Origin of the sequence: Aeromonas sp. HMWF016, assembly GCF_963878195.1 — a bacterium.
In the GTDB taxonomy this organism is placed as follows: Bacteria; Pseudomonadota; Gammaproteobacteria; order Enterobacterales; family Aeromonadaceae; genus Aeromonas; species Aeromonas lacus.
On the sequence record NZ_CAWNWX010000122.1, the window covers coordinates 36,169 to 85,025 of the forward strand.

The 48,857-nt window shown below is 61.0% G+C and carries 46 protein-coding genes; 11 read left to right on the top strand and 35 right to left on the bottom strand.

Features of this window, described 5'->3' with window-relative positions:
* The 14 genes from AACS24_RS22040 to AACS24_RS20935 form a co-directional block, all read right to left on the bottom strand.
* The coding region (locus tag AACS24_RS22040; RefSeq protein WP_258223013.1) for an efflux RND transporter permease subunit at positions 1–1,676 on the bottom strand (1,676 nt) is incomplete at its 3' end.
* Entirely contained in the window at positions 1,673–3,196 is a 1,524-nt protein-coding gene (locus tag AACS24_RS20875; protein ID WP_181364256.1) for an efflux RND transporter periplasmic adaptor subunit, read from the bottom strand. The genes AACS24_RS20875 and AACS24_RS22040, both read right to left, overlap by 4 nt.
* 302 nt (positions 3,197–3,498) lie before the next feature.
* Positions 3,499–3,999, bottom strand: a complete 501-nt coding sequence (locus AACS24_RS20880) for a hypothetical protein (RefSeq protein ID WP_108571876.1) — start codon at positions 3,997–3,999, stop codon at positions 3,499–3,501.
* 153 nt (positions 4,000–4,152) lie between these two features.
* Positions 4,153–7,263 carry an efflux RND transporter permease subunit gene (locus AACS24_RS20885; RefSeq protein WP_108571877.1) on the bottom strand — a complete coding sequence of 1,037 codons (3,111 nt, stop codon included), beginning with the start codon at positions 7,261–7,263 and terminating at the stop codon, positions 4,153–4,155.
* Between the two features lie 9 nt (positions 7,264–7,272).
* Positions 7,273–8,535 carry an efflux RND transporter periplasmic adaptor subunit gene (locus AACS24_RS20890; RefSeq protein WP_258223014.1) on the bottom strand — a complete coding sequence of 421 codons (1,263 nt, stop codon included), beginning with the start codon at positions 8,533–8,535 and terminating at the stop codon, positions 7,273–7,275.
* A 129-nt stretch (positions 8,536–8,664) separates the two neighbouring features.
* Positions 8,665–9,405, bottom strand: a complete 741-nt coding sequence (locus AACS24_RS20895; protein WP_108571878.1) for an energy-coupling factor ABC transporter ATP-binding protein — start codon at positions 9,403–9,405, stop codon at positions 8,665–8,667.
* Entirely contained in the window at positions 9,392–10,210 is an 819-nt protein-coding gene (locus AACS24_RS20900; protein WP_108571879.1) for an energy-coupling factor ABC transporter ATP-binding protein, read from the bottom strand. Before AACS24_RS20900 ends, AACS24_RS20895 begins: the two co-directional genes overlap by 14 nt.
* Positions 10,207–10,908 (bottom strand): energy-coupling factor transporter transmembrane component T, encoded by a 702-nt coding sequence (locus AACS24_RS20905; protein ID WP_108571880.1) that lies wholly within the window; start codon positions 10,906–10,908, stop codon positions 10,207–10,209. Before AACS24_RS20905 ends, AACS24_RS20900 begins: the two co-directional genes overlap by 4 nt.
* Positions 10,908–11,486, bottom strand: a complete 579-nt coding sequence (locus AACS24_RS20910; protein WP_041208635.1) for an ECF transporter S component — start codon at positions 11,484–11,486, stop codon at positions 10,908–10,910. The genes AACS24_RS20905 and AACS24_RS20910 overlap by 1 nt, the downstream gene beginning before the upstream one ends.
* A gap of 8 nt (positions 11,487–11,494) precedes the next feature.
* A complete protein-coding gene (locus AACS24_RS20915) occupies positions 11,495–11,926 on the bottom strand; it encodes a PPC domain-containing DNA-binding protein (protein ID WP_108571881.1) in 432 nt (143 codons plus the stop codon).
* 134 nt (positions 11,927–12,060) lie between these two features.
* Positions 12,061–12,867, bottom strand: coding sequence for an exodeoxyribonuclease III (gene xthA / locus AACS24_RS20920; RefSeq protein ID WP_108571882.1), 807 nt, complete (start codon positions 12,865–12,867; stop codon positions 12,061–12,063).
* 115 nt (positions 12,868–12,982) lie between these two features.
* A complete protein-coding gene (locus tag AACS24_RS20925; protein ID WP_108571883.1) occupies positions 12,983–13,945 on the bottom strand; it encodes an ion channel in 963 nt (320 codons plus the stop codon).
* A gap of 61 nt (positions 13,946–14,006) precedes the next feature.
* Positions 14,007–15,653 (bottom strand): response regulator, encoded by a 1,647-nt coding sequence (locus tag AACS24_RS20930; RefSeq protein WP_108571884.1) that lies wholly within the window; start codon positions 15,651–15,653, stop codon positions 14,007–14,009.
* A gap of 157 nt (positions 15,654–15,810) precedes the next feature.
* Positions 15,811–16,857: an FAD:protein FMN transferase gene (locus AACS24_RS20935; protein WP_181364257.1), complete on the bottom strand. Its 1,047-nt coding sequence runs from the start codon at positions 16,855–16,857 to the stop codon at positions 15,811–15,813.
* Positions 16,858–17,129: 272 nt separating this feature from the next.
* Between AACS24_RS20935 and azu the strand changes: the two genes are divergently transcribed.
* Positions 17,130–17,570 (top strand): azurin, encoded by a 441-nt coding sequence (gene azu / locus AACS24_RS20940; protein ID WP_071911050.1) that lies wholly within the window; start codon positions 17,130–17,132, stop codon positions 17,568–17,570.
* A gap of 84 nt (positions 17,571–17,654) precedes the next feature.
* Here the strand turns inward: azu and AACS24_RS20945 are convergent, their stop codons facing one another.
* The 12 genes from AACS24_RS20945 to AACS24_RS21000 all read right to left on the bottom strand — a co-directional run bounded on the left by AACS24_RS20945 (position 17,655) and on the right by AACS24_RS21000 (position 28,436).
* The gene (locus AACS24_RS20945) at positions 17,655–18,212 is read right to left on the bottom strand and encodes a HutD family protein (protein ID WP_108571885.1); all 558 of its coding nucleotides are present in this window, start codon (positions 18,210–18,212) and stop codon (positions 17,655–17,657) included.
* Between the two features lie 87 nt (positions 18,213–18,299).
* Positions 18,300–18,959, bottom strand: coding sequence for a YceH family protein (locus tag AACS24_RS20950; protein ID WP_108571886.1), 660 nt, complete (start codon positions 18,957–18,959; stop codon positions 18,300–18,302).
* 240 nt (positions 18,960–19,199) lie between these two features.
* Positions 19,200–19,415, bottom strand: a complete 216-nt coding sequence (locus tag AACS24_RS20955) for a YdcH family protein (protein WP_108571887.1) — start codon at positions 19,413–19,415, stop codon at positions 19,200–19,202.
* Positions 19,416–19,687: 272 nt separating this feature from the next.
* Positions 19,688–20,299, bottom strand: a complete 612-nt coding sequence (locus AACS24_RS20960; RefSeq protein WP_108571888.1) for a hypothetical protein — start codon at positions 20,297–20,299, stop codon at positions 19,688–19,690.
* Positions 20,300–20,310: 11 nt separating this feature from the next.
* Positions 20,311–21,657, bottom strand: coding sequence for an MATE family efflux transporter (locus tag AACS24_RS20965; protein WP_108571941.1), 1,347 nt, complete (start codon positions 21,655–21,657; stop codon positions 20,311–20,313).
* Between the two features lie 121 nt (positions 21,658–21,778).
* Positions 21,779–23,602, bottom strand: a complete 1,824-nt coding sequence (locus tag AACS24_RS20970; RefSeq protein WP_033114283.1) for a SulP family inorganic anion transporter — start codon at positions 23,600–23,602, stop codon at positions 21,779–21,781.
* 71 nt (positions 23,603–23,673) lie between these two features.
* Positions 23,674–24,264, bottom strand: coding sequence for a nucleotidyltransferase family protein (locus AACS24_RS20975; RefSeq protein ID WP_108571889.1), 591 nt, complete (start codon positions 24,262–24,264; stop codon positions 23,674–23,676).
* The gene (locus tag AACS24_RS20980; RefSeq protein WP_033114285.1) at positions 24,251–24,511 is read right to left on the bottom strand and encodes a GNAT family N-acetyltransferase; all 261 of its coding nucleotides are present in this window, start codon (positions 24,509–24,511) and stop codon (positions 24,251–24,253) included. The genes AACS24_RS20975 and AACS24_RS20980 overlap by 14 nt, the downstream gene beginning before the upstream one ends.
* A gap of 176 nt (positions 24,512–24,687) precedes the next feature.
* Positions 24,688–25,872 carry an iron-containing alcohol dehydrogenase gene (locus tag AACS24_RS20985; RefSeq protein WP_041208619.1) on the bottom strand — a complete coding sequence of 395 codons (1,185 nt, stop codon included), beginning with the start codon at positions 25,870–25,872 and terminating at the stop codon, positions 24,688–24,690.
* Positions 25,873–25,889: 17 nt separating this feature from the next.
* Entirely contained in the window at positions 25,890–26,408 is a 519-nt protein-coding gene (locus AACS24_RS20990; protein WP_041208617.1) for a hypothetical protein, read from the bottom strand.
* Positions 26,389–26,979, bottom strand: coding sequence for a TetR/AcrR family transcriptional regulator (locus AACS24_RS20995; RefSeq protein ID WP_033114288.1), 591 nt, complete (start codon positions 26,977–26,979; stop codon positions 26,389–26,391). Before AACS24_RS20995 ends, AACS24_RS20990 begins: the two co-directional genes overlap by 20 nt.
* Positions 26,980–26,990: 11 nt before the next feature.
* Complete coding sequence (locus tag AACS24_RS21000) at positions 26,991–28,436, bottom strand: coniferyl aldehyde dehydrogenase (protein ID WP_108571890.1); 1,446 nt, start codon at positions 28,434–28,436, stop codon at positions 26,991–26,993.
* A 212-nt stretch (positions 28,437–28,648) separates the two neighbouring features.
* Between AACS24_RS21000 and AACS24_RS21005 the strand changes: the two genes are divergently transcribed.
* From AACS24_RS21005 to AACS24_RS21015, 3 genes are all read left to right on the top strand, one after another.
* Positions 28,649–28,942, top strand: coding sequence for a hypothetical protein (locus tag AACS24_RS21005; protein ID WP_019446630.1), 294 nt, complete (start codon positions 28,649–28,651; stop codon positions 28,940–28,942).
* Positions 28,943–29,153: 211 nt separating this feature from the next.
* The gene (locus AACS24_RS21010; RefSeq protein WP_108571891.1) at positions 29,154–30,137 is read left to right on the top strand and encodes a nucleoside hydrolase; all 984 of its coding nucleotides are present in this window, start codon (positions 29,154–29,156) and stop codon (positions 30,135–30,137) included.
* Positions 30,138–30,263: 126 nt separating this feature from the next.
* On the top strand, positions 30,264–30,593 hold the full coding sequence (locus AACS24_RS21015; protein WP_033114291.1) for a DUF3634 family protein: 330 nt from the start codon (positions 30,264–30,266) through the stop codon (positions 30,591–30,593).
* An 87-nt stretch (positions 30,594–30,680) separates the two neighbouring features.
* Here AACS24_RS21015 and AACS24_RS21020 read toward each other — a convergent pair whose 3' ends face one another.
* Both AACS24_RS21020 and AACS24_RS21025 read right to left on the bottom strand, forming a co-directional pair.
* Positions 30,681–31,886: a c-type cytochrome gene (locus tag AACS24_RS21020; protein WP_108571892.1), complete on the bottom strand. Its 1,206-nt coding sequence runs from the start codon at positions 31,884–31,886 to the stop codon at positions 30,681–30,683.
* A complete protein-coding gene (locus tag AACS24_RS21025) occupies positions 31,883–33,808 on the bottom strand; it encodes an NAD(P)-binding protein (RefSeq protein WP_108571893.1) in 1,926 nt (641 codons plus the stop codon). Before AACS24_RS21025 ends, AACS24_RS21020 begins: the two co-directional genes overlap by 4 nt.
* Positions 33,809–34,421: 613 nt before the next feature.
* Between AACS24_RS21025 and cyoA the strand changes: the two genes are divergently transcribed.
* From cyoA to AACS24_RS21060, 7 genes are all read left to right on the top strand, one after another.
* Complete coding sequence (gene cyoA / locus AACS24_RS21030; RefSeq protein ID WP_108571894.1) at positions 34,422–35,465, top strand: cytochrome o ubiquinol oxidase subunit II; 1,044 nt, start codon at positions 34,422–34,424, stop codon at positions 35,463–35,465.
* A 2-nt stretch (positions 35,466–35,467) separates the two neighbouring features.
* Positions 35,468–37,444, top strand: coding sequence for a cytochrome o ubiquinol oxidase subunit I (gene cyoB, locus AACS24_RS21035; RefSeq protein ID WP_108571895.1), 1,977 nt, complete (start codon positions 35,468–35,470; stop codon positions 37,442–37,444).
* Positions 37,445–37,448: 4 nt separating this feature from the next.
* Positions 37,449–38,063, top strand: a complete 615-nt coding sequence (locus AACS24_RS21040) for a cytochrome o ubiquinol oxidase subunit III (RefSeq protein WP_108571896.1) — start codon at positions 37,449–37,451, stop codon at positions 38,061–38,063.
* Positions 38,064–38,393 carry a cytochrome o ubiquinol oxidase subunit IV gene (locus AACS24_RS21045; RefSeq protein ID WP_033114297.1) on the top strand — a complete coding sequence of 110 codons (330 nt, stop codon included), beginning with the start codon at positions 38,064–38,066 and terminating at the stop codon, positions 38,391–38,393.
* 11 nt (positions 38,394–38,404) lie between these two features.
* Complete coding sequence (cyoE, locus tag AACS24_RS21050; RefSeq protein WP_108571897.1) at positions 38,405–39,298, top strand: heme o synthase; 894 nt, start codon at positions 38,405–38,407, stop codon at positions 39,296–39,298.
* A 167-nt stretch (positions 39,299–39,465) separates the two neighbouring features.
* Entirely contained in the window at positions 39,466–40,836 is a 1,371-nt protein-coding gene (locus tag AACS24_RS21055) for an MFS transporter (RefSeq protein WP_108571898.1), read from the top strand.
* A gap of 60 nt (positions 40,837–40,896) precedes the next feature.
* Entirely contained in the window at positions 40,897–41,271 is a 375-nt protein-coding gene (locus AACS24_RS21060) for a DUF805 domain-containing protein (protein ID WP_033114300.1), read from the top strand.
* A gap of 65 nt (positions 41,272–41,336) precedes the next feature.
* Here the strand turns inward: AACS24_RS21060 and tauD are convergent, their stop codons facing one another.
* The 7 genes from tauD to AACS24_RS21095 form a co-directional block, all read right to left on the bottom strand.
* On the bottom strand, positions 41,337–42,188 hold the full coding sequence (tauD, locus tag AACS24_RS21065; RefSeq protein ID WP_108571899.1) for a taurine dioxygenase: 852 nt from the start codon (positions 42,186–42,188) through the stop codon (positions 41,337–41,339).
* The gene (gene tauC, locus AACS24_RS21070; protein WP_108571900.1) at positions 42,185–43,012 is read right to left on the bottom strand and encodes a taurine ABC transporter permease TauC; all 828 of its coding nucleotides are present in this window, start codon (positions 43,010–43,012) and stop codon (positions 42,185–42,187) included. Before tauC ends, tauD begins: the two co-directional genes overlap by 4 nt.
* Entirely contained in the window at positions 43,009–43,803 is a 795-nt protein-coding gene (gene tauB, locus AACS24_RS21075; RefSeq protein WP_375124385.1) for a taurine ABC transporter ATP-binding subunit, read from the bottom strand. The genes tauC and tauB overlap by 4 nt, the downstream gene beginning before the upstream one ends.
* Positions 43,804–44,778, bottom strand: a complete 975-nt coding sequence (gene tauA, locus AACS24_RS21080; RefSeq protein ID WP_108571902.1) for a taurine ABC transporter substrate-binding protein — start codon at positions 44,776–44,778, stop codon at positions 43,804–43,806.
* Between the two features lie 391 nt (positions 44,779–45,169).
* Positions 45,170–46,273, bottom strand: coding sequence for a YdcF family protein (locus AACS24_RS21085; RefSeq protein ID WP_108571903.1), 1,104 nt, complete (start codon positions 46,271–46,273; stop codon positions 45,170–45,172).
* 283 nt (positions 46,274–46,556) lie between these two features.
* Positions 46,557–47,309 (bottom strand): DNA/RNA non-specific endonuclease, encoded by a 753-nt coding sequence (locus tag AACS24_RS21090; RefSeq protein ID WP_108571904.1) that lies wholly within the window; start codon positions 47,307–47,309, stop codon positions 46,557–46,559.
* A 241-nt stretch (positions 47,310–47,550) separates the two neighbouring features.
* A partial coding sequence (locus AACS24_RS21095) for a fructose-specific PTS transporter subunit EIIC (protein WP_258223015.1) occupies positions 47,551–48,857 on the bottom strand: 1,307 nt, incomplete at its 5' end.

The window sequence follows — 48,857 nt, forward strand, 5'->3', positions numbered from 1 at the left end:
TCCAGCGGCGGGATAAACTCGGAGCCGAGATACTTGAGCGGCCAGAAGCCCGCCACCGTCACTACGGCGGCGATGGCCAGGGTGGTTTTCGGACGGGCCAAGACGGCTTTGAGCAGTGGCACATAGCCCTGACTCAACCAGCGGTTCAGCGGGTTGGCCTGCTCCGCCAGCACCTTACCACGGATGAAGTAGCCCATGATCACCGGCACCAGCGTGATGGCGAGCCCGGCCGCCGCTGCCATGGCGTAGGTCTTGGTGTAGGCGAGAGGGTGGAACATCCGCCCCTCCTGCGCCTCCAGCGCGAACACCGGCAGGAAGCTGATGGTGATGATCAGCAGGGAGAAGAAGATGGCGGGACCCACTTCGATGCTCGCCTCGGTGATGATGCGCCAGCGGTTCTTGTCGGTGAGCGCCTCCCGCTCCATGTGCTTGTGGACGTTCTCGATCATCACGATGGCGCCATCCACCATGGCGCCGATGGCGATGGCGATGCCGCCGAGGGACATGATGTTTGCGTTGATCCCCTGCAGGTGCATCACGATAAAGGCGGTCAGAATGGCGATGGGCAAGGAGATGACCACCACCAGGGATGAGCGCAGGTGGAACAGGAAGGCGAGGCAGACCAGCACCACCACCGCGAACTCCTCCACCAGCTTGCCGGAGAGGTTGTCGATGGCGCGCTGGATAAGGTCGGAGCGATCGTAGACGGTGACGACCTCCACCCCCTCCGGCAGACTGCTTTTCAGCTGGGCGAGCCGCGCCTTGACCCCGTCGATGGTGTGCTGGGCATTCTCGCCATAGCGCATCACGATGATGCCGCCTACCACTTCTCCCTCGCCGTTGAGCTCGGCCAGGCCGCGCCGGCTCTGGGGCCCGGTGACCACATCGGCCACGTCACCCAGCAGCAGCGGGGCGCCGCGCACAGTGGTTCCGAGCGGGATCTGCTTCAGATCCTCCACGCTTTTCAGATAGCCGTTGGAGCGCACCATGTACTCCGCTTCCGCCATCTCGATGACGGAGGCGCCGGTCTCCTGATTGCCCTGCTTGATGGCGGTCTCGATAAGGGAGAGCGGGATGCCGTAGGCGCGCAGCTTGTCCGGGTCGACCCGCACCTGATACTGGCGAACCATGCCGCCCACGGTGGCGACTTCGGAGACCCCGTCCACCGTCTGCAGCTCGTACTTGAGGAACCAGTTCTGCAGCGAGGTGAGCTCGCTCAGGTCATGCTTGCCGGTTTTGTCCACCAGCGCGTACTGATAGACCCAGCCCACCCCGGTGGCATCGGGGCCGAGTTGGGGGCGGGCTGAGGCGGGCAGGTTGGGGGCAACCTGGCTCAGATACTCCAGCACCCGGGCGCGGGCCCAGTAGAGGTCGGTGTTGTCGTCAAACAGCACATAGACGAAGGAGTCGCCGAAGAAGGAGTAGCCGCGCACCGTGGTGGCCCCCGGCACCGCCAGCATGGCGGTGGTGAGCGGGTAGGTCACCTGATCCTCCACCACCTGAGGTGCCTGGCCCGGGTAGGAGGTCTTGATGATCACCTGCACGTCGGAGAGATCCGGCAGGGCATCCACCGGTGTCTGTTTGACCGACCAGAGCCCCCAGGCGGTGAGCATGACGGTCAGCAGCAGCACTAGGAAGCGGTTGCCCACGGACCAGCGAATGATGGAAGGGATCATGACTTCTTCTCCATCTCGGGCATCGCCATCTGATGCTGGCTATGGTCCATGCCTTCCATCTCATCCGTTGCTGGCTTGGCGTCGCCGTCAGCAGCGGGTGACTTCTCCTGATGGATGGTGGTGATGCGGTACTCATCCCCCTCCTGCATTACTTGCAGGTGCAGGGTCTGCCCTTCGGCCAGCTTGCTGATGTCGACTCCTTCGGCGACGGTGAACTCCATCTCCATGGCGGGCCACTGCCACTCGGGGATGGGCTGGTGGGAGACCATCAGGGTACGATTAGCCAGATCGATGCTTTCAATCTCACCCTGGGTCCACACCTGGGCGGGGCGCACCGCCGTCATGCGCTGGAAGTCAGAATCGATGGCCGATTCGGAGTCGAGCAGGAATTGGGCCGAGCTGACTATGCTGTCACCCGCTTCCACCCCCGCCTTGATGGCCACCTTGTCGCCAAGCTGGGGGCCGAGGGTAACGGCCACTGACTTGAAGTTGCCATCCCCCAGCGCCAGCACCAGCCGATCCTGACTGCCGGTACGGATCACCGCTTCGCTCGGTACCACCAACTGCGGTTCTCCTTTGCCAGTGCGAATGGCCACCTTGGCGAACATATTGGGTTTCAAGAATTCGTCCGGGTTGTCAAAGCGCAGCCGCACCTTGAGGGTGCGAGTGGCGGCATCCAGGGTCGGATAGAGGTAATCCACCTTACCTTGCCAGCTGCGGCCGGGTGCATAGTCCAGGGTCATGGTGACCGGATCCCCCACTTTCAGCTGGGCCGCCTGGCGCTCGAACACCTCGGCGCTGACCCACACCTGCTGCAGGGTGCTGATATTGAACAGCGCTGCGGCGGGTTCCACATACTGCCCCTCGCGTACCTTGAGCTCCGAGACATAGCCGCTGCTGGGGGCATAGATGCTGATGGTTTCGCGCACCTGACGGCTGCGTTTAAGGGCGGCGATCTGATCAGGCGGCACCTGCAGGGACTTGAGCTTGCCCTCGGCGGCGCGCAGCAGCAGCGGGTTGGCGGTGTTGAGGGCGAGCAGGTATTCGTGCTGGGCGTTGACCAGATCCGGCGCGTAGAGCTCGTAGATAAGGCTCCCCTTGGTGACCTTCTGCCCCTCACTCTTGATGGCGAGGGTGCGGATCCAGCCCGCCATGCGAGCGTTGATCGCCTCCAGCCGATCTTCGTCATAGCCGACATAGCCCACCGTCTCGATCTGCTGGTGGATAGGCAGCTTCTCCACCTTGGCCAGCCGCACCCCCAGGTTCTGCTGGATCTCGGGGCTGATGGTGATGGTGCCCGGTGAGCCGTTTTTCTGCTCCTCATAGACGGGGATAAAGTCCATCCCCATGTTGTCTTTGGCAGGGGCATCGCGCTTGTCGCGGGGATCCATGGGGTTGACCCAGTAAAGGGGCGTCTTCTCTTTGGCGCTGGCGCTATCGGAGGTCTGTTTGGCGGCCCAGTAGCCGCCACCGGCGCCAAGGGTGAGCAGCAGGGCCGACATCAGGACGGTCTTGTTCATGACTGGCCTCCGGCGCGGATCTGCATGCAAAAAGTGCAGGAGGATAAGGCGCCCGCGAAGGCAGCAACCTTGGACGGTGAAAAGTGGGCTGGTGACATGACATCTCTTCTCTTGTGCAGGCCGCCGGGCGGGTGAGGTGCAAGGCAACACCAAAGGGGCTGGCGGCAAACGGGGCGTTGCTGACGAGTCAGCGGACGCACGGCTCCCTGTTGCTGGCGGGGCCAGTGGTCACAGGGTCAAGCGATAAAGGTGTGCAGATAGGGGTAAAGTGAGCCTTGCCCCATGCACGGGAGAAGATCGTTCTAGTGGCGCAGCACCGACAGCATCAGATGTCGGCGCGGCCAGGAGGGAGGATGGGTACCACGGGATCGCAGGAAGGGATCCCGCAACCAGTTATCAAGCAGTGAAGTTGCGAAGTTACTGCCAAGCAGCAGGGGGAAGATCAGCAGGGCGACCAATACACCCAGCAAAGCCATCGTACTGAAGGAGAGGGCATTGACGCCTGTCTGCATCTGGCACTCATCGCCCATGGCTGACCCATCGTCCCCCTGATGGCAGGAGAGGGTCATGCCATCGCCCGGATGACCCATGGCGGCCATCGCATGAGAGATCTCGCCATCCGCCATCGCCATAGATGAATCGAACATCACCATCGGCCGGGGGCTGCTTTGGGTTGTCTCGGAGGAGGGGGGAGAAGCATGCCAGCTGATGCAGAGAGTCAGATTGCACACGAGCAGCAGCGCCAGCAACAGCCGGGCCAGAGCAACGCAGGGCAATCTTGCAGCAAGCTGGATGAGTGACAAACTGGATATCCTTCTGGATCAGATGGTTGGACTGTAAACCTTGCCACAGGGATAAGGTCAAGGTGCGCTCACAGGCTCCATGAGGGGGAAGATATAAAAAATACCCCCGCAGGTGCGGGGGTAGGGGTTATCAGCGGGGCAACAGGCTCAGCCTTACTGTTTCGCTCCTTTTTCCGAGCCTCGCATGATGAGGCGGAAGAAGAGCGGGATAAAGAAGATGGCGATAAAGGTCGCCGCCAGCATGCCGCCGATGACCGGCCAGCCAAGGGCATGACGGCTCGCAGCACCGGCCCCGCTGGAGGTGACCAGTGGCACACAGCCGAGGATGAAGGCGAGCGAGGTCATGACGATGGGGCGAAAACGCAGGCGCGCCGCCTCCAGTGCCGACTCGATGAGGCTCATCCCCTCCTCGTGTTTCATCACTGCGAACTCCACGATCAGGATGGCGTTCTTGGCCGCCAGCCCGACGAGCGTCACCAGACCGATCTGGAAGTAGACGTTGTTGGTGAGACCCATCAGCCAGGTGGCCAGCAGAGCGCCGAACAGGGCGAACGGCACCGCGGTGATCACCGCAAACGGCAGGCTCCAGCGCTCATACTGGGCGGCCAGAATGAGGAAGATCATCACGATGCCGAAGCCAAAGGCCATGCCTGCGCTGCCGGCAGCCGCCTTCTCCTGATAGGCGGAGCCGGTCCACTCCAGCTTGGCGTCGTTGCCAAGGGTATTGTTGGCCACCTCTTCCAGTGCGGCGATGGCCTGACCCGAGCTGTAGCCCGGCGCTGGCTGCGCCATGATCTTGGCTGCCTGGAAGATGTTGAAGCGCTCTACCAGCTCGGGGCCGGTGGCGTCACGCACAGTGACCAGACTGCTCAGCGGGATCATCTCACCCTTGTTGGAGCGGACATAGACATTGCGGATGTCGCTCTTCTTGGCGCGGTAGTCCGCCTCGGACTGCAACTGTACCCGGTAGGTACGGCCGAACTGGTTGAAGTCGTTGACATAGACCTGACCAAAGGTGGCCTGCATGGTGTCGAACACCGCGTTGATGGGCAGCCCCAGCGCCTTGGCCTTTTCGCGATCCAGGTCGAGATAGACCTGCGGCACGTTGGCGCGGTAGGTGGTGGTCACGCTGGCGAATTCGGGGCGCTCCTTGGCCGCTTCGAGGAAGCGCTGCACTTCAGCCGAGAACTCCTGGGCATTGCCCGAGCCGCGATTCTGCAGATACCCCTCAAGGCCGCCGGTGGTGGACATCCCCTGAATGGGAGGCGGGTTGAAGGAGGCAACGAAACCATCCGCCAGCCCCATCATGCTCATCCCCTGCAGGGTTTTGGCCAGCGAGAAGGAGTCGGCACCGGCCTCTTTGCGCTCGCTCCAGTCCTTCAGGGTAATGAAGGTGAGGCCGCTGTTGCTGACGATGGCGCTGGAGAGGATGTCAAAGCCCGAGAAGGTGATGACATCCTTCACGTTGGGGTTGGCCATGGCGATCTTGTCGAACTGGTTGGCGACCGCCTGGGTACGGGTCATGGCGGCGGCATCCGGCAGCATGACTGCGGAGATGAGGTAACCCTGATCTTCGTTCGGGACCAGCTCTCCCGGCACCTTGAGGAAGAGGCCGTAGATGGAGAGCAGCAGCACTGCGATGATGCCAAAAGCAACGGCCACCCGACGATTGAGGAAGGCTACGCCGCGCACATAGCCGCGGGTCAGCTTATCAAACTTGTCGTTAAACCAGACGAAGAAACGGGCCGGTTTGTGGTGCCCCTCTTTCAGCAATACGGCACAGAGGGCCGGGGAGAGGGTCAGCGCCACCAGACCGGAGATAGCGACCGACACGGCAACCGTGATGGCGAACTGCTTGTACATCACCCCCGTCATGCCGCCCATAAAGGCGACCGGCAGGAACACGGCACACAGCACCAGCACGATGGCGACCACCGGGCCGGAGACCTCCTGCATGGCGAGAATGGCCGCCTCTTTGGGCGAGCACTTCCTCTCCTGCATGATCCGCTCGACGTTCTCCAGCACCACGATGGCGTCATCCACCACGATACCGATGGCGAGCACCATGCCGAACAGGGTGAGCAGGTTGATGGAGAAGCCCAGCACCAGCATGCCGGCGAAGGTACCGATGAGCGATACCGGCACCGCGATGCAGGGGATCAGGGTGGCGCGGAAGTTCTGCAGGAACAGATAGACCACCACGAACACCAGCACGATCGCCTCGAACAGGGTGTAGACCACCTCCTCGATGGAGATCTTCACAAACTCGGTGGTGTCGTAGGGGATCTGGTACTCCACATCCTGCGGGAAGCGCTCCTTGAGCCGCTCCATGGTGTCGTGCACCGCACCGGCCACCGCCACGGCGTTGGCGCCCGGCTGCAGGTAGGTGGCGATACCGATGGCCGGTTTGCCGTTGGCCCGGGCCAGGACGTCATAATCCTTGCCGCCCAGCTCGACCCGCGCCACATCCTTCACCCGGATCTTGGAGCCGTCAGGCATGGAGCGAACGATGATGTTTTCGAACTCCTTGACGTCCTCAAGACGCCCCTTGGTCTGCACCGTGTAGGTGAAATCGACCGGGGCCGAGGTAGGCTGGGCACCGATCTTGCCCGCCGCAAACTGGGTATTCTGTTCACGAATGGCGCCGATCACGTCGCTTGGGGTGAGTTCGAGCTGGGCCAGTCGATCCGGTCGCAGCCAGATGCGCATGGCGTAGTCGGTACCGCCAAACAATGTGGTATCACCTATGCCGGGAATTCGCTTGAGCTCGTCGATGATGTTGAGCAGGGCATAGTTCGAGAGATAGGTGGTATCAAACGAGCCGTTCGGCGATTGCAGGGTCACCACCTGCAGGATGGCGGTCGACTTCTTCTTGACCGTGACCCCCTGCTTTTTCACCTCTTCCGGCAGCTGGGCCATGGCGGCCGAGACCCGGTTGTTGACGTTGATGGTGGCCTGATCCGGGTCGGTGCCGATCTCGAAGTAGACGTTGAGGTTCATCTGACCGTTGGAGGCAGAACCCGACTGCATGTAGATCATCTGCTCCACGCCGTTGATCTGCTGCTCAAGCGGCGCGGCGACGGTCTGGGAGATCACTTCCGGGGTGGCGCCCGGATAGAAAGCAGTCACCGAGACCACCGGCGGGGTGATCTGCGGGTACTGCTCGATGGGAAGCGATCGCATCGCCGCCAGCCCGCCCAGCACGATAATGATCGAAATCACGCTGGCGAAGATGGGGCGTTCGATAAAGAACTTGGAAAACATGCGAACTCCTTACTTGGCCGCGGACTGTCGAACCAGCTTGGCACTGATGGCCTGCATCTCTTCGGCAGAGACCGGTTTCACCACGCTGCCGGGGCGGGCCTTCATCAGCCCCTCGACGATGTAGTGCTCGCCCGGCTCAAGGCCGCTGTCGATCAGCACGCCATCGGCAACCACGGCGCCCAGCTTGACCGGACGGGGCACGACCTTGTTGTCGGCATCCACCACCATCACCATGCGGTCAGCCTGGGACTGAACGATGGCGCGCGGCGGCACCACGATGGCATTTTTGCGGGTACCCAGATCGATGGTCATGCGCACGAACTGGCCCGGCATCAGCACGCCATTTTTGTTGTCGAAGATGGCGCGGGCACGGATGGTGCCGGTCTGCGGATCGACCCGGTTGTCGGAGAAGTTGAGCTTGCCCGCCTCGGGATAGACAGAGCCGTCAGCCAGACGGATGTGGGTGCGCCAGTTGGTGGCATCCTTGGATTCGATCAACCCTTTTTTCACCGAGTTTTCGAAGTTGAGGCGATCCTGCTCCGAGTAGGAGAAGTTGACGTAGAGCGGGTTGTACTGGGTGATGGTGGTCAGCAGGCTGCTGTCGCCACTGGTAGAGATAAGGCTGCCCTCGGACTGGGAGCTCTTGCTCGCCATGCCGTCGATGGGGGCAGTCACCTCGGTGTAGCTGAGGTTGAGCTCGGCCTCTTTCACCTTGGCCTGAGCCGCCTGCAGGGTGGCGATGGCGGCTTCGTAGTTGGCGATGGTGTCGTCGTAATCCTTGCGGCTGACTACTTGGCGCTTGAACAGCGGGATGATGCGATCCCGATCGGCGCGTGCCTTGTTGAGACGGGCCTGCTCCTGAGCAAGGGATCCCTTGGCCTGTTCGAGGGCCACCTTGTAGGGCTCGGGGTCGATGAGGAACAGCTGCTGACCGGCGGCGACCGGCTGGCCCTCGACATAGGTGCGCTTGAGCAGGATGCCGCTCACCCGCGAACGCACTTCGATTTCACGAAAACCGGCGGTCTCGCCCACCATCTCGGTGGTAAGCGGCACATCGGTCAGGGTCACTTCATTGACCACGACAGGGAAGGCCGGAACACTCTGGGCCGCCGGGGTGGATTCACCGCCACAACCGCTCAGTCCGCCGATCAGTGCCAGAGTCAGCAGGGCGCGCTTGAGCGGGGCATCTGCACCAGCCCTGCCAATCTCTTTGCTGGCACCATAGCGGTGAGGGTGTCCGGTATTTTTCTCCATCTGGATCATTAACGTCATGATAAAAAACAGCTTCTCTTGGGGTGGAAGGGGGATGATAGGCGGGCAACCTTGAACCGAACCTTCTCAAGGGGACAATTTGTCCCCAAATGACGAGGTTTCGTGCTGTTTTGATGGAAAAAGAGGAGGTTAGCTGCGCTGGTCGAGCGCGGCCAGCAGCATGGCGCTACTGTGGTGGGGGCGGTAACCGTTGAGGGCAGCAAGTCGTTCGCTGGTGTGGCCGTGACCAACCAGACGCCCCGCTTTCAGCTCGATCAGGGTGGTGAAGTTGCGTCTGACAAATTCGGCATCGTGACTGATGGCCACTATGGTGGTGCCCTTCGCCCGCTCGCTGGCCAGCCAGCGTTCCAGAATGGTCAGCCAGCGGGGATCAAAATCCCGGCTCGGCTCGTCGAGCAGCAGCAATTCGGGCTGCATGGCATGGAGGCAGGCCACCGCCACCATGCGCCGCTGACCGGCATCGAGATCCAGCGGATGGGAGGCCGCCCACGGTGTTAGCTCGCACTCTCCCAGTGCTGCAGCGACCCGCAGCCGGATCTCCTCGCGCGGCAGTTTCTGCAGGCGCAGGCCAAAGGCGATTTCATCCTCGACCCGACTGTGAAACAGCTGACGCTCAGACTCCTGAAACAGAAAGCCGATCTGACTGGCACGGGCCAGTGCCCGCTGCTCGCGAAGCGCCTGTTGTTGCCAGCTCACCGTGCCGGAGGTGGGGGCCAGCAGCCCGGCCGCCAGTCGCAGCAGGGTTGACTTGCCTGCGCCGTTATCCCCGACGATGGCCACCTGCTCCCCGCTGGCAATCTGCAATGTGATGTCGTGCAGGCAGGGATTGCCCGGCGCCCATGAGAAGCAGAGGTGGTCAAAGCTCAGCATAAAACTCCCGCAACATGGCCAAGGGGTAGGGATGATGGCGCGAGTCGCGCGCCTGTAGCGTCTCGCGCAGGGAGTCCGGCAGGATCACCCGCCCGGGTAGATGGGGCAGCACCTCGCCCAGCTCACCGCAGGCCAGCTGGCGGCCATGGTCGAGCAGCAGGAATCGCTCGCAGAAGTGAGCGGCCGGAAAAAGCCGCTGCTCCAGCAAGATGACGCTGCAGCCGCTTTCCTCGCTGTAGCGGCGGATCTGCCGCAGCATGGTCTGGGTTGCCGCCGGGGTCAGGCGGCTGAAGGCCTGATCGAGGATCAAGAGCCTAGGCGCCATCGTCAGGGCACAGGCCAGCACCACGCGCTGTGCCTCGCCTCCCGACAGGTCATGGGGATGGCGGGCTGCCAGCGCCTCGCAGTGACAGAGCGCCATGGCCTCGGATACCCGCCGGCTGACCTCATCGGGCGGCAATCCGAGATTGGCCGGGCCAAAGGCCATCTCATCGGCGACTGAAAAGCAGCAGCCGGAAAATTGCAGGTAGGGAGATTGCTGCACCCACTGACGCACAGCCGCATGCTGATTGAGCTGGCCGCTATCATGGGGCTGCCCGAGAATGACGCCTTCTCCCGCCAGCGTGTCGAGGTGCAGCTGGGACCCGCCCCCCGCCAGCAGCTGGGCCAGCAGGGATTTGCCCGCCCCGTTGCCGCCGAGGATGGTGAGCCATTCGCCAGCGCCCAATTCAATGTCGAGGGGCCCCAGCTGAAAGTGGTCAGGGTGGCCCGCATGGCCGATGGTCAACCCTTGCAGCGATATCATGGCCACCACCTCCAGACAATCTCCAGCAGCACCAGCAACAGCAACAGATAGCGCAGCAGTGGCTCGTAACGTTGTTGCGGGATCTCCGTCATGCGGGGGCGGGTCGGCTGGCTGCGAAAGCCGCGCAGATCCAGCGCCATGCTGCGGGTGGCCAGCTCGCTCAGCGCCTGCCCGACCAGCGGCGAGAGCAGCGGGAGCGTGGCCTTTAGCCGGGCCAGCGGATTGCCGTCAAAGGGTACGCCGCGGGCTAGCTGGGCCTCCCTGATAGCGCGCAGCTGGTGGCCAAGCTGCTCTTTGAGCAGCAGTGGGCCGCAGCAGAGGTAGGAGAGGGCGATGGGCAGCCGGCTGGCAAAGAGCGCATGAACAAACCGCTCGGTCGAGATCGCCCAGAGCCAGAGCTGGGCGCTGGCCAGACAGGCAAGCAGCCGACACCAGAGGGGCAGAATGGGAAACGCTTCGCTGGCTGGAACCGCGGGCATGCCGAGCAGGATCCGCAACCAGGGGCCGTGCACCAGATAGAGTCCCAGCCCCAGCGGCAGCATCACCGCCAGCACCAGCTTGAGCCGGGAGCGGGCTTTTGGCAGTAGCACCAGAGCAAGTAGCGGCAGCAGGCTCCAGCCCCAGAGCCAGGGGGGCGGCAGCACGCTGGCCGTGACTGAAAACGAGAGCCAGAGTGCGAGGGAGGTAAACGGGTGCATCAGCGCACGGCAGCCATCTGCGGGAAGTGGCGCAGAGTGCGCTGCGGCAGGCGGCGTACCAGCCCCCAAGCGATCAGCACGGTCAGCAGCTTGTCCAGCAGGTTGGTGCCCAGCACGGTGACGGCGACCGACTCTTGCAGATCGCTACCCATGGCGTGCAGATAGGCAACCACGAAATCAGCACCGCTGCCGGTGGCGCCACCAAACAGGTAGGAGCGGATGGGAATGGCCACCAGGGTGAGCGCCAGGGTGATCACCACGCTGCTCACTACCACCTTGGGCAGATTGTTGAACCAGCCGGCCCGAGCCAGCAGACCGGCACTGAGGCCAATCATCATGGCGACCGGGGCAAAGGCCGCAGCGATGGGGCCGGTGAGCAGGCCCCACAGCAGGTTGGTGAGCAGACCGGTGGCGATCGCCATCCAGGGGCCCGCCAGAATGGCGCAGAGCACAGTCCCGATGGAGTCCAGGAAGATGGGGAGCTTGAGCATGGAGACGGCCTGTCCCGCCACCATGTTGATGGCGATGCAGATGACCATAAAAGCCAGGTTGTAGCTGGAGAGTTTACTGACGGACATAGTGATCCTCACAAGGTTCTGGGGGTAATGAGCAGCTCTTCATAACCGGATTGGGGGCAGGGGGCACGGCCAAAACGGTATGCCTCCAGCTCTCCGACTACCAGTTCGAGGGTGGTGCGCACCCGGCAACCGGGCAGCACGTGGCCGCCGCGCATCAATCCCTGCTCATCAGAGATGGAGAGATGCAGGTGTTCACACTCCGGGTCCAGGGTGCCGCCGAGGGCGATCACCTCGAAGGCCCCCTCCAGCAGGGTGCCATCGGGCTGGGCGGCATAGCGCAGGTTGGCGTGGGTCAGGCTGCCGACCGCCCCGGCGATCCAGGCCGCCTGCAGACCGTGTCGGGCCATGTGAGAGCGTAATCCGGCGATAAGATCCTCCCCGGGCAACAGGCGCAGGGCCAGAAAACGGGCGGGGGAGAGAGGAAGGTGAGTGGTGGTCACGGCAGGCACTCCTTGCTGCAAAAAGAAGGTGCCCTGAGGCACCTTGTCTGGATAGGCTGTTTACGCCCTTTTATCGCAGGCAACCGCGAGCCGCTTCACAGATTGGCGATATCACTGCGGCATCCTGCGCCACATCAGGCGAAGCAGGCCCAGATGGGGGCATGGTCGGAGGGTTTCTCGATACCGCGCAGCTCGTAGTCGATGCCGGTTTCGGTGACTCTATCCTTGAGGGCGTCGGAGGCCATGATGAGGTCGATGCGCAGGCCACGGTTCTCGTCAAAGCCCTTGGAGCGGTAGTCAAACCAGGAGAAGCGCTCGCACTCGGTGGGGTTGGCGGCGCGGAAGGTGTCGGTCAGGCCAAACCCTTTCAGCCGCTCCATCCACTCGCGTTCGATGGGTAGGAAGGAGCACTTGCCATCCCGCAGCCAGCGCTTGCGGTTCGCTTCGCCGATGCCGATGTCGAGATCGGTGGGGGAGATATTCATATCCCCGATCAACACCAGCTGGTCATCCGGCGTGTGGTTGGTCTCCAGATAGAGCTGCAGATCCTCGTAGAACTTCTGCTTGGCCGGGAACTTGGTCTCGTGATCCTGGCTTTCACCCTGCGGGAAGTAGCCGTTCATCACCTTGATGAGGGAGCCGTCTTCGCGCTCGAAGGTGGCCATGATCATCCGGCGCTGGGCCTCTTCATCGTCGGTGGGGAAGCCTTTCTCCACCTTGACCGGCTTCTGCTTGCTCATGATGGCGACCCCGTAGTGGGCCTTCTGGCCATGAAACTCTACGTGATAACCCATGGCCTCCACATCGGCCAGCGGGAAGGCTTCATCGTGCACCTTGATCTCCTGTAGGCCGATCACATCGGGCTGGTGCTTGTCGATGATGGCTTGCAGCTGGTGCAGACGGGCGCGCAGGCCGTTGATATTGAAAGAGATGATCTTCATGTCCGGGATGCTCATGTCATTTTTATAAGTCGCTATTGGACTAGGAATCGGCGGTGGATGCAAGTTCGGGGCGCGGGCCTGCGCCAGTGGCCGGCCCGCTTGGCAGGGAGAGGCGTCAGCGGGTCATCTTCTTGACAAACACCACCACAAACAGCGCCAGCGTGAAGCTGCCGGTGAAGGCCTCGAAGGCGGCAAAGAGGCGCGAGAGGCCGATGGGGGTGAAGTCGCCATAGCCCAGGGTGGTGAAGGTGACCACGCTGTAGTAGAGGCACTCCAGCAGAAAGATTGCGTTCTGCTCGAAGGGGGCGCCCGGGTGATAGGCGAGATGGTTGCCGTTGAAGCTCAGGCCAAAGAAGAAGTAGAAGATGCTGCAGATAAAGATGAGCAGCAGGGAGAAGAGCACCACCCGCATCGGTGCCTCGCCGTAACCGCAGAAGAGATCGACTATCCATGAGGTGAAGCGCTGGCTCGACCAGAACGGCAGTTGCAGCCGGCGCATGGTGAGCTCCTGCTGGATGTAGTTGCCGGACATGGTGAAGATCCCCTGCGCCTCCGAGGCTTTGCGCAGATCCCGGTAGGTCTCTTCCGCTTCCTTGAACCAGACCCTGGCCTGCTCGGGATCCCGCTCGCGACGCCCCTTGCGATCCTGCATCACCCGTTTGCCGGTCTGCATGTTGTCGAGTCGGGTATTGTGCCAGCGAATGCCGAGCAGGTTGACGTCATCAAGGATGGCACAGTGCAGGTTGGCATCGCTGAGATCGGCCTTCATCAGGCTTCCCCACTTCATGCGCAGGCCGTAGAGGTGACCACCCCGCAGGTTGGCGCGATAGAGGTTGCACTGCTCCAGCAAAAATCCCTGTTTGGACCCCTTGTTGACCAGATTGAGACCGGCCAGATTGGCGCGGGCCAGCTGCAAACCGTGGCAGAGGCCGCCAGCGCGGACATACTGCTCAAGCGCCTCTGCGGTGTGGGGATCCTGTTTATTGGTATGCGGGTCGTGCCAGTGGCAGAGATCGTGCTCGCCAGCCTCCTCGTTGCAGTGGCGACCATCGGCCACCAGATAACGACATATCGTCATCCTTGTTTCCCCTCTGCTGCCAGTCTGGTTTCAGCATAGGCGCCCCAAGGGGAGTGCGGGGTCAGCTGAACTGGTTGAACTCTTGGCGCAGCTTGCGAAAACGATCCTGCTGGGCTGGGTTGAGAGGGATGCCGTCGAGCATGTCCAGGGTGTCCTTGCACTCGATGCCAAACTCCGGACTTTTGCGATTCTTCTGCATCAGTTGCAGCAACACCTGGATCTTGTTGAGGGCGGCGCCGGTATTGGCTGGCGCGCGGCGCAGCGCCTCGCGAAAGTGACCGAGCGCCTGTTCCAGCTCGCCCGCCTGATAGGCCTTGATGCCCAGTTCGTTGAGCTGCTGGTAGCGCTGACGGCGCTCCAGCACCGTCTTGTCATCCCGGGTTGCATGAATGCAGGTGGTGAGCAGGTGATCCTCATCCTCGGCCAGCAGGCTCTGCAGGCTTTCGGCATACTCGAACTCGCCGAGTTGATAGAGGGCTAGGATGGTCTCGCCGAGCAGGGTCGGGGGCATGGTGGCCGGTTCGTCGAGCCAGTTCTGGTTGGCGCGATAGAGCATCTTCTTGCCCTTGAGCAGCTCCCCGAGCGCAATCTGCACCCGTGCCTGACAGATCTGCTCGAACACCGGGTAGTTGAACTCCGACATCATCAGCGAATCGCGGATGCGCGACAGGGCCGAGTTGACCTGCTTTTGCAGGTTGGCGATGTGGTAGCTGTCGTTGCTGTTGAGGGCGTAGAGGGTCAGGGTCTGGATATAGGCCCCCAGATAGTGGGGGGTGCGGTGAATCGAGTTGCGCGACAGATCGATGAGAGAGAGCAGTACATCCTTGGCCTGAGCGTAGTCGTGGCGCAGCAGGCACACCTCGGCCAGTCGGCGAGCCAGCTGGACTGACTGGGGCGAGATGTCGACGGCTCGCTTGAGCTCCTGCTGGGCGACCTCATCGTTGCCAAGGGCGAGCTGGGACTCTGCCAGCCAGCGGTAAGCCTCCACCATCAGGGGGGTATTTTTCAGGGTCGCCTGCAGGTGGCTGACCGCCTCTTCATGAAGACCCAGAGTGTTGCACGCCTTGCCCAGCGTCAGGCGGGCCCAGCTGTTCTCCTGGCCGGCCAGCAGCTGGCGCATCAGGGAGCGCGCCTCCTGAGCCTGACCCAGTTTGAGGTGGGTATCGGCCTGCAGGCAGCGGCAGTAGTTGGCATAGCGTGGAACCGTATCGGCCCGCTCGGCGCAGGCGGTAATAAGCGCGGGCAGGTCATCCTCCGCCATGGCGCTAAAAACGCTGGCGAGAGCCTGACGGCGGGCGAGGGCCCGTTTGATGCGAAACGAGAACTGCTCCTGGGAGAAGGGCTTCATCAGGTATTCGTCGGGCTCGGCTTCCAGCGCGCTCAGCACCATGGCGCGGGAGCTGTCGCCGCTCACCATGATCACCACGCTTTGGGGAGGGATCAGGTGCTGATCCCGCAGACTTTCCAGCAGCTGGCGGCCATTTTCGCCGACCCCGAGATCGTAATCGATGAGATAGATGTCAAAACTGCCCTTCTGGCAGCGGCGGCGCGCATCCTCGGCGCTGTTGGAGAAGGTGATGTTGCTGATGCCGATATTGATCAGCATCGCCTTCATCATGACCTGAAACGAGCGCTGCTCGTTGACCATCAGAATGCGCTGGGGCTTGGCTGGGCTTTTCTTTTCGGGCTCGGTATCCGGTATCTGCATCTGTCTGGTCGAGGCGCTACGGGCTGATGGGGAAAGTGTGCCACCAAAGCGGCTGAAGAGGCAATTGGCCAAGTTGCCGTTTGTATACCTTGCTCTGCTGCCGTTGCGGGGGAGAAGTCGGGAAACAGAGAGGGCCACGGTTGTGGGCCCTCTCTTTTTATTTTTTCTTCTCTGCCAGATAGGGGCCAAATTGGGGCGTGTGGATGGCCTTGAATCCCTCGTCCGTTTTGACGATGAGATAGACCGCAAGCTTGTGCTGTTTGGCAAAAGCCATTGCCTCAGTGGGGCCCATCACCATCAGGGCGGTATCGAGGGCATCGGCCTCCAGCGCAGTGGGGGTGATGACGCTTGCCGAGACCAGCTTGTGGGTGATGGGCTGGCCGGTAGCGGGGTCGATGATATGGGAGTAGCGCTGGCCATCGAGCTCGTAGTAGTTGCGATAGCTGCCGGCAGTGCTGAGTGCCATGCCGTTGGGGATGACGATGTCGGAGAAGGCACCCGGCTGATCGGAGGGCTCGACGATGGCGACTCGCCACGGCGAACCCTTGCTGTTGTGGCCCTTGCTGCGCACTGCGCCCGCCACCTCGATGAGGTAGTTGTTGACTCCCTTGCTCTCGAGCAGGGCGGCGATCTCATCCGAGGCGGCCCCTTCGCCGAGGGTGGAGAGGTCGAGATAGAGGTCCGGGATAGACTTCTCCAGCAGGAAATGCTCCCCTTGTGGCATCAGAGTCAGCTTGTCGATCCCCACTTTCTGGCGCGCTGCGGCGATGGCGGCATCGTCTGGCCGTTTGATGGGGCGCTTGTCCGGGCCAAAGCCCCACAGATTGACCAGCGGTCCGACCGTGACATCAAGCTTGCCATTGGTCAGGTGACCGGCATCGATCCCCTGCCGGACGATTTTGGCCATGGCAGCGGGGATGACGAACGGCGTGTTGGCCGGCCCCTGATTGAAGCGGGAGATGAGTGAATCGGGGTCATAGGTGGAGATCTCGCTGTTCATCCTGGCCAGCAGGTTCTCCACCGCGCTCTTGAGCGCGGGTTCGCCACCGGGGAAGGGATCGCTCAGGGTTACCACAAAATAGGTGCCCATGGTTTTGCCCTGAATGCGGGTTTGGGCAGGGGGCTGGGGTTGGCAGCCGGCGAGCACCAGCAGCAGGGTCAGTAGCAGGCAGCGCAGGGCGGCAGCGGGGGTTATGGCCATCATCAGCAGGTCTCTTGTTGGCGAAGGGCTGGTCGGGGCGCTAGCTTAGCCAAGGGGCTGGCGACGGGCGAGCCCTGCCCGGAGAAAATGGCGGAAAAAATTAAACAGACTTTGCTTATTCTGGTGAGCTGGCCCACAGCTTCGGGCTAAATTCATAGCCGATTGAATACAGGCGAGTAAAATAAAGGTCGATTTTGACAGCATCTTTGCGGACATTTCTGATGAGTTTGCTGCGCAAACCTGTTGCCATTCATTGCCAATCAAAGGAGAAGATAATGAAAAAGGCGATTACCCTGTTGTTTCTGAGTACCCTGGCTGCCCCGGTTCTGGCCGATGAATGCGCATTGGTCATTGAGGGCAATGATGCCATGCAGTACAACCTCAAGGAGATGAGCGTACCTGCGACTTGCAAAGAGGTAACCGTCACCCTGAACCACACCGGTAAACTGCCGGTTACCGGCATGGGCCACAACTGGGTGCTGGCCACTACTGCCGACTATCAGGCCGTGGCGACCGCCGGGATGAGCGCAGGTGCCGAGAACAACTACCTGCCCAAGGATGACCCCCGCGTACTGGCTCACACCAAGCTGATTGGCGGTGGCGAGAGCACCAGCGTGACCTTCAAGACCGACGGTCTGGCCGGCAAGGATCTCACCTTCTTCTGCTCCTTCCCTGGCCACTTTGCCATGATGAAGGGTGCCTTCAAGGTGAACTAAGGCTATGAACGGCATCGCGCCAGGCGCCTGAATAGAAAAAGCCGGGATTACCCGGCTTTTTCATGCTCTTTTGCTGTCCCGCCGCTACTTCCCTTGCAGGGTAAAGAAGGCAATGGTGCTCTTCTTCTGGCAGTCGAAGTGAATGCTCTCCTCACCACTCACCACCAGCGTTTCGTTGATAGCGACTACTTGCCCCTGCACCGTGAGCTGGCCGCTCAGCAGATGGCAGAGGTAGGTTTTCTCTGGCTCGAGGGTAAGCGTCAGGGGGAAGGGGAGGTTCAATACCCGCACGTTGGCGGTAATCCTGTCCGGGTGGTAGATAAGGCCGAGATCGGTAACCTCTTTTTTCAGCAGTTCGCATTGGGTCTCCTCATCACCGCCGAAATGGGCCGCTTCAAAGGTGGCGTAGGGGTGACCGTTCAGCACAAAGCCGGCGCCGCTCACCGGCAGCAGAATGCGCTGATAACCCGGGAAGGTAGAGAAGCGGCCGGCCTCCTTGATGGGGGCGGAGCTGAGCCGGTAGTCAAAGTCGAGCTTGTCGAGGCTTGCTCCCTTGGGGGAGATGAGGATCTGGGCTGTGGTGCCCTGCTTGTTTTTCCAGGGCATCTTCTGGTGGTCAGACTCTTTGATCAGGGTGATCACGGGCACTTCCTCAGCATGAAAAAACAGAGGGAGCCGGGGGGATTGGCCCCGGCTCCCTGACAAATAGACAGCTGGCGTGGCAGGGTATCAGCCCTGGCCATCCAGCGCCGCCAGCCGGGCTTCCATGGCGGCCAGACGGGCCTTGAGTTCGCTCACCTCCAGCTCCAGTTCGCTCAGGCGATCCGCCGCAGGAGAGGCGTAGGTTGCTGCCGGAGCGGCTTCCATCATCGCCTGAATATCCACTTCACCGCTAAAGAGGTGGGCGTAGCGGGATTCGCGCTTGCCCGGTTCACGCGGCAGTTTTACCACATAGGGGCCGCGCTCGATGAGCTGGGTCAGCACCGTATCCACTTCGGTCACGTCATCAAAACTGCACAGTCTATTGGTGCGCGAGCGCAGCTCACCCGGAGTTTGCGGGCCACGCAGTAGCAGCTCGCAGATGATACCGAGCTCTTGAGCGCTGAATTTGAGTTCGCCAAATTCGGTGTTGCAGAATCTGTGCTGATAGCGGGGCACCCGGGCGTTGAAACCGGCGGTATTGACCACCAGTCGCCGGCGGATCAGTTCGTCAACCACGGCGCGGATGTCGAGCTCGGCAAGCTCCAGCACCGGCTCGCGGTTGCTCTTCTGGTTGCAGGCATTGACCAGTGCATTGAGGGAGAGGGGATATTGATCCGGGGTGCAGATCTCTTTTTCAATCAGGCACCCGATGACACGGGCCTCCAGCGGGCCAAGTACTAACTCCATTTCCTACTCCCTAGCAAATCGCGATATCAAGAGCCCCTATCTTAGCCATGGCCTCTGCTCCGTCCAGTTTTGTCAGCCATTTTTGCGAGCGTGCAGAGGGGTTGGTGAAACCGTCGCCAGCAGGAGGAGCCATTTGATTGCTATTTCTTGGCATGGAGTGAGATTGAGTGGGTAATGAAAAGCCCGGCTCTCTGGCCGGGCTGAAGGATAAGTTGCTTATCCTGATATTCGTCGAGGCATCTATTGTGGATGTTGCTTGAGGATTTCGTATATCTCCTCTTTCAGTTTAAGTTTCTGTTTTTTCAGATCCTTCACCTCGGAGCTGTGGTCACTGGCGTGATGCTTTTCCAGCTTCCTAATCTCCTCATCCAGGTCGTTGTGCAAGTCAAACTTCTTCTGGAAATGGACATCACTGCTCTTCAGTCTCGAGATGAGTTCTCTGTACTCTGGGAACATGTAATGGAGCCTCCTTGGTTTCGTTTGATTGTGCCTGTAAGACCAAGCTACCCCTTAGCGACGGTGATAAACGTGATCATGATCGAATTTAGGGGCAATGATTGGATATACTTGAAAGGCTATTTTTAAGGCATTGAATTGACTCGTAATAAATGAGTTTTCAATTCAAGCTATGGGCCAAAACGTGGCTCGGATCACATCACTGGCATGATGCCGGCGAGCGGCAGAGAGCAAAAAGGGGCCTTGTGGCCCCTTTCCTGTGATGAGGGGAATCACCCCTTATCCTTGTCAGTCTGATCTTTCTTCTTTTTCTTTTCAGGCAATGGTTTGCCGTCGCGATGGATAACCTTGCCCGCTTCGAAGCCGATCTGGGCGGCCAGTTCTTCAAGATCCGGCGACTTGGCCTGATCGCCAACTGCGTAACGGTAGTTGGCCACGGAGAGGCGCTCGGCTACCGGGGTATTGGCAACAATCGGTTCACGCCAGCCCTGTCCGATATGAGCAACCAGAGTGCCGTTCATCAGCAGCTCACCGATGATCTCCTGAGTCGGGTTGCCCTTACCGTAGGTGAGCCCCTGCGGGTGCTTCTTGCCTGTCAGCGGCTCATTGCTGGCGGGGATCAGCTTGGTGCGGATCAGCCACTTGGGTTTTTTGGTGTTGCCCACCGCTTTGCCGGTCTGGTACTCGTTGATCTTGATGGTCTTGATCATCTGGGCCATGAAATCCTTGGTCAGCGCCTTCTGGGCCTCGCTGCTCTCATCGATAACGATGGGGGCCACATACCAGGTCATGGTGGCTTGAGTCTTGGGGGCTGCGGGCGCGGTTTGCGCCATGGTCAGAGGGCTGAGCAGCAGGGCAGTCAGCAAGAGTCCGATTTTCTTCATTCTGATTCCGCTTATGTTTCAACTAGGATTTTGTTTTGCCAGCGACGACTGCGCCAGCGCCAGAACATGGCCAGACCGCGAACCCACTCGTCGCAGGCGAGCGCCAGCCAGATGCCTACCAGTCCATAGCCCTGCATGATACCAAGGAAATAGGAAAGGGGTACGGCAATTCCCCACATGGAGAGCAGTGCCATGTAGAGGGGGAAGCGGGCATCACCCGTTGCGCGCAGGGCGTTGATCACCACCAGATTGAAGGTGCGGCCTGGCTCGAGGATGAGGCTGATGAGAAAGAGCTGCGCCACCTGGGTGATGATGTCGGGGTCATCGGTAAAGAGGCTGATGATGGTGCGGCCATTAAGCGCGGCCGCCACGGCGATGACGCAGGTGACTGCAAGCCCGAGCTTGAGGCTCTTGAGCAGCTGTTGATAGGCGCGGTCAAACTGTCTGGCGCCCGCCAGATGGCCGATGATGATCTCGTTGCCAAGGCCGATGGAGAGGCCAAACAGCAGGATGAACAGGCAGATCTGGAAGAAGTAGGACTGGGTCGCCAGCGCCTTGTCCCCCAGCAGGCCGACAAAAGCGGTCACTACCATGAACTGCAGCATCCAGGAGAGGTTCTCGCCGGCGGCAGGCAGGCCGATATGGAGCACCTTGCCCAGCATCTCCCGGCTTGGGTGAACGATGTCGCGGATCTTGAGGTGGATGCCGGTTTTGCGTGCCACCAGCCAGACCAGCATCACCACGCCCACCAGACGCCCTGCTACCGTGCTGATGGCAACCCCCGCCACGCCCATCTGGGGCAGGCCAAACCAGCCGTAGAGCAGCAGCAGGTTGCCGACAAAGGTGATGAGGTTGACGATGAGAGTCACATACATCGCCTGACGGGTATGGCCGTGGGCGCGCAGAGTCGCCGCCAGACAGAGCGCCGCCGCTTCAGGCAGCAGGCAGAGACCGATGATCTGCAGGTAGAGGGTGCCATCACTCATCAGGTTGGCTGGCAGGTTCATCAGCGCCAGCATGGTGCTGGCGCCCGCCATGACCCCGATGGCCGCCACCAGACCGATCAGCAGGTTGAAGCCGATGGCGGTGTTGATCACCACCCGGCTGCGCTCCCTGTCACCTGCCCCCAGATACTGGGTGATCACCACGCTGGTACCGATACTGACGAAGCTGAACAGGGTGATGGCCAGATCGAATACCTGATTGCCGACCGCCAGCGCCGCGACCCCCTGATAGGAGACATGTCCCACCATGAAGGTGTTGAGTGCGCCGGTCAGAAAGTGGAGGGCGAGATCGATAAAGAGCGGCCAGGTCAGCGCAAAGAGCGTGCCCGGGCCGGCGTGGGATTGAGTTTGCATGGCATGTCCAACAGCTGGGACGGCACGATCTGGTGCCATCTGGTCGGGCATTTAACACCAAGCGCGGAGCGGGTGCAATCCTTGGCCGGAGACTCTCCGGCCAGAGGAGCTAGCCGACGGATTAGGCCGGCGTGGTACCCGCCTCCTGCTCGCAGGGGAGGGTAAGACGCGCCGAGTCGGGCAGGGCATCATCCTGTGGCCAGCGGGAGAGGATGGCATCCGTGGTACTTTCGACCACATCGTCATCCCTGAACACCGGCTCGCGGTAGCAGCGGGTCATGCGCAGCGCCTGATACATGTCGGGGCAGAGGATGATCCCCTCGTCGCCCACCCGCACGCCAGCCTGCTTGAGCCAGTGGGTCATCTGGCCGTGGCGTCCCGCCATCACCATATGGATGCCGCGCCGTTTCAGATCCTTGTGCAGCTCCCCCACCATGCTCATTACGCTGATGTCCTGATGGGTAAAGCAGGCGACGGCATCGATCACCAGACACTTGGGATTGTGAGGATCCTGCACCAGCAGGGCCATGACTCGCCGCTTGAAGTAGGGGGCGTTGAAGTAGGTGAGCGGTGAGTTGAAGCGATAGACCAGAATACCCGGGATCGCCTTGGCCTGCTCGTTGTCCCCCAGGGTGCGTACCACCCCTTCGTCATCCATACCGAGCAGCTGGTCGGTGGGACGCATCACATTGCGCAGGAACTGGAACAGCCCCAGCAACACGGCAAGGGTGATCCCCGGGATCACCCCCATGGTGAGCACGCTGATAAAGGTGACCAGCGCCAGCCAGAAGGCGGCGCGGTCGGAGTGGCGCAGCGCCCAGAGGCCGCGAAAGTCGGTGAGCGACAGGGATGCCATCACCAGCACCACCCCGAGGGCTGCGGTCGGGATGTATTGCAGTGGCGCAGTGAGGTAGAAGGTGATGAGGGCGATTACCCCGGCGGCGATGATGGAGACCAGCTGGCTCTTGCCGCCGTTGGCATCGTTGACCGCGGTGCGCGAATCCGCACCGCTGATGGCAAAGCCCTGGGAGATGGCAGAGGCGAGGTTGGCCATGCCGAGCGCCCGAAACTCCTTGTCCGCATCGATTTCGTAGCCGTTTTTGGCGGCAAAGCTGCGGGCGGTCAGCATCATGGAGACGAAGCTCACCATGGCGAGGTTGAGGGCCGGCAGTACCAGCTCCCGCATCAGTCCCGGGGGAAACTCCGGCATCTGGAAGGCGGGCAGGCCGGAGCCTACCTTACCGAGGGTCGCGATATGGTACTGCCCGAGGTTGAGTGCCCACACCAGTGCAGCGGTGATCACCATGGCCACCATGGAGGAGGGCCAGGCTGGCCGGAAGCGCTTGGCCAGCAGCAGGGTGGCCAGTGCCACCAGACTCATGGCCAGGGTCGGCAGATGGGTCTGGGTGATGTAGGTGGTGCCGTTGGCGATCCGCTCGATGAGATAGCGCTCGCTGAAGGTGAAGCCGAAGATCTTGGAGAGCTGGCCCACCATGATGGTGATGGCCACACCGTTGAGCAGCCCCATCAGGATCGGGCGGGAGAGAAAGTCCGCCAGCACCCCCAGCTTGAAGCGGCTGGCAATCAGGCACCAGAAGCCGGTCATGGCGGTCATGGTCATCACCAACTGCCAGTGGCGGGTCGGGTCGCCAGCGGCCAGTGGCGTCACCACGGCGGCGATGACCGCACAGGTGGCGGCATCAGGGCCGACGATCAGCTGGCGGGAGGTGCCGAACAGGGCATAGACCAGCATGGGCAGGATGCAGGAGTAGAGGCCGACGATGGCGCCGACCCCGGCGAGCTCGGCATAGGCAATGGCCACGGGCAGGGCCACCGCAGCGACCGAGAGTCCAGCGCGAAGGTCAGGCATCAACCAGGCGCGCTGGTATTGCAGCAGGGCGGCGAGGCCCGGTAGCCAGCGTTCGAGAGAGAAGAAGTCGCGCATTATTTAACCCATTGAGTTACAACCAGCTTTTACCCTAGTGTGCCCAAGGTTATCGAAAGATTGCAATCAGGTTATGGCCAGTTTACCTGAAGGTCAGGCCAGAGGGTCTGCCACTGTTTCTCCTTGATGCGCTGGGTGAAGATCTGTTTGTCCTGGCGGCATCTGGGGTTGGCACTCACTTGCAACGACCAGTTGATGGCAAAGCCATAGGGGGCAAGCCACTCGAACTCGCCATCTTGGGTCAGGCGCACGCCGATGCAGGTGGGCACCTCGACCCAGTGGCTGAGCGCTTCAAGGCTGCTGGCAAACGGCGCCACCAGCTGGCGAGTGTGCATACGGGCCTGATTGCGCACCTCCCACTGCTGGCCGGGCAGCCGTTTGGCGAGCCAGGCTTCGTGCTCCGCTTCGGCCAGCCCTTGCGGGTCGCTGCTATCGAGGTAGATAAGGTCGATATCGTTGAGCGGGGTGGGCTCGGTTTTGTGGTGGAGATGATCCCAGATGAGGTTGCGGATAAAGCCGGCCCCCAGCGCCCAGTCGGTCAGATTGAGCTCGGCGGCGGCTTGCAGGCAGGCCATCCGCTGTGGATCGGCCCGCAGCAGCGCTTCGGTTTTGGCTTGGAAGGCTTGTTCTTGCTTGGGATCTAATGGCTCAACTATTGGCATTTCGGCGTAACCAGACGTCAATGTAACTGCAGCTGGGCACTATAGTGAGCCCCTCTGCCTGAGTCCAGTTGAAGAGGGCGCGGGCCAGCTGATCGGCAATCCCCTGCACCCGCAATTCGGGCGGTACAAAGGTGCTGTAGGCATCGATGGTCTTGGCATCGAGGCGCCGGTAGCGCAATCTCGACTCCTTCCCCTCCACCATACAGATGAATTGCTGCTGGTTGGCCTGATGAATGATGTCGCTCATGGTGGGCACCTCTGGCATGAAGATGGCTGTCTGCACAATAACTGTTAGCCAAGGTATAGAACAGATAACGGCAGCATGGGGTCAATATCCTCCCCTGATGTCTCCTCTCTGTGTCATATCGGGATCCTGCTCAAAAGATACCCGGCGCTCTGCCGGGTATCTTTTGTCTGCGTGATTCAGGCCCAGGCCCGCTCCAGCAGAGTGAGCAACTGCTCACGGTCGGCATCCTTGCGATTGAACAGCATGGCTCCGTCGTTGACCGCCAGATCCCGTATCTCCCCGAGCAGCGAGCGATCGCTCACCCCCGCCTCGCTCATGGTGCGCGGCAGCTTGACCGCCTGCCAGAGGGTATCGCGCAGGGTACGGATGGCGGTGATGGTCGCCTCGGCTCGCAGGTGGGCCGGGGTGGCGGCAAAGCGCTCGGCTCCCACCAGCGGCAGCAGCAGGCGGGCCAACTCGTTATCCACCTCGGGGCGGTTGTAGTCGAGCACGGTAGGCAGGAAGAGGTTCATGCACAGGCCGTGGGGCAGATGGCAACGGGCACCCAGACTGTGGCCGAGGGCATGCACCAGCCCCACCATGGAGTTGGAGAAAGCCATGCCCGCCAGTGTGGAACCTTCGGCCAGCTGCAGCCGCAGCTGCTTGTTTTGCGGATCCTTGAGGATGAGAGGCAGGGCATTGGCGATCTTCTCTACCGCCATCAGGGCCAGCGCATCGCTTACCGGGTTTTTGGCGGTGCCGATAAAGGCCTCAATGGCATGGGTCATGGCATCCATGGCGGTGGCTGCGGTGATGTTGAGGGGCAGTCCCTGAGTCAGACGAGGGTCGAGCACCGCCAGCTGTGGCAGCAGGAAGGGGGAGGTGAAGGGCACCTTGCGCCCGCTCGCCTCATCCTTGATCACCGCCACCAGCGTTACCTCGGAACCTGTGCCAGCGGTGGTGGGCACCACCGCCAGCGGCTTGAGGGGGCGGGTCAGGCAACCGGCGCCCGAGTAGTCGAGCAGGTGTTCACCACCCATGGATGCCAGGATATTGGCCGCCTTGGCGGTATCGATGACCGAGCCGCCCCCCAGTGCCACCAGACTGTCGCAATCGAGCTCGGCGTAGCGTTTGGCGATCCGCTCCACCACCGCAGTGGAGGAGTCGGCCGGGATCTCGTCCCAGATGGCGGCAACCGGCAGCTCCCCCTCGGCCAGTACATTGGCCAGCAGGGTGGCAAGACCAGTGGCATTGACCCCCTTGTCGGTCAGCAGCAGCGGGCGGCGAGCACCAAGGCTTGCCAGCTCGCTGGCCAGCTGCTCCAGCGCCTGTTCACCGGCCAGCAGTTTGACCGGACAGAAAAAATCGTAATAGCGGCTCATATCAAGGCTCCTTGCGCTCAGCCGGTTACCAGACCCAGATAGATGTTGCAGGCACGGCCAAGCTTGTTGCGCTGGGCCGGATAGTGGCGCAGCAGCGGCCGCGCGATAAAGGCGGGCAGGATCAGGGACTGCAACTGCTCAAGCCCCCGCACCAGATGCATGGCGGTGGTCAGGTCCCCCTCTACCAGCAGCCGGTTTTCACTGAACGCCTGATTGACCCCGAGCCGAAAGCTCAAGGCGCGAAACGCGATATTGGGGTGCTTGAAGCGCACCCGCAGCGGATGGATGGTGGCATGGGGTGCTGCCGGCGTGCCGGGATACCAGCGCCCTCCTTCTTTATGCATGTTCATGGCGTAATCAAGCCCCCCCACCTCAAGACGAATGGCCAGGCCATCCGGCAAGGGGGCCAGTTCGCGGCGCACCGCCTCGTCGATACGGGCGGCGCGGCAGAGGGTACGGCCCACGACCCAGAGCAGAGTGGTGATCCAGAGGCGGCGGCCCAGTGTGGCCAGAGATTCAACGGTCGGAGTTGTCATAGGGGTTGGCTCCTGAGATGGCTGACCAGAAGAGGGCAAAGGCACTGGCTTGCCAGTGGGCATCCTGCCCAAGCTCGGGTTGATCGACAAAGAGTGATGCGCAGGCGAGGAACTGCCCCTGACACACCTCCAGCAACAGCGGCGCGGGGGCCTGCATCAGCTCGCCGCTGGCCTGCCCTTTTACCAGCAGAGCGGGCAGAAAGCGCAGGGTATCGTTCAGGATTTGGCTGCGGGCCGGGCGCGCCAGCAGGGGGGAGTGAAAGAAACCCAGCACGAATTTGAGCTCGTTGGGGTGGGCCAGCATCCAGCTCATCGCCTGCTGCCAGTAGTGGTGGATCTGCTCGCGCAGTGCCAGCTCGGGATCGGCTTCGCAGATGGCTGCGCCCATCCGGGTCTTCACATCCTGATAGAGCTGGAGGATCAGTGCCTCCTTGCTCGGAAAGTGGTGGAAAAGGGTGCCGTTGGCGACCCCGGCCGCCTTGGCAATGCGGGCGGTGGCAGCCCCCTGCAGACCATCTTCGGCGCAGAGGGCGAGGGCTGCATCCAGGATTTGGCGGCGCTTGTCGGTCATGGCGGGCTCCGTCAACGCAGGAAGAAAGCCATCATCAGCTTCAGGATCCAGCTGTTGTAGGGCGGATGGATCAGGGAGCCGGTGGTGAACTTGCCGCGGGTCAGCACGGTTTTCGCCTTGGAGAAGGTGAGAAATCCCTCGTGGCCGTGGTAGTGGCCCATGCCGGAGGCGCCGATGCCGCCAAACGGCACATCATCAGCCGCCACCTGGAACAGACTCTCGTTGATGGCCATGCCGCCGGAGTGGGTCTCCCGGGTCACCCGCGCCTGCAGCTCGGGATCGAAGCTCATCAGGTAGAGAGCCAGCGGGCGGGGACGTTCGGCGATATAGGCGAGCGCCTCCTCCAGCGTGTCGTAGGGAATGAGCGGCAGCAGCGGGCCGAAGATCTCCTGCTGTATCACCTGACAGTGGCCCGGCACCCCGGTCAGCAGATGCGGGGCCAGGAGGCGGCGCTGATCATCCCGCGCCGGAGTGGCGCAGGGGTGGAGTTGGGCTCCCGCCTGTTTGGCCTCATCGAGCCAGCTGACCAGCCGCTGATACTGGCGATCGTTGATGATGGCGCCGTAGTCGGGGCTGGCGAGCCCGGCAGGGTAGAGCTTGGCAAAGTGGTTGCGATAGGCGGCGATAAAGTTCTCCACCTCGCTGCGGGGCAGCAGCACATAGTCGGGGGCAACGCAGATCTGGCCAGCGTTAAGGCTCTTGCCGAAGATCATCCGCTCGATGGCGGTCTCAACCGGCATGTCGGGGGCGATGAGGCAAGGGCTCTTGCCACCCAGCTCAAGGGTGAGCGGGGTGAGCTGGGGCGCGGCGGCGGCCATCACCAGCTTGCCAACCATGGTGGAGCCGGTGAACAGCAGGTGATCGAAGGGGAGCGAGCTGAATGCGGCCGCCATCTGGGCATCCCCCTCTATGACGGCGATCTCGTCCTCGTTGAAGGTGGTGGTGAGCAGTGCTCGCAGCACGGCGTTGGTGTGGGGAGTGAACTCGGAGAGTTTCAGCATCGCCCGATTACCTGCCGCGATGGCGGTGATGAGCGGGCCGAGGCTCAGCATCACCGGAAAGTTCCACGGCACTATGATGCCGACCACCCCGAGCGGCTGGAAGTGTACCTCCACTTTGGCGGGGGCGAGCAGCAGACCGGCATGGCGGCGATGGGGCTGCATCCAGCGCTTAAGCCGCTTCTGGGTGTAGTTGATCTGCATGATGCAGGGGAGGATGTCGGCGATCTGGCTGTCGTAGTGGCTGCGCTGGCCATAATCCTGCGCCAGCGCCGTGCAGAGCTGCTCCTTGTGAGCCAGCAGCGCCCGCTTGAGTTTGGTCAGTTGGGTTCGCCGCTCGGCCAGTGTCGGCATGGGGTGTTCCCGGCTCGCCCGTTTGAGCCGCTCCAGCTGCTCGGGCAGGGCCAGCTTGATGGCGAGGATATCCTCCGGACTGTGCTGATGCGGTGCGACTCCCATGTTCTTCTCCGTCTGAAAAACAACCGACTGATTGGTCGGTCTAAATCTAGTCGTTTGTTGCGCAAGTGTAAAGCTGGCATCATCTGCCCCTGCCACCGGCAGCTGGACGCAAGAGAGAACTGTGTTCCTCCCCACACTTTTGTGGTTTGCTCGTTGGTGGCTTATCTAATAAGAGGTAGTTTTTGGCTATTCACATGCACGGAGGGAGCATTATGACCAGGGAATTGAACAGCTTGTTGACCCGGCTTGAAGATGTGGTTGAGCGGATGCCGGATTGCTTCAACACTTACGAATTTGCCCAGAAGCTGGCGCTGCAATATCAGCCGGAGTTCTTTGCCGCCGGCCACTCGCTGGCCGAGCACGAAGGCAAGGTGTTGCGGGTGCTGCATCAGAAGATTGCCGAGGCGCTGGCCAGCTGCGATGCGGTGATTGAAGGGGCTCTGCTCCCCTGCGTGACCCCTTGGGGAGAGAAGTCCACCTCGCCGCGTTGGCACCGTAAACGCTGAGCGGCAATGCCGGGAACCTGGTTCCTGCACAATAAGATAATGAATCGTAATGGCGCGGCCCCAAGTGGCCGCGCCATTTTTTGTTGTGGGGGGTGTGGATCGTTGATGCGATGCCGGAAAGTGCAAACAAAGGTTCAGGGTGTGATCCCCTGCCGGGATAAAGGGCGGCGAGCCCGGTAGACTCCCCCTTTTGTCGCTGCAGGGAGGTCATATGACTGACAAGATCCAGACTCACAAGATTATTCTCGACACCGATCCGGGCATCGACGATGCCATGGCCATCCTCTTTGCCGAGGCGCACCCCGCCATCGAGCTGCTCGCCATCACCACCGTTTTTGGCAACGCCACCATCGCCAATGGCACCCGCAACGCCCTCTGGCTCAAGCAGAAGTACGGCATGAAAGCGGATGTGGCCAAAGGCGCAGCGGCGCCGCTGCTGCGCGAGCCGGTCGGCCCCACCACCATAGTCCATGGCCCGAGCGGCTTTGGTGACCTGGAGGCGGGAGAGGTGACTATTGCGCCCGATCCCCGTCCCGCCTGGCAGTATATTGTCGAGGCGGTCAAAGCGGCGCCGGGGGAGATCACCCTCGTCACCATCGGGCCCCTGACCAATCTGGCGTTGGCGCTGCAGCAGGCGCCCGAGATTGTTTCACTGGTGAAACAGGTGGTGGTGATGGGGGGCGCTTTTGGTATCAATGGTCATCGTGGCAACGTCACCCCCTATGCCGAGGCCAATATCCACGACGATCCCGATGCTGCCGACCGGGTCTTTACTGCCGACTGGCCGGTGGTGATCATCGGGCTGGATGTGACCCAGCAGAGCTTTTTCAGCGGCGACTATCTCGATGCGCTGCGCGACGAAGCAGGTGAGCCGGGCCAGTTCCTGTGGGATGTCAGCCGATTCTACCTGCGCTTTTACTCCGAGAAGCTGGGGCTTTCCGGCTGCCATGTTCACGATCCGTCCGCCATCGCCTATGTCATTGACCCGACCCTCTTCACCCTGCGCGAGGGGCCGGTGCGGGTGATCAACAGTGGCCCGGCCATCGGCCACACCCTGCAAAAGTTTGATGGCAAGCGCCACTCCCACGATGGCTGGGCCGATTTTCGCCCACAGCAGGTCGGAGTGGCAGTGCGTGATGAGGCCTTGCTGGCTCTCTATCGTGAGACGCTGGTGGCCTGGGGCAAGCGCCGTTAAAAGTCCTCGACGGTCTGGCGGTGATTCGTGGTGGCGCGCGTTGCGTTGCGGCTGTGATCCCCGCCAAACAATCGCGGCGCACAGGTGCTTATACTGCCTGATATCAAGACGTTAGGAGGGATTGGGATGGCCTGGATTTCCTTGATAGTGGCGATAGCCCTGATCTGGTGGTTGATGAAGCTGGGGCGTGGCGCCCTGTTCGAGATCCGCCTTGCACCCGGCAAGGTGGTGGTCAAGCAGGGCAAGGTGTCGCCCGCCTTTATTGAGCATGCCAAGCAGATCCTGCGCCACGAAACAGTGCGTGGACGCATTGTGGGACATCGCGATGGCGACGGGGTCAAGCTGGTCTTCTCCCGCTCCATCCCCGAGCCGGTGGCCCAGCGTTTTCGCAATATCTTCCCCTATGGCGACTACCGTCACGTCGCCGCCCCGGGCGCCAAGCCACGCAAAGGGTAAAGCAGTCCGAGTGCATCAGATAGCAAACGGGCCTCCAGTGGAGGCCCGTTTTTTTATGGCGCTTGGCCAAGAGAGAGCGGCTTGCCCTTACTCCTTGCCATGCAGCTCGCGCTGGGCCTTGACCGCAGAAGCCTTGATCGCCTGCCCCTCGTTGCCCCAGGAGGCGCGCAATGTATTGACCAGTTCGGCGATCCGCTCGTCATCCATGGTCCAGCCATAGCCCGGCATGTGGTAGCCGAGATGACCGCGGGTGATGGGCGTCTCGGCACCATGCAGCAGCACGTTGAGCAGGCTCGCCGGATCGTCCGCCAGCACGGTGCGGTTGTTCACCAGCGAGGGAATGACGTGGTCATTGCCCTTGCCATCGACCCCGTGGCAGGTGGAGCAGTACATGGCGTAGTCCGCCTTGCCGCCGGCACTGGCATAGGCGCGGGCTCCTTTCGCTACCGCCGGCTCCTCTTTCAGGTCGGTGAGGTAGGTGGCGATGCTGGCCAGATCGGCGTCGCTGAAATACTGGCTGCTGTGAGTGATCACTTCTGCCATTGGGCCTGCGACCGCCTGATGTTGGCTGCGGCCGGTTTTCAGCAGGTCGATCAGCGCCTGCTTGTCGTAGCGGTTGCCGCGAATGTCGGGGGCATACCAGCCGTCGAGGGCGGCACCGCTCAGGTAGACGGGATCCGCCTCGGTCAGCGCTTTCTCCTGCATGCCAAGCCCACGCGGGGTGTGGCAGCTGCCGCAGTGACCGGCACCCTGCACCAGATAGGCGCCGCGGTTCCACTCTTCGCTCTTGCCAGCGACCGGGGTGAAGCGGCTGTCATCGTGATAGACCCAGTTCCACCCCATCAGCGGCCAGCGCATGTTGAGCGGCCAGGGTATATCGCTCTCTTTGTTGGCCACCGCCAGCGGCTGCACATCCTGCATCAGGTAGTGGTAGAGGGCGGTGAGATCCTCGTCGCTCATCTTGGCGTAGGCGGTGTAGGGCATAGCCGGATAGAGGCGATGCCCATCGCGGGCCACCCCTTCGCGCATCACCTTGATGAACTCCGGCAGGCTGTAATTGCCAATGCCGTGAGTCTTGTCGGGGGTGATGTTGGTGGCAAACACGGTGCCGATGGGGGTAGGGAACCCTTTGCCGCCAGCCAGCGGTTTGCTTGCCTCGCTGGTGTGACAGGCGGCGCAATCGCCCAGTTTGGCTACATACTCACCCACCGACATGGCGGGAGCCGCGTGAGCGGCAAGGGCGGGCAGCGCCAGCAGCAGGGCGCTGGCAGTCAGTGACAGGGCGCGGCTCATTGGGCACCTCCCTTGGTCATGGCGACCAGCTCGTTGACGGCGCGCCACGCCTCGTCGATGGCGGCGTGGGCGTAGGGACTCCAGCCCGAATCCGAGTTGGCGATGGTGATGTTGCCGACCGGCTTGCGCCCCAGCTCGATCCACTTCTCGCATTGCTCCTCGTCATCAAACAGGGTGTTGGTGACATAGGAGTAGCCGTGAGACCAGCGGTTGACCGTGATGGCGAGGATATCCTGCTCATGGTTGAAACCGGCGCTGCCCAGCATCCCCTGCAGCTGTTCGCGGATCATCTGTTCATGCTGCTCGAACGGCATGCCGAGGATCATCGCGCGCCCCTTGCGGGACTGTTCGCGGGCCGACAGACCGCTGCCCGGCAGGGTTGGGACATAGACCATGTGCAGGCACATCGGCTGATCCGGGTTCTTGGGATGCTCATAGCCACCCATGCTGACCGGATAGTCGAGCTTGACCCGGCTGTAGGGGGCGGCCGGGGAGTAGACCTCGTGCACCCCCAGCTTGACGAAGGCTTGCCAGTTTTTGATCACCACCTTGGTGTAGACCAGCGGCGCCTTGACGTTCTGGCGCAACGCCTCCTTCTGGGGCTCCGGCATCTCGGGCACCATGTAGGGGATCATCATGTTGTAGCCAGCCATGATTGACTGCTTGGCGCGCACCCGGTGCAGTTTCCCCTCCTTGATGTAGGTGACGTCCACTGCCAGCTTGCCATCGGCGAGGCGCACGTTTTTCGCCTGCAGGGCGGTACTGCCAAGGCGCAGCTGCACCTTGTGCTCCGGCAGGTCGAGCTTGCTGTAGTCAAACTTGGCCAGCACCACATCCTGCATGGTGTGACCCGGCGCCACCTGCGGGATGAGTTTGCGCACCATCAGGCGGGTGAGGCCGGCATTGCCATCCGGGAAGTGGAAGATATAGGGATCGTCGAGCTCGGCCTGCTCCTCGGCATCGAGCGGAGTCAGGTTGAGGCCGCCAAAGCCGGGCAGGGCACAGAGGCGCGCATCGGCGCAGGCAGTGGCATCGATGCCGACTGCCTGGAAGTCGTTGGTTCGCTGCTGGAAGTAGGTGATGGCACGTTCGCTCAGGCCCACCTTGTCGCGCAGGAAGGTGGTGTAGCTGTTGCGGGTGATCCACTCATCCTGCTGCTCGCGGCTCATGCCGCTCAGGTAGTCGGTCTTTTCTTCATGCAGGGCCAGCAGGGCGGCCTTGTCGGCATCATCCAGCGGGAAGTCACCGATAAACTCCGCCAGCGGACGACCGTTAAGACGATCGCGCGGGATGTCATCCGCTACGTTATGGCCCGGATCACCGTTCACTATCTTGTTGACGCCAAAGTGCTTCTCGTCGAAATAGACGCCGCGACTGAGCCCCAGATCAGGATAGAAAGTCTGCTGGAAACCGGCGGCCAGTTCATCGATGTTGACCTCCAGCGCCTTGAGCAGACCGAGTGCCACCGGGCTGTAGACCGAGCGCGGTGATTGCAGGGATTCACTGCCGCCGTAACCCAGACGCAGGCCATCGGGAGTGGTGAACTCGTTGCGCTTGGCGTGGCCGCCGAAGTCATCGTGGTTGTCGAGCAGCAGGATCTTTTTATCCGCGCCGAGCAGTTGCTGATAGAAGCAGGCTGCGGCCAGACCGCTGATGCCGGCGCCGACGATCACCAGATCGACCTCTCCCTCAAGGGGGACATTGGCAAAGTCATACTGTTTGCCATCGCGGGCGATGCTGTGGGCCGGTTCGAAAGAGCCCGGGTGGTTGCCGCGCAGGCCGGTGAGGGCGGGCGGGTAGACCAGCGTCTTGTCAGCCAGCGCGCTGCCGCCTTCGGCAGCCTTGAGCAGGTTGATGGGGGCGATGCCTGCTGCGATGGTGATGGCGACGCCATTGAGAAAATCTCTGCGTGTGATGCTCATGGCAATCCCTGTTGTTTGAAGCGTTGAAAAAAAGCACAGAGCTGAAATGGTAGCTGGCAAGCAGCAAGGGGACGCAACCTACCGTCATATCCCGGTAGAGTCCATGGCTTTGATAATAACTTATTAAACAGGATGATGAAGCTTGTAATGGCCAAAACAGGGGTAGATGTCTCCACTTTGCATATTTATGAGACAAAACCTTGCCGAATCCATGGAATTAATTTGAAATTATTTTGATTAATTATGGTTTTGATTGAGTTCCTTTTCGTTTTTCATATTTCCAGAGGGCACAAAAATAGTGCGGAAATAGTGCATGTATTTTATGCAGATAGTTCAAATTCCGTTATTTGACCATGAATAGTACAAGGTTAATTGCGTGCGGTTCTCTTGCTCTGACGCCAAGCTGATTGAAATAAAAGCAGGGTGCGATGAATTAATGAACGACCGATTTTATGCAGCGGGTTATTGGTCATCGGTTAACAACTGTTACATGCAAACGCCAACTCGGGCACAACATCGAGATTAATTTTTCATGTTGTTCACATAGTCAGGTTTTGTTCAGAATGATGCGTTTTTTTTACAACTTTAGCCTTGCGAAGATAAAGGACGCTGCATGAAACCTTTTGCATTAAAGAGGGGTTTGGGTGCCTTGCTGTTGCTCGCGGCCGCCGGCATGCTGACTGGCTGTGACATGGCTCTGATGAGCCCCAAAGGGCAGATTGGTCTGGAACAGAAATCACTGATACTGACGGCCCTTGGCCTGATGTTAATCGTGGTGATCCCTGTAATTATTATGGCCGTGGTATTTTCTCGTAAATACAGAGCTTCGAATACCGACGCCAAATATACACCTGACTGGTCTCACTCCAACAAGATTGAAGCGGTTGTCTGGACCGTTCCCGTCATTATTATCGTTATTCTTGCCACCATTACCTGGAAAACATCTCACGAACTGGATCCTTACAAACCGCTGGATTCCACGGTGAAACCGATTCAGGTCGATGTTATTTCCCTCGACTGGAAGTGGTTGTTTGTCTATCCAGAACTGGGTATTGCATCGGTTAATGAATTGGCATTCCCGGTCAATACGCCGGTCAATTTCCGGGTCACCTCCGATACCGTGATGAACTCCTTTTTCATTCCGCGTCTGGGCGGCCAGATATATGCGATGGCGGGCATGCAGACCAAGTTGCACCTCATCGCCAACGAGCCGGGCCAGTATGACGGCATCTCCAGCAGCTACAGCGGTGCCGGTTTCTCGGGCATGAAGTTCAATGCCATCGCTACTCCGGATCAGGCCGGTTTTGATGCCTGGGTTGCCAAGGTGAAGGCATCGCCAAAACAGCTGATCACCATGGATCAGTTCAATGCGCTGGCCAAACCGAGCGAGTTCCATCCGGTGGAGTACTTCTCCAGTGCCGACCCGAAACTGTTTGTCACCCTGATCAACAAGTTCATGGGTGACATGAAGCACGGCCAGCATCAGGGGATGACCCACGAGATGCCCATGGCGCAGGGGGAGACCATGACCCATCAGGGGATGGATCACTCACAGATGAACCATGGCGACATGGCGCAAGACGAACACATGGATCATGCCGGCCATATGAACATGGCAATGGATGACAACTCTGTGAAAGCGGGATCCGAGGAATAACGATGTTTGGAAAATTAACGCTCGACGCCATTCCGTACCATGAACCCATCATCATGGTGACGGTGGCCGGAATCATTCTGGGGGGGCTGGCCATCGCCGGTCTCATTACCTATTTCGGCAAGTGGCAATATCTGTGGAAAGAGTGGCTCACCTCGGTGGATCACAAGCGCCTCGGGATCATGTATCTCATCCTCGGTATGGTGATGCTGCTGCGCGGCTTCGCCGATGCGGTCATGATGCGGACTCAGCAGGTGATGGCCTCGGCCGGCAGCGACGGCATTCTGCCACCGCACCACTACGACCAGATCTTCACCGCGCACGGCGTCATCATGATCTTCTTCGTGGCGATGCCGCTGGTGATCGGTCTGATGAACATTGTCGTGCCGCTGCAGATCGGCGCCCGTGACGTGGCCTTCCCCTTCCTCAACAACGTGAGCTTCTGGTTCACCGCCGCCGCCGTGGTGCTGATCAACATCTCCCTCGGGGTTGGCGAGTTTGCCCAGACCGGCTGGCTGGCCTATCCGCCGCTGTCGGGGCTGGAGTACAGCCCGGGGGTAGGCGTCGACTACTGGATCTGGAGTCTGCAGATCTCGGGTCTGGGCACCCTGCTGACCGGCGTCAACTTCTTTGCCACCATCATCAAGATGCGCGCCCCGGGCATGACCATGATGCGCCTGCCGGTGTTCACCTGGACAGCTCTGTGCGCCAACATCCTGATCATCGCCTCCTTCCCGATCCTGACCGTCACGGTGGCCCTGCTCACCGCAGACCGTTACCTCGGCACCCATTTCTTTACCAATGACATGGGTGGCAACATGATGATGTACATCAACCTGATCTGGGCCTGGGGTCACCCCGAGGTGTACATACTGGTGCTGCCGGTGTTCGGGATCTTCTCCGAAGTGGTGGCCACCTTCAGCAAGAAGAAGTTGTTCGGTTACACCTCGCTGGTGTGGGCGACCGTCGCCATTACCGTGCTCTCCTTCATCGTCTGGCTGCACCACTTCTTCACCATGGGCTCCGGCGCCAACGTGAATGCCTTCTTCGGCATCACCACCATGATCATCTCCATCCCGACCGGGGTGAAGATCTTCAACTGGCTGTTTACCATGTACCGCGGTCGTATCGAGTTCACCTCGCCCATGTTGTGGACCGTCGGCTTCATCATCACCTTCAGCATCGGCGGCATGACCGGGGTTCTGCTCTCCGTGCCGGCGGCCAACTTCGTGCTGCACAACAGCCTGTTCCTGATCGCCCACTTCCACAACGTCATCATCGGCGGAGTGGTGTTCGGCTGCTTTGCCGGTATCACCTACTGGTTCCCGAAAGCGTTCGGCTTCAAGCTCAACGATGTCTGGGGCAAGCGCGCTTTCTGGTTCTGGATTGTCGGCTTCTTCGTTGCCTTCATGCCGCTCTATGTGCTGGGCTTCATGGGCATGACCCGTCGCGTCAGCCAGCATCTGGATCCCCAGTTCCATGGCTGGCTGGTGGTGGCTGCCTGTGGTGCCGCGTTGATTGCCGTGGGTGTGCTGTGTCAGGTGATCCAGCTGGTGGTCAGCATCCGCGACCGCGAGCAGAACCGCGATCTGACCGGTGACCCCTGGGGTGGCCGCACCCTGGAGTGGGCAACCTCTTCACCGCCGCCCTTCTACAACTTCGCCATCGAGCCGAAGATCAAGGGGCTGGATGCCTTCTGGGAAGCCAAGCAGGACGGTTCTGCCTATCAGCAGCCCGAACACTACGACCCGATCCATATGCCCAAGAACACCGGGGCCGGGGTCATCATCGCAGGCTTTGCCACCGTGTTTGGTTTTGCCATGGTCTGGCACATCTGGTGGATGGCCATCGCCGGCTTCGTCTGCATGATCGCCAGCTGGATCATCCACAGCTTCAATGACGACGTGGATTACTACGTGCAGGTTGACGAGATCGAACGGATCGAGCGTCAGCATTTTGAAAATATCAACAAGGTGGCGTGAAGCAATGGCGACCGACGTTCTACATCACACTCACGACGGTGCCCATGACCATGGGCACCACGATGCCGGTGCCAACAAGGTATTCGGTTTCTGGATCTACCTGATGAGTGACTGCATCCTGTTTGCATGCCTGTTTGCAACCTATGCAGTCCTGGTCAATGGCACCGCCGGCGGCCCGAGCGGCAAGGATATCTTCGAGCTGCCGTTCGTGTTTGGCGAAACCATGCTGCTGCTCTTTAGCAGCATCACCTTCGGTTTTGCCATGCTGGCGATGAACAAGAACCAGCTATCCGCCGTCAACGGCTGGTTGCTGGTGACCTTCGTGCTGGGTGCCGGCTTTATCGCGATGGAGATCTACGAATTCCATCACCTGATCGCCGAGGGCTATGGCCCGGATCGCAGCGCCTTCCTCTCCGCCTTCTTCACCCTGGTCGGTACCCATGGTATCCACGTGACCAGCGGCCTTATCTGGATCATCGTGATGATGGTGCTGGTGGCCAAGAAGGGGCTGACCGAGCGCAACCGCTCCCGCCTGATGTGCCTGAGCCTGTTCTGGCACTTCCTCGACGTGGTGTGGATCTGCGTCTTTACCGTGGTCTATCTGATGGGGGCAATGTAAATGAGTCATTCCGTTGACAATCACGGCGCCAGCCACGGCAGCGCCAAGAGCTATCTGACCGGCTTCGTGCTGTCAGTCATTCTGACCGCGATCCCGTTCTGGATGGTGATGGATGGCTCCGCTTCCCACGCGACCGTGCTGGCCACCGTGGTCGGCATGGCGGTGGTGCAGATCTTCGTCCATCTGGTCTACTTCCTGCACATGAACACCTCGTCCGAAGAGCGCTGGAATCTGGTGGCACTGGTCTTTACCGTGCTCATCATTGCCATCGTGATCGTGGGCTCCCTGTGGATCATGTACAACCTCAACATCAACATGATGGTCCACTGAGCAGGCTGGCAATGATGATGAAGCAATACCTGCAAGTGACCAAGCCGGGCATCATCTTCGGTAACCTCATCTCGGTTATCGGTGGATTCCTGCTGGCCTCCAAGGGGAGCATGGATCTGCCCCTGTTCATTCTGACCATGGCCGGTGTATCACTGGTGGTTGCCTCCGGTTGCGTGTTCAACAACTACATCGACCGGGACATCGACTGCATCATGGAGCGCACCAAGAACCGTGCTCTGGTGAAGGGTCTGATCGCCCCCGGCGTATCGCTCTGGTACGCCACTGCGCTCGGCATTGCGGGCATTGCACTGCTCTACTTTGCGGCCAATCCGTTGGCCGCTCTGCTGGCGGTGCTGGGCTTCATTGTCTATGTGGGGGTCTACAGCCTCTACATGAAGCGTCGCTCGGTTTACGGTACTCTAGTTGGCAGTCTCTCGGGCGCCGCGCCGCCGGTTATCGGCTACTGTGCGGTGAGCGGTCAGTTCGACTCCGGCGCGCTTATCCTGCTGGCGATCTTCAGCCTGTGGCAGATGCCGCACTCCTATGCGATTGCCATCTTCCGCTTCAAGGATTATCAGGCGGCCAACATCCCGGTATTGCCGGTGGTGAAGGGGATCCCGGTGGCCAAGCTCCACATCACCCTCTACATCCTGGCCTTTATGGTGCCGACCCTGATGCTGTTCCTCGGCGGTTATGCTGGCTACAAGTATCTGGTGGTGGCCACTGCGGTGAGCGTCTGGTGGCTGGGGATGGCGCTGTCTGGCTACAAGCAGATGGTGGATGATGCACTCTGGGCCCGCAAGCTGTTCATGTTCTCCATCGTCACCATCACTTGTCTCAGCGTGATGATGTCGGTGGATTTCCAGCCCGAGGCCGCTCCCGTGCTGGTGAGCATGCTGCCCTGACAGTGTGACTCGCACCCCTAAAAAGCATGAAATCCAGAGCCGGGAACTTTCCCGGCTCTGTTATTATGGGGCCGCCCAGTCGGGCACTTTTCCCGTATATCGGGTGTGGCATGGCAGCTGTCGGCCACCCCATTACTCTTCCTTTTCCCTGACCTATCGAGGCCATCATGAATGATTTCACCATGACGAGGGGCGAGCTCCGTGCCACCTGGGCGCTCGGCTCCGTCTTCTCGTTGCGCATGCTCGGCATGTTTATGGTGCTGCCGGTGCTGACCACCTACGGCATGTCCCTTGCGGGTGCCTCCGAGGCGTTGATTGGCCTTGCCATCGGCATCTACGGCATGACCCAGGCGCTGTTCCAGATCCCGTTCGGCCTGCTCTCCGACAAGGTGGGCCGCAAGCCCCTCATCGTCGGCGGCCTGCTGATGTTTGCTCTCGGCAGCGTGATCGCGGCGCTGACCCACTCCATCTGGGGGGTCATCCTCGGCCGCGCTCTGCAGGGCAGTGGCGCCATCTCCGCCGCCGTGATGGCACTCTTGTCTGATCTCACCCGCGAGCAGAACCGCACCAAGGCGATGGCTTTTATCGGGGTAAGCTTTGGCATCACCTTTGCCATCGCCATGGTGACCGGCCCCCTCATCACCCATGCGTTGGGGCTCTCCGGCCTGTTCTGGCTGATCGCCCTGCTGGCGCTGGCGGGCATCGCCGTCACCCTCTGGCTGGTGCCGACCCCGAGCGACCACCTGCTCAATCGCGAGTCCGGCATGGTGAAGGGGGGGATGCGCACCGTGCTGACCAACCCGCGCCTGCTCAAGCTCAACTTCGGCATCCTCTGCGTGCACACCCTGCTGATGTCGAGCTTCGTGGCGCTGCCGCCGCTGCTGGAGCGCGCCGGTTTGCCCCGCGACAGCCAGTGGCAGGCCTATCTGGTCACCATGCTGATCGCCTTCGTCAGCGTGGTGCCCTTCATCATCTATGCCGAGAAGCGTAGAAAGATGAAGCTTGTGTTCCAGATCTGCGTGCTGGTGATGCTTGTCGCGGAGCTGGTGCTCTGGCAAAGCGGGCTGCAGCTGTGGGGCCTGCTCGCCGGGTTGCAGATCTTCTTCATCGGTTTCAACGTGATGGAGGCGCTGCTGCCATCCCTCATCAGCAAGGAGTCCCCCCCCGGCTACAAGGGCACCGCGATGGGGATCTACTCCACCAGCCAGTTTATCGGGGTAGCCATCGGCGGCAGCCTCGGCGGTCTGTTCTACAGTCTGGGCGGTGCAGCGCTGGTGTTTGGCGGCTGCGCCGTGCTGGCGCTGGTCTGGCTCGGTGTCAGCCTCACCATGCAGGAGCCCCCTTATGTGAGCAGTCTGCGCATCGTGCTGCCGGAAGGGGTGGAGGCCAATACGGCTCTGGAGCAAAAGATCCGCGCCTGCGACGGGGTGAGCGACGTGCTGCTGGCCGCTGCCGAGCGCTCTGTCTATGTCAAGGTGGACAGCAAGCGCATTAGCCGCCGGGATCTGGAGCTGCTGGTCATCGACGGCTGGCACTGATCGCGCTAAGCTCGGTTCGGATCTGCAACTACTTGTTTTTGAAAACAGTCTGGAGGCGAAATGAACTGGTATATCTCGGTACTCAAGCAATATGCGGTATTCAGCGGGCGGGCCCGTCGCACCGAATACTGGATGTTCGTGCTCTGCAACGTCGTCTTCATGTTGCTGGTGGGGATGGTGGATCGGTTGATTGGCAGCGACAAGGAGATCCTGAGCTCCATCTACTCGCTGGCGGTGTTGATCCCGTCTCTCGCCGTGGCGGTACGCCGTCTGCACGACACCGACCGCAGCGGCTGGTGGTTGCTGATCGGCCTTATCCCCGTTATCGGTACCTTGGTGCTCATCTACTTTATGGTCTGCAACGGCCAGCAGGGGCCGAACCGCTTCGGCGATGATCCCAAAGCGGGCACCTCGCAGGGCTTTATCGCCAGCTGACAGGTGCGGCGAAACGTACAAACGAAAGAGGGAGGCAAGATGCCTCCCTCTTTCGTTGTTGGGCGTCAAGAGGCGCGCCAGAACGGTTTGTCGCCGAGCACGGTCGCCCGATGCATGATGCGCCGGGCTGGCAGATAGTCGGCGTTGGCATAGTGCTGAGTGACCCGGTTGTCCCAGATGGCGATGTCGTTTTCTTGCCAGCGCCAGCGCACCTGATACTCGGGCTTGCTGACATGCTTGAACAGGAAGGCGAGCAACGCCTCGCTCTCTTGCCTCGGCAAGTCGGGCAGGCGGGTGGTGAACCCTTCGTTGACAAACAGGGCCTGACGGCCACTGATGGGATGGATGCGGATCACCGGGTGGCGCAAGGGAGGATGGCGGGTTACTGCTTCTTGCCAACGTCCGTACTCCTCCGGGCTACCGGTGTGGCGATGGGCCGGGAACGACTTGCTGAAGTCGTGTTCGGCCTCCAGTCCCGCCAGCAGTTGTTGCAGCCTTGGGGAGAGCCCCTCGAAGGCGGCGATGCCGCTGGCCCACAGGGTGTCTCCGCCGACCGGCGGCAACTGCTTGGCGGCCAGAATGGCCAGCGCCGGGGGCGTCTCGATAAAGGTCACATCGGTATGCCAGTTGTCGTTGTCCGGTGGATTCCCGTTGTGGGTGTCGAGCACGATGATCTCTTCGGCCTCGGGCGCATGGGGATAGATGGGGTGGGTGTGCAGATCGCCGAAGCGGTTGGCCAGCGCCCGTTGAGCCAGAGGGGTGATGGGCTGGTCCCGAAAGAACAGTACCTGATGGCTCAACAGGGCCTGATGGATCTGCCCAAAGTGGCTATCGCTCAAAGGTTCAGCCAGTTGAATGCCGCTGATCTCGGCACCGATGTGGGGGCCGAGGGGGGTGATTCGCAGGGTATTGCTCATAGTCCTTCTCCATGCCACGGCGTCAGGCGACGCTGCAGCGCACGTAAACCAAGTTCCAGAATGAAGGCGATCAGGGCGATCACCAGAATGCCCGCCAGCACCACGTCGGTGGCGAGAAACTCGCCGGCGGATTGCACCATAAAGCCCACGCCACGGGTGGCGGCGATAAGCTCGGCTGCCACCAAGGTGGACCAGCCGACCCCGAGCCCGATGCGCAGCCCGGTCAAGATTTCCGGCAGGGCGCCGGGCAGGATGACGTACCACAACACCTGCCAGCGGGTGGCGCCCAGCGCCTGGGCGGCCCGCAGTCGCACCTGCTGGGCGCTCTGCACTCCCGTCAGGGTTGCCATGGCCACCGGCGCGAAGATGGCGAGATAGATGAGCAGCACCTTGGAGGTCTCGCCTATGCCAAACCAGATCACCATGAGTGGCAGGTAGGCGAGCGGGGGGACCGGTCGGTAGAGCTCGATCAGCGGATCCAGCATGCCGCGCACCGTGGGGCTCAGCCCCATGGCAATCCCCACCGTTACCCCGAACAGGGCCGCAGCTATCAGGGCGATCAGGATGCGCTGCAAGCTGGCCGCGAGATGCTGCCACAGGGTGGCATCCATGAATCCCTGCGGCCCGGCAATGGTGATGAACTGGTGCAGTACCTGCTCGGGGGGCGGCAAAAATAGAGGGCTTATCCAGCCAAGGTGCGCCACCAGCCACCAGATAGCCAGCAGGGTGGTCAGGCTAAGCAGGCTCACACCAAGCCGGCGTGACAGGGGCCAGCGCAGGCGCACAGTGGCGGGGAGTGCCGAGGATGAGAGGGCGGCTGTCATGCAAACTCCTCCCGTTCGGCGAAAACCCGGCCGAGCACATATTCACGCTGCTCGATGAAGGCTGGATCCGACTTGATGCTGCGGCACGACTCACCGGCGGCGAAGCGGCGGCCAAAATCCAGGGTCAGTCGCTCGGTGATCCGGCCCGGGGCAGGGGAGAGCAGCACCAGCTCGGTAGCCATGAATACGGCCTCCTCGATGTCGTGAGTGATGAGCAGCACCTGGCGGCGCTGCTCGTGCCACAGGCGCAGCAGCAGGGTCTGCATCTGCTCGCGGGTAAAGGCATCGAGGGCGCCGAAGGGCTCGTCGAGCAGCAGCAGTTGCGGCTGGGTGGCCAGCGCCCGGGCGATACCGACCCGCTGACGCTGACCGCCGGAGAGCTGCCAGATGGGTTTGGCATGGGCCTCTTCCAGCCCCACCTTGCGCAACATGGCCAGGGCCCTCGCTTCGCGCTCCGGGCGGGGCAGACCGGCCAGCTGTAGCCCGAAAGCCACGTTGTCCAGCACGTTGCGCCAGGGCAGTAGTCCCTCGTTCTGGAACACCACCCCCCGCTCGGCACCGGGGCCGGTCACCGGTTTGCCTTGCAGGCTGATCTCGCCCTGATGGTGAGTGAGAAAGCCTGCGATAAGGTTGAGCAGAGTGGTTTTGCCGCAGCCGGAGGGGCCGAGTACCACCATCAGCTCCCCCGCTTCCAGCGTGAGGTTGATGTTGTCGAGCACCCGTTTGCCGTCGTAGTCGGCACAAAGGTGGGTGAGTTGCAGCATGGCAGCCTCCGGGTTACTTGGGGTCATTCAGCGGGCCTGGGCCTTGACGAAACGGTCGGTCACGTACTGGCTGTAATCGCTGCCGGCGCTCTGCACCTTGCCTTGCTCCTTGAGGAAGCGGGCCGTGTCCACTATGGTCCGGTTCACCAGCGCGGCGAGCTCGTCGCTCTGCTGCCGGGCAGTCAGGTAGGTGTTGCCTTTGACCAGCCCGGGCACGTCAGTGGCCGGTACGCCGCTCAGTGCTGCCAGCTTGGCGAGGTTGTCCGGCTGTGCCAGCCAGCCTGCCGGGTTGTCCAGATAGCCGCGCTGGGCCGCCAGAGTACTGTTGACGAAGGCCTGCACTACCTCGGGGTGAGCCTTGGCAAACTCCTTGCGTACCACCCACACATCGAGGGTGGGCGCGCCCCATTCACCCACCTGGGCCGAGTCGGTCAGCACCTTGCCCTCCCGAGCCAGTTCATTGAGGGCCGGTGCCCAGACATAGGCGCCATCTATGTCACCCCGTTGCCAGGCAGCGATGATGGCGGGCGGCTGCAGATTGACTATCTGCAGGCTGGCCGGATCCACGCCCCAGTGTCTGAGGGCGGCCAGCAGGCTGTAGTGGGTAGTGGAGGTAAAGGGCACGGCGATGCGTTTGCCAGCCAGCGCTTTGGGGGAGGCGAGCTCAGGCTTGACGACCAGCGCTTCCGAATTGCCGAGTTTGGAGGCAAGCAGGAACACCTCGATAGGCACCTGCTGGCTGGCGGCCACCGCCAGCGGGCTGGAGCCGATATTGCCGATCTGCACGTCGCCGGAAGCGAGTGCCCGCACCACGCTGGCACCACTGTCAAACTTGAGCCACTTCACCTTGGCGCCACTGTCGCGGGCAAAGGTGTTGTCGGCCTGGGCCACCTTGGCTGGCTCGGCCGAGGTCTGGTAGGCCACAGTCACTTCGACGGCGTGGGCCTGCAGGCTGAGAAGGGCGAGGGCTGTCAGCCAGAGAGAATATCCTTTTCCTATCATGATGCTATTCCGTTATCTGGGGTGTGGAATAGCCGTTTTCCCATTTATTGGCCTGACAATGAAATAACGAAAATATTGTTGTGGCGAGCAATGGTTCTTAGAAAAAGAGCGGTAAATCAATGCGTTTATTTATATATCCCAATAATCGCAGTCGATATCTGTCAGGTGAGAAATGTCGTCTGAATATGTTCCTCGCGGTGAGATTGTCCACCCGATACATGGCGGTATGGTCACCTCGCCTGATCAGACAAAAGACGGGGTTGTGAGCGATAGGGATACGGAACAATGAGCGGTGGCGGCAAAACGAAAACCGTTTTGTGGCAATGCTAAAACCCGCCGGGGTGGCGGGCTTTATGGTTTATCACGGATGGTTCAGCGTGAACCCGGCTGATCAACGCTCAATCAGTGGCGCCGAGCGGTAGCTCCACATACCGTAGGTACGCAGCACGTCGCGGTAGATGCCGAGCAGCTCGCTCTGGCTCACGCTTGCCAGATCCTCGAGTGGCTTGTCGGGGAAGCTGACGCTCACCACCTGCAGCCCGGCCGGGCCGGTCTGATCGCAGGCGGTTTCAAGCACCGCCTGACCGCGGCGGACATGGCTGGCGGAGCTCACCAGCACCGCGTAGTTGATCTGATGGCGGGCGAGGGCATAGGCGCTGTAGAGACCATTTTCCACCGTACTGGTGGCGTAGTTCTCCTCGATGAGGCGGCTGCGGTCGATGCCGTGATTGGCCAGCCAGTCGGCCATCAGCTTGCCTTCGGTCTGGTGATTTTGCGGCACCCCGCCGGTGAGGATGATGAGCGAATCGGGATCCGCCTTGGCGAGCTTGAGAGTGGCTTGCAGTCTGCCCAGCAGGATCCGGTCCATGGTGCCGTCGGGGTTGAGGGCATAACCCAGGGTGACGATGGCGCGTTTGCCCTCTTTGCTTGCCTTGAGCTGATCCTCGGTCAGCTCGGTCTGCAGCGCCATGGTGGTGACCCGCTGTACCCTTGCGATGATCTTGTCCAGATCGGCGGCGCGCCCGCCGTTGCGATCTGCAACTTTGGCCAGGGCGGTGCGTGACGCCTCCTTGTTACCCTTCACCAGCTGCCAGATGGCGAGGTAGCTGTTGATGTCGAGGTCATCGGGGGCGACCGCCTGCGCCTGCTCCAGCTGCGAGATGGCGCGGTCGATATTGCCGTTGTAGATCTGGGCGTTGGCCGCCGAGATAAGCAAGTCGGTGCGATAGGGTTCGAGTTTGTAGGCGGCCAGCAGCCGGTTGGTGACCAGCTCCATGTTGCTCGGCATCTTGGCGGTAAAGCCGGCGTGGGAGATCTTGGCCGGCGATTTGTAGATCTGCTGCGCTTCGGCCAGCAGCATGTCCACCACCTGGCGCTTGCTCACCAGGGTATTGAGGTCGCTCTCTATCTGCATCGAGCTGTCGGCCGCCTGCAGGGCGAGGGGGGAGAGAGCCAGCAGGCCGCTCAGCGTCAGGGCGAGAAGGGTCTGTTTCATCGAAGGATTCCTCGGTCGGGCTGATTGCCACAGCGCGCCGCCAGTTGGCAGCGCCAAGCAAAGTCGCGTCAATTCAGCCGGTTAGTACCAAAACAGGCGGGCAATATAGCAGTTATCGGGGCGTCAAACTGTGAGTCGGGGCGAGTCGTGGGGGATGAACCGCGTTCCCGGCTGCTCTTCCAGAAGGGCAGGGGGAGCGGTTTTCCCCCTGCCATCGGGAGCATTGGCTCCCCAACCTATCTGTTATTTGGATAGATTAATTATCAATCTATCCAAATTCGAGTTAGTTCCACATCGGGGAGACACGGGCTTCCAGCGTCTCCTGCTGCTCTTCGGGCATATCGCTGAAGAAGTTGAGGTGAGTCTGCTCTTCCACTTCACGCACCGACACCCGGTAGTCGGCGATCTTGCTAACGGGAATATCCTGTTGCGGCATGATAAAGGCGATGGCCTGCAGTTTGGCCGGATCCATCACGATCTTGTAGTAGGCGCTCGGGATCGTCACACCCTGACCGATGGACTCTTCAGAGCCGGTAAAGATGGGGCCGGTGATGACCTGCACATCCTTGCGGCTGATAGCCCATTGACGTGCCTTCTCCTCCAGAATGCGCCACGCCTTCTGGTTGAGGGCTGGCAGCTGGGGTGTCATGTTGGTCAGCAGGAAGCTCTGCTTCATGGTGATATCGGTGGCGGCCATGTCGGCCGCAGGAGCCTGATGGCCACGGTCGTAGCCAGATCCCTTGTAGTCCGACAGCGTTGCGCGATAGGCGACCGGCACCTCCTTGTCTTCGGCAAAGGCATCTTTGCGCTTGATCTTGCCCTGTGCGCTCTGGGCGGTCATCCGGTAGGACACCCACTCGGAGACCTTGTGGTCGTAGTTGTAGCCTGCGGCATAGCCGTCGCGGCACAGTTTCTGATCCGCTTCGGAGGGGGTGCCAAAGCGGATGTGTTCCCCGCAGACAAAGCCCGCAGCAAAGAGCGGTGCAGTGCCGAGGGAGAGGGTGACAGCCAGAACCAATTTATTGATTTTTATCATTTTTGTGATGCTCCAGTTTAGTAGGCCGCATCATTTGATACACATCTCGAAGGAGCTTCAATTGCAGCTTGATGACACTTTCCGGATTTGTGACGTCTCGCCAAGATCTGTCGCGTGGATGGCTAATGTGTTTTAAGTCAACGTCTTTCACCATGAGATGATGGAGAGTTGATTGAGGCTAAAAACAAGGGGCCCACAGCGGGCCCCTTGGTTTGGTACAAGATTGCGAGGGTCAGTCGGCTCAGGCCGCCTGCTCTCCCTTGTCTGCCAGCGTGCGGGCCAGCAGCGCTTCCGGGTTGTGGATCGCCTCCTTGGTCTTCACGTCGATGACCTCGATATCGGTGAAGCGCTCGCGGTTCTTGATTGCCACGTCGTGGGCGAAGATGACGCAGCGGGCGTTGGCGACATCCTTGGCGGTGATGCGGTTGATGATGCCGTTGGCGCCCTGGGTCTCGACCTTGATCTTGATCCCCTGTTTGGCGGCGGCCTTCTGCAGACTCTTGGCGGCGAGGAAGGTGTGGGCTACGCCGGAGGGGCAGGCGGTGATGGCCAATACGTCTGCTTCCCCTTCCGCTTCAATCACCTGATAGTCGCTATCTGTGGTGGTGACCTCTTCCTCTTCACTCACCGGTTTTTTCAGAATGTTGACGATGACGGCTGTGGTCAGGGCGCCGAGGATGGTGCCGAGGATATAGCCCATCTTGCCTTCCACCACCGGCAGCACAATCCAGCCACCCCAGGGGGCGTGGTTGATGCTGTGCATCATGAAGCCGGTGATGTTGCCGACGATGCCGCCTGCCACGATGGCCGGGATAACGCGAACGGGGTCAGCGGCAGCGAACGGGATGGCACCTTCACTGATACCGATCATGCCCATGATGGCGGCCGCTTTGCCGGATTCACGCTCTTCCTTTTTGTAACGCTTCGGAGACATGAAGGTTGCCAGTGCCATGCCCAGGGGTGGTACACAGATGGCGATACCAACACCGCCCATCAGCCAGGGCTGGGTGTTGACCTGAGTCTGGGCAAACAGGGTCGCAACCTTGTTGACCGGGCCGCCCATATCGAAGGCGGTCATGCCACCCAGGATGGCACCCAGCATCACTTTACCTGATCCCGCCATGCTGGAGAGCCAGTGGTTCATCCCCTCCATCATGGCGGCGATCGGGGCACCGATCCCCCACATCACGATGCCGCACACCAGGAAGGTACCGATCAGCGGATAGATGAAGATGGAGCCAAGGGAACTCATGGAGTCCGGCAACTTGATCCGTTTGAGCTGATTGACCACGAAGCCTGCGATAAAGCCCACCAGAATGGCGCCGAGGAAGCCGGTCTGATAGTGCTGAACGGCAATCCAGGAGCCGATCATGCCCGGCGCCAGGCCCGGTTTGTCAGCCAGCGAGTAGGCGATGTAGCCGCCCAATACTGCGGTAAACAGGGTCAGGCCGGCGATACCCATGGTGGCCATGTCCTTGAGGAAGCCCGCTTCCGGCACCGCACCCTTGCCGCTCAGCATCACTGACAGCGACAGCAATACCCCACCCG

What these genes read in the sequence shown, in the direction of transcription:
- AACS24_RS20900 (WP_108571879.1), bottom strand. Translation starts at nt 10,210, where the DNA reads ATGATATCGCTGCAAGGGTTGACCATCGGCCATGCGGGCCACCCTGAC.
- AACS24_RS21090 (WP_108571904.1), bottom strand. Translation starts at nt 47,309, where the DNA reads ATGATAAAAATCAATAAATTGGTTCTGGCTGTCACCCTCTCCCTCGGC.
- AACS24_RS21020 (WP_108571892.1), bottom strand. Translation starts at nt 31,886, where the DNA reads ATGAGCCGCGCCCTGTCACTGACTGCCAGCGCCCTGCTGCTGGCGCTG.
- AACS24_RS20955 (WP_108571887.1), bottom strand. Translation starts at nt 19,415, where the DNA reads ATGTTCCCAGAGTACAGAGAACTCATCTCGAGACTGAAGAGCAGTGAT.
- AACS24_RS20905 (WP_108571880.1), bottom strand. Translation starts at nt 10,908, where the DNA reads ATGCACCCGTTTACCTCCCTCGCACTCTGGCTCTCGTTTTCAGTCACG.
- AACS24_RS21060 (WP_033114300.1), top strand. Translation starts at nt 40,897, where the DNA reads ATGAACTGGTATATCTCGGTACTCAAGCAATATGCGGTATTCAGCGGG.
- cyoE (WP_108571897.1), top strand. Translation starts at nt 38,405, where the DNA reads ATGATGATGAAGCAATACCTGCAAGTGACCAAGCCGGGCATCATCTTC.
- AACS24_RS20910 (WP_041208635.1), bottom strand. Translation starts at nt 11,486, where the DNA reads ATGTCCGTCAGTAAACTCTCCAGCTACAACCTGGCTTTTATGGTCATC.
- AACS24_RS21000 (WP_108571890.1), bottom strand. Translation starts at nt 28,436, where the DNA reads ATGGGAGTCGCACCGCATCAGCACAGTCCGGAGGATATCCTCGCCATC.
- tauA (WP_108571902.1), bottom strand. Translation starts at nt 44,778, where the DNA reads ATGATAGGAAAAGGATATTCTCTCTGGCTGACAGCCCTCGCCCTTCTC.
- AACS24_RS20980 (WP_033114285.1), bottom strand. Translation starts at nt 24,511, where the DNA reads ATGAGCGACATCATTCATCAGGCCAACCAGCAGCAATTCATCTGTATG.
- AACS24_RS21015 (WP_033114291.1), top strand. Translation starts at nt 30,264, where the DNA reads ATGGCCTGGATTTCCTTGATAGTGGCGATAGCCCTGATCTGGTGGTTG.
- cyoA (WP_108571894.1), top strand. Translation starts at nt 34,422, where the DNA reads ATGAAACCTTTTGCATTAAAGAGGGGTTTGGGTGCCTTGCTGTTGCTC.
- AACS24_RS20985 (WP_041208619.1), bottom strand. Translation starts at nt 25,872, where the DNA reads ATGAGCCGCTATTACGATTTTTTCTGTCCGGTCAAACTGCTGGCCGGT.
- AACS24_RS21010 (WP_108571891.1), top strand. Translation starts at nt 29,154, where the DNA reads ATGACTGACAAGATCCAGACTCACAAGATTATTCTCGACACCGATCCG.
- AACS24_RS20935 (WP_181364257.1), bottom strand. Translation starts at nt 16,857, where the DNA reads ATGATGGCCATAACCCCCGCTGCCGCCCTGCGCTGCCTGCTACTGACC.
- AACS24_RS20990 (WP_041208617.1), bottom strand. Translation starts at nt 26,408, where the DNA reads ATGACAACTCCGACCGTTGAATCTCTGGCCACACTGGGCCGCCGCCTC.
- AACS24_RS20895 (WP_108571878.1), bottom strand. Translation starts at nt 9,405, where the DNA reads ATGCTGAGCTTTGACCACCTCTGCTTCTCATGGGCGCCGGGCAATCCC.
- AACS24_RS20970 (WP_033114283.1), bottom strand. Translation starts at nt 23,602, where the DNA reads ATGCGCGACTTCTTCTCTCTCGAACGCTGGCTACCGGGCCTCGCCGCC.
- cyoB (WP_108571895.1), top strand. Translation starts at nt 35,468, where the DNA reads ATGTTTGGAAAATTAACGCTCGACGCCATTCCGTACCATGAACCCATC.
- AACS24_RS20975 (WP_108571889.1), bottom strand. Translation starts at nt 24,264, where the DNA reads ATGCCAATAGTTGAGCCATTAGATCCCAAGCAAGAACAAGCCTTCCAA.
- AACS24_RS20965 (WP_108571941.1), bottom strand. Translation starts at nt 21,657, where the DNA reads ATGCAAACTCAATCCCACGCCGGCCCGGGCACGCTCTTTGCGCTGACC.
- AACS24_RS21055 (WP_108571898.1), top strand. Translation starts at nt 39,466, where the DNA reads ATGAATGATTTCACCATGACGAGGGGCGAGCTCCGTGCCACCTGGGCG.
- AACS24_RS21045 (WP_033114297.1), top strand. Translation starts at nt 38,064, where the DNA reads ATGAGTCATTCCGTTGACAATCACGGCGCCAGCCACGGCAGCGCCAAG.
- AACS24_RS21040 (WP_108571896.1), top strand. Translation starts at nt 37,449, where the DNA reads ATGGCGACCGACGTTCTACATCACACTCACGACGGTGCCCATGACCAT.
- AACS24_RS20995 (WP_033114288.1), bottom strand. Translation starts at nt 26,979, where the DNA reads ATGACCGACAAGCGCCGCCAAATCCTGGATGCAGCCCTCGCCCTCTGC.
- xthA (WP_108571882.1), bottom strand. Translation starts at nt 12,867, where the DNA reads ATGAAGATCATCTCTTTCAATATCAACGGCCTGCGCGCCCGTCTGCAC.
- tauC (WP_108571900.1), bottom strand. Translation starts at nt 43,012, where the DNA reads ATGACAGCCGCCCTCTCATCCTCGGCACTCCCCGCCACTGTGCGCCTG.
- AACS24_RS20885 (WP_108571877.1), bottom strand. Translation starts at nt 7,263, where the DNA reads ATGTTTTCCAAGTTCTTTATCGAACGCCCCATCTTCGCCAGCGTGATT.
- AACS24_RS21025 (WP_108571893.1), bottom strand. Translation starts at nt 33,808, where the DNA reads ATGAGCATCACACGCAGAGATTTTCTCAATGGCGTCGCCATCACCATC.
- AACS24_RS20925 (WP_108571883.1), bottom strand. Translation starts at nt 13,945, where the DNA reads ATGACGATATGTCGTTATCTGGTGGCCGATGGTCGCCACTGCAACGAG.
- tauB (WP_375124385.1), bottom strand. Translation starts at nt 43,803, where the DNA reads ATGACCCCAAGTAACCCGGAGGCTGCCATGCTGCAACTCACCCACCTT.
- AACS24_RS21085 (WP_108571903.1), bottom strand. Translation starts at nt 46,273, where the DNA reads ATGAAACAGACCCTTCTCGCCCTGACGCTGAGCGGCCTGCTGGCTCTC.
- AACS24_RS20950 (WP_108571886.1), bottom strand. Translation starts at nt 18,959, where the DNA reads ATGGAGTTAGTACTTGGCCCGCTGGAGGCCCGTGTCATCGGGTGCCTG.
- AACS24_RS20930 (WP_108571884.1), bottom strand. Translation starts at nt 15,653, where the DNA reads ATGCAGATACCGGATACCGAGCCCGAAAAGAAAAGCCCAGCCAAGCCC.
- azu (WP_071911050.1), top strand. Translation starts at nt 17,130, where the DNA reads ATGAAAAAGGCGATTACCCTGTTGTTTCTGAGTACCCTGGCTGCCCCG.
- tauD (WP_108571899.1), bottom strand. Translation starts at nt 42,188, where the DNA reads ATGAGCAATACCCTGCGAATCACCCCCCTCGGCCCCCACATCGGTGCC.
- AACS24_RS20960 (WP_108571888.1), bottom strand. Translation starts at nt 20,299, where the DNA reads ATGAAGAAAATCGGACTCTTGCTGACTGCCCTGCTGCTCAGCCCTCTG.
- AACS24_RS21005 (WP_019446630.1), top strand. Translation starts at nt 28,649, where the DNA reads ATGACCAGGGAATTGAACAGCTTGTTGACCCGGCTTGAAGATGTGGTT.
- AACS24_RS20890 (WP_258223014.1), bottom strand. Translation starts at nt 8,535, where the DNA reads ATGACGTTAATGATCCAGATGGAGAAAAATACCGGACACCCTCACCGC.
- AACS24_RS20875 (WP_181364256.1), bottom strand. Translation starts at nt 3,196, where the DNA reads ATGAACAAGACCGTCCTGATGTCGGCCCTGCTGCTCACCCTTGGCGCC.